Raw genomic sequence first — 57,671 nt, 5'->3', positions numbered from 1 at the left:
AGGACCAGCTTCGGGTGGCGGAGCAGAACGCGGAGAATCAGCGCCGCACGCTGCAGCTCACTCGGGATCGGCTCGAGGCGGGTCGGGGCACCGAGTTCGACACCGAGCGGGCCCGGGCTCAGCTCAGCAGCACCCTGGCAATGATTCCGACCCTGGAGTCGCGGGTCGCGGCGGCGCGGCATCGGATCGGGGTACTGATCGGTCGGGAGCCGCAGACGCTCGGTGCGGAGCTGACCGGGGGCGGGGCGCCGCTGCCCAGCCTTCCTGCGGCGCTCTCGCTGGCTGAGCCGGACGCGCTGGTCCGGGCCCGCCCCGACGTGCGGGCGGCGGAGCGGCGGCTGGCGGCGGAGACGGCCTTCGTCGGGGCGGCCAAGGCCGAGTACCTGCCGAGGCTCAATCTGGGCGGCACGGCGGGGTACACGTCGACCGAGTTCGATGGGCTGACGAAGTCGGGCAGCGGCCGCTATGCGGTGGGGCCGGTGCTCACCTGGCCGGCGCTCAACCTCGGGCGGGTCAAGGCTGGCGTCGATGCGGCGCGCGCGCTCGAGGCGCTGGCCGAGGCGCGGTATCGGCAGACGGTGCTGCTGGCGCGGGAAGAAGTCGAGAGCGGGCTGGTGGCCTACACCAAGGCGAGGGAGCGGCTGGCTCGGCTCGAGGAGGCTGCGGACGCGAGCGGTCGGGCAGCGGAGCTGGCACGGCTTCGGTTCGAAGGCGGAGTGGCGGACTTTCTGCAGGTGCTCGATGCGGAGCGGTCGATGCTGGCGGCGCAGGATCAGCTGGCGCAGGGGCGGACGGAGGCGGTGACGGCCCTGGTGGCGGTATATCGGGCAGTCGGTCAGACAGACGCGATCCGGTGAGCCTCACCGAGGCGGGGAACCGTCATTCGGGAGGCCTGTTGACGACGACACCAAATTTACGGTAAATTTGGTGTCGATGTTTACACGATCTCTGGTTCCGCCCCGTGGATCCTTCTTTCTGTTCGGGCCGCGGGGCACCGGCAAGAGCACCTGGATCCGCTCCCGGTTCGACGACGCCTTCGTCGTCAACCTGCTCATGACGGAGAATACGGTGCGGTATGCGCACGATCCGGCGCTCTTCCGCGCGGCAGTATTGGCACGGCCGAAAACCGACTGGGTCGTGATCGATGAAGTGCAGCGCGTGCCCCGGCTGCTCGACGAGGTGCACTACCTCATGGAGGAAAAGGGCTACCGGAAGTTCGTGCTCACCGGTTCGTCGGCCCGAAAGCTCAGGCGTGGAGCGGCGAACCTGCTCGCCGGCCGCGCGGTTCTGCGCAAGCTTTACCCGCTAACGGCGGCCGAGACGGGCTTCTCGATGCCGGTGGAGCAACGGTTGCGGTACGGTTCCATGCCACTCAGCGTGGTCGCGGAAGACGACGACACCCGCGAGGATTACCTCCGGGCGTACGTGACGACCTACCTTGCCGAGGAGATTCGGGCTGAGGGGCTCGCGCGGGATCTCGGGAGCTTCAGCCGGTTCCTGGAAGTGGCGGCGCTGGCGGCCGGGCAGACCACGAACGTGTCGGGCCTGGCCAGAGACGCCGGCGTCTCGCGCGAAACGGCGCGTGGATATTTCGAAATCCTGGTCGACACGCTGATCGGTGATTGGCTTCCCGCTTACCGCCCGCGGGCCAAGGTCAAGGAGGTCGCGCAATCTAAGTTCTACTGGTTCGATCCGGGCGTGCTGCATGCGGCTGCCGGAGGGTTCGACCAGCCGATGTCCGCCGACTGGGACGGCGTGCTGCTGGAGCATCTGATCCTTCACGAGATACGGGCGTACATGCACTATGCCGGGATCAAGGGCTTTCTCGGCTACTGGGCAACGCCGAGCGGCGGGGAAGTCGATTTCGTGTGGTGGCATGGTAAGAAGATCGTGGCGATCGAGGTGAAATCCGCTCGCCGGTACCGCCGGGAGTACTGTGCCGGGATCCGCGCGCTGAAAGCGGGGATGGCGGCAGATGTTCGAAGCTACGTCGTCTATCGCGGCGACAGTGAACTCGAGGTCGACGGGACTCGTGTCCTGCCGGTCGACACCTTTCTCCGCCGCCTGCACGGCGGTGAGATCCTCAAGTAACGATCATCGGCAGACTGAGAGATTCCTCGGGTGCGGTTCTCAAACTGATCGGTATACCGAATCTGCGCGTTCTCGACCAGCTTGGCGTACTCCCCGCCGAAAGATTGCTCGATCCCGTACCAACACCGGTGAAGGACATCCGGTCTCGTTCTAGGCGTGACTGACCCAGAACCTCGCCAGCGCCTCCGAGGCTGCGGCGAGATCGGCGAGCGTCGAGCCGTCGCTGCTCGACTCGAACGGGTCGATGATCCGATCCCTGCGCAGCGCCGTTCGGTGACGCTTGAGGATCTCGCGTGCGGCGACGTCCCGAGCATACGGTGTGGTGGCGTGTTCGAGCTCGTGATCGTGCCAGGTCGCCACGTCGATGACGAAACGATACCGCTCCCGCCAGTATCCCCAGGCCGGAATGGTGGGGCTTACGCCAAGGATACCGGCCCAAGCCGACGGGTTCCCGCTGAACATCCGGGTGCCCCCATCGGACTCGGCCGTATCGAGGTTGCGGATGAAGCGCGCTCGGGCCAGATCGTCCGCGGCACGGCGAACGGCAGCGGTGGTATAGCCGATGGCGTCTGCAATCATCGTCACACTGGCCCACTCAGGCAGGTGCATGTTGAGGCCGAGAATGAAGCTCAGCACGTCAGCCTTGACGCCAACACCCATGCCCATTCGGAGCTGTACCATCAGGGTGGCCCACGAGGTCAGCCGAGGCTCGACAGCGCGGATCTTATCGGCTCGCTTGCTCAGGGGAGCAGCGTCGGTCGAACTGAGCGAACGCCATCGAGCGTCCCTGGCGTTTCGGACCCGCTCCTGGGCGAGTGACTCGAGGCGCGTCGACACGATTGGCGGCAGGCCGACGCGGAGGTTGCCGAGGCGCTGAATACTGATGACAGCGGAGTTGCGATCGACCCAGGACCAGATAACGTCTGCCAAGCGTCGCTCGTGATCCATCATCCAGAGCGAGGTCAGGATCAGGGCCTCGGGATCGATGGTTGTCCGAGTCGGGGCACCGCTGGACACGGTTGCACCGAGCGTTCCCCACTGGCGCCAAATAACCTCCAGGGTTGCCTGGCGCAGGCTAGCGGCGAAGTCGATCGCGATACTGTTGGGCATGAGAAACCACGTTGGAAACGGTTCTGCCGAAGTCGACGCCAGGATCCTGACTCCTGACCCAGCTTGCGGCCGCTGCGAGTTCGCCGTCGGTTGGACGGAGGGCAATCAGGTCCTGGAAATGCACGCTCGAAGGGCCGCGATCGTCGGCGGCTGCGTACAGCTTGAAGAAGATCAGATCGTAGCGATCGACGATGCCGACCCAGAGTGCGCCGCCATACAGTCGCCAGTGAACACGACCCTCGAGGCCTGGTGGCAGACCTGTCTGCCACTGAGAAGCAGGACCGGTGTTGAGCCAGTGAGGGTCCAATCCTAAGTCTTTTGCGACGATGGCAGCGGCATTCGAGAGGGCCGCTGGGAGGGGCTCCTCGGGCGGGCCCAGCTCGATCGCTCCGCGAGTGTCAGGCGGCTTGCCGAAGGCTAAGATGTCCACGTCGGTGGTGGCACGCGAAACGAGCCCGAGCAGGTTCAGGGCTGACCCGCCGATGACGGCAATTCGGAAATTGACCTGGCGCGCCGCGAGCAGCTCTCCCACCAGCTGGAGCGCCCGCTCGATGTCCGAAGGGAGCATGTGGGACCTTGTGGCTTGTAGTCAGCTCATCGCGATATATAATATATCGTTACTGACAATATTATCAATAGTATATGCCGTATTATGGTTGTGCAAGGGAACAATTGGTAGCCAACGAAGGCGACTTGGAGAGGGGTGAGGTGCTTAAGTATGAGAGGCGGCAGATTCACGGGAGGCCAGCTGAGTGCGCCGGTCAGGCGGCTGGCCCAGGCCTGCAGGTCGATGGTGCAGGTCAGCTACCACCTCAGGGCAAACGTCAACCCCACGCTGCTCTGAGGTGTCGGCCCCACGCGGAAAGTCGACTCAGGCAGCGGTACGATTGCCCATTGGTCACCTTCGCCTAGCGACCCGATGATCAACCCTACCAGCGCGCCCACAGCACCGAGCACCAGTGCGCCTCCCGCCATCGCTTGTCCTACTGGCATCGTGTAGTAGCAGCCGCCGGCAGCACAGTCCTCGTGTGCGGTCGCGCCCAGCATTGCTCCTGCGGCGCCTCCGGCCAGGGCGCCGTACAACGCACCTCGGCCCGCCCGCGACTTCCGGCCCATGCTGACGTCCACGAGCGCGATCGCGGCCGCGGGCACTCGCACCGTGTCGGCGGCGGCCCCAGGCTTGATGTCCCTGGTCAGGACAACCGTGGTGTCCCAGGAAATCAGGGTTCCGCTGGTGCGGAGGGTGTCGGCTTTGGTGGGGTGGGTGTAGATGAGGCGCACTCGTTGCCCGGGCGCGACGCTCTGGGCGGCGATCCATGCGACCGGGGTCGCAAGCAGGATGAGTAACGCGGCGAGGGCTCGCATGCGTCTGCCCTTGATATGGCGCTCGGACGCGGTGGCCGCAAGGGTGGAGGGCCGGATCCCGAAAAAGGGGGTATGGCGTTGTTCGCCGAGGGGCTACTGCCGGTCCGTCCGGAAACGACGAAGGGCGAACGCAGAGGTGGCGTTCGCCCTTCGTGGCTTACGGAGCCAGCTGAGTATGCCGGTCATGCGGCTGGCGCTTCCGGCTTGGGTCGGTTGAGCGGCCAGGCCACGTTCCGGGCGCTGGCCCAGGCTCCTTTGAGCGAGGGTGCCTCACGGAACCGGTAGAGCATCATGCCGTCGAGCTGGCGGACCATGGCAATCAGCTCCGAGCCCAGGCCGGCGAGTTCGAGCCGGGCACCGGTGTGGGTCATCCGCGCCGAGGTGATCTCGGTGGTGATGCGATCGAACTCGGCCAGCCCTTGCTCGAGTTCCGCCGGGATCCGCTCGATTAGACCGTAGCGATCGAGCAGATCGCGGTGCCGGGTGACGACGGCCGCGATGTTGCCGGCCGCGGCGCGGAACTCCCGGTCGCTGGGCTGGCGCGGCATGCGGACCTGGCCGCGCAGTTCCGGCAGCTCCTTGGCCGCGGCGGTGCCGATCCGCTGGATGTGGCGCAGTGCCTCGCGGCGGAGCCGGGTGCGGACGGCGTGCTTGTGCTGGACGGACGCCGCCCGGAGGGTTTCGCCGCGATCGACCTCGGCCACCAGGTCGAGGGCGCGGGCGACGCGCTCTTCGAACTGGGCGGTGACGGCAATGCCGTTGGCCGACTCGAAGGGGTTGGCGCGGAGGAAGTCGCGCACCCGCACTGCCATGTCGACCTTGATCCGTAACTCGTTTCGCATACGACTACTCCTTTCCCATCTGCTTGGCTGGCACCCGACCGCGGCGGGTGTGCCCTTCGTGCGGGGGCAAGGTACCGCCGGGCTCCGCGGCTGCCGGGGCGGTCGAGGGGGTGGATGCGAGGGGCGTGCCAGGTGGGCAGAACCGCCTCGATGCTGGTGAACTGGATGCGAGGCCTAGTTGTCTGGGCATGAGGGCGGATGGGCGCGGTCGGGGAAAGTGTCGTGGGCGGGTCGGGGGTGATGGTTGGTGCGCGGGTGGGGCTGACGCGGTGGCGGACCGCGATGGTCGGTGTAACGGCGGGGCTGAAGGACCGGGGAATGGGGCTGCGGAGCGGGCGGGTCGCGCGGTTCGGTTTGGGATCGTAACTCGTGCTGCGGGAAGGGGTTGGGGGTCTGGCGTGAGGGTGGTTGGTGGGGTGGGAAGCTGGGCTGGTCGGGGTGGGTCCTGGACGATGTGCACAGCTGGACACGGGGCTGGGAGGGGCGCTGTCGGACCCATGGGATAGATTGGGGGAGGTGGGTGGTCGATGGTTTCGGACGTGGGCACGGGTCCATGAGCGTGATACGGTGGGGAGGGATGCGGAGGAAGTGTCATCGTTCGAGGACGCTTGGTGGACAGCGAAGGACAGTTGGATCGGCATGGTAACGGAACGGGGGCGAAGCCTACGTATCCTGTGGGGGTGAGGGCAACAGGTCGGCGAACGTTGTCCACGACGGTGCGCTGGTCTATAATCGGATGACCCCCACGATGGCGTAGGGCGGCAGGCGGCAGATGGTGGCTCTGCTAAGGTGACGAGGCTGACCGACGATTGAACTAGGGTAGGGCCCCGACTCTTCAGGTTCTCTGCACCGGGCGATCACCAGGAGCAGCTCTCCGTGTCAAGTTCTTCAGCCTTCGGCTTGGCTCGAAATCGAAGTCTTCATCGCGGGGGCAGAAGGCCTTCACCGAATCTCTGCCGACACGCTCGATTCCCTCATTATCAAGAACCTCGAACAACAGTCGGGGCGACGAACGTGACGTCGTGACCGTGTTGGTGACGTTTGGCCGGAACCAGTATGGGAAAGTCTATCAACCGTTTGGTGCAGTCAGCGCGGCGCGCGGCGGCTTAACGTGTTATTTACCCAGGCTCGCGACGGGCCCCTGACGTCCGGTACGTTGTACTAACTGGTTAGAGAGGTTGTCCTTGGCGAAGCGTACGCCCAAGTCGCGGAAGGCGGACTCGACCGGTGCCACAGTTGGCTATGAGGCCGATCTGTGGCAAATGGCCGATACCCTGCGCGGTTCGATGGATGCGGCGGAATACAAGCACGTTGTGCTGGGCCTCATCTTTCTCAAATACATCTCGGATGCGTTCGAAGAGCACCATGCCAAGCTCGTGGCGGAGCGGGGCCAGGGTGCCGATCCCGAGGACCCGGATGAGTATCGCGCTCAGAACATCTTCTGGGTGCCGCCGGAGGCTCGCTGGCAGCACCTGAAGGCGCAGGCTCGTCAGAGCACCATCGGCCAGCTTGTCGACGATGCCATGGCCGGCATCGAGCGCGACAACGTTGCGCTCAAGGGCGTGCTGCCGAAGGATTATGCTCGGCCGGGGCTCGACAAGACTCGGCTGGGTCAGCTGATCGACATGATCAGCAACATCAAGATTGGTGACGAGGCGAGTCGGGCCAAAGACGTGCTCGGCCGCGTCTACGAGTACTTCCTCTCACAGTTTGCGAGCGCGGAGGGTAAGAAGGGCGGCGAGTTCTACACGCCGCGTTGCGTCGTCAAGCTGCTGGTGGAGATGATCGAGCCGTATCGCGGCCGTGTCTACGATCCTTGCTGCGGCTCGTCGGGGATGTTCGTGCAATCGGTCGAGTTCATCCGGGCGCACAGCAAGGGCAACGGCAACGGGGGCAAGGCCAAGGCGGACATCTCGATCTACGGCCAGGAGTTCAACTACACCACCTGGCGGTTGGCCAAGATGAACCTGGCCATCCGGGGCATCGACGGCCAGATCGGGCATGGCGACACGTTCCACAACGACCGCCACCCTGATCTCAAAGCCGACTATATCTTGGCGAACCCGCCGTTCAACGTCTCCGACTGGGGTGGCGAGCGGCTGGCGGGCGACAAGCGCTGGCAGTACGGCACGCCGCCCAAGGGCAATGCCAACTACGCCTGGGTGCAGCACATCGTGCATCACCTGGCGCCGACGGGTGTTGCTGGCTTCGTGCTCGCGAACGGTTCGATGTCGTCGAACCAGTCGGGCGAGGGTGAGATTCGCAAGAATCTGATCGAGGCCGACTTGGTGGACTGCATGGTGGCGCTGCCTGGGCAGCTCTTCTACTCGACGCAGATTCCGGCCTGCCTGTGGTTTCTGGCGCGCGACCGGAAGAATGGCAAATTCCGCGATCGTCGCGGGCAGGTCCTCTTCATCGATGCTCGCAAGCTTGGCCGGATGGTGGATCGGACCCATCGCGAGCTGACCGACGAGGACGTTGCCAGAATCGCCGACACCTACCATGCCTGGCGTGGCGAGCAGGAGGCGGGCGAGTACGCCGACATTGCGGGCTTCTGCAAGAGCGCCTCGCTGGAGGAGGTGCGGAAGCATGGCCATGTGCTCACGCCCGGCCGCTACGTCGGCGCCGAGGCGCAGGAGGACGACGGCGAGCCGTTCGACGAGAAGATGAAGCGGCTCACCGCGTTGCTCCGCGAGCAGCAGGCGGAGGCCGCGAAGCTCGATGCGGCCATTGCCGCCAACCTGAAGGAGCTTGGGTATGGCGGGTGAGTCCGAGGCTCCCCCGCCGGGGCAGCTCGTCATCTATGAGGATGGGGCGACCCGTCTGCAGGTGCGGATCGAGGGGCGCACGGTCTGGCTTTCCCAGCGCCTGATCGCCGAGCTGTATCAGGTCTCCGTTCCGACCGTAAACGAGCATCTGGCAGGCATTTACGGGGACGGTGAGCTGACTTCTGAGGCAACTATTCGGAGTTTCCGAATAGTTCAACGGGAGGGAAAGCGGGACGTATCCCGCGCCATCGAGCATTACAGCCTCGATGCCATTCTGGCGGTTGGTTACCGGGTGCGGTCGCACCGGGGTACGGTGTTCCGCCAGTGGGCCACGGCTCGGCTGGGCGAGCTGCTGATCAAGGGATTTACGCTCGACGACGAGCGTCTGAAGGAAGGGCGCACGCTCGGCGCGGACTATTTCGACGAGCTGCTCGAGCGGATTCGGGACATCCGCGCGTCGGAGCGGAGATTCTACCAGAAGATCACCGACATCTACGCCACCAGCGTGGACTATGATCCTGCGCAGCCGATCAGTCAGACTTTCTTTGCGACTGTCCAGAACAAGCTGCACTGGGCGATTCACGGACGTACCGCGGCGGAGGTAATCGCGGATCGCGCCGACGCGTCCCGCCCGAATATGGGGCTGACGACGTGGAAGAACGCGCCTGGCGGACCGATTCGCCGTGCCGACGTCACGGTGGCGAAGAACTATCTCAGCGAAGAAGGGATTCGCGAGCTCAACCGCGTGGTGACGATGTACCTCGACTTTGCCGAGGACCAGGCGAGGCGCAGGCGCCCGATGCACATGGCTGAATGGGTGGTGCGGCTGGATGCGTTCCTCCAGTTCAATGAGCGCGACGTCCTGACTCATGCCGGACGCATCTCGCACCAGCTTGCCGAGCAGCACGCCTACGCGGAGTTCGAGAAGCATGTGGTCGAGCAGCGACGGCTGGAAGCGGAACATCCGACGAGCGATTTCGATCAGGTTGTCGAAGAGGCTAAGCGGCTGAAAACGGGGACAGGAGCCGCGAAGGCGATGGCGAAGAAGGCCGCGAAGGAGAAGCCGGCCCGGGGTCGCAAGCCGAAGGGAAGGGGCGCGTGATCGTGACGTGCTGTGAATCGACGGTGGAGCTTGGCATCACCTGCCTAACGGGGAAGCAAGCGGCTACCGCGAAATGAGGGAGCGTGGAAATGGCGGTTGAGCAGTTACTCGGGTCCGCGCCGGATGGCTGGGAGTACAAATCACTCGGCGCCGCCTGCCAAGGCGGAGGCGGGAGTATCCAGACTGGTCCCTTTGGCAGCCAGCTTCATGCATCCGACTACGTACCCGTGGGCATCCCGTCGATCATGCCACAAAACATCGGCGACAATAGGATCGTCGAGGATGGGATCGCACGCATTACCCCGAAGGACGCTCAACGCCTGAGTCGGTACCTCGTGCAAGCGGGCGACATCGTTTACAGCCGACGAGGAGATGTCGAGCGCCGCGCGCTGGTGCGGGATCACGAGACTGGCTGGCTGTGCGGGACCGGCTGCCTTCGGGTTCGCCTTGGCAAGCAGGGCGCCGACCCACGCTACGCTTCCTACTACCTCGGACATCCCGATGTTCGCGAGTGGATCGTCCGCCATGCTCATGGCGCAACGATGCCGAATCTGAACACGTCGATTCTTGCTGCGTGTCCATTCTTGGAACCGCCGCTTATCGAACAACGCGCCATCGCCCACATCATCGGCACGCTGGACGACAAGATCGAGCTGAACCGGCGGATGAGCGAGACGCTGGAAGCGATGGCGCGGGCGCTCTTCAAGTCGTGGTTCGTGGACTTCGACCCCGTCCGCGCCAAGGCCGAAGGCCGCGACCCCGGTCTTCCCCAGCCCCTCGCCGACCTTTTCCCGGACCGCCTCGTCGACTCCGAACTCGGCGAGATCCCGGAGGGGTGGGAGGTGGGTACGCTTGCAGATGTGGCGGCTCTGAATCCAGAGGTGTGGTCGAAGCAGACTCGCCCTCCGGAAATCAGCTATGTCGACCTTTCCAATACGAAGTGGGGTCGTATTGAGGCGGTTACGTCTCATGAGGCAGCCGCGGCCCCCAGCCGAGCACAGAGAGTTCTTCGGCCAGGAGACACGATCGTCGGGACCGTGCGCCCGGGAAACGGCTCGTACGCATTCGTCTCCGAAGATGGGCTGACAGGAAGCACGGGTTTTGCTGCTCTTCGGCCCACGGCGACCTGGCACGCGGAATTCGTGTATCTCGCCGCCACGGCGCCCGACAACATCGACGCGCTTGCCCATCTCGCCGACGGCGCGGCCTACCCCGCGGTTCGGCCCGAGGTCGTTGCGGCGACTCCGATCGTGCGCCCAACTAGCGAACTGTCTGTCCATTTCTGTCGCGCTGCGCGTCCTCTCGTGGCGCGGACCTGTCAGAATGAGCGCGAGTTCCGCACTCTGGCCGCCTTGCGTGACGGCCTGCTGCCTAAGCTCGTATCAGGCGAGCTGCGAATAGACGACGTGGAGAAGGTCGTCGGGAGAGTCGTGTGATGACAGTCGTATCCCACAGCGAGGGCCTGAAGACCGCACGGCTTCTGATGGTGCTGAGTAGCATCTCACCGCTCTTCATTCTGTGGGCGATTCGCGGGAACAGTCTCATTCCGGATCGTTGGTTCATCAGTTTCTGTGCGGTAATGGTGGTCGTGCCAAACGTTTTCCTCTGGCTCCGTATCCGCATCGCGAGGAAGCAGGCTGACAAACGCGAGCTTACAGTTGGGACGGCGGACGACCATCGCGACCACATTCTTGTCTACCTCTTCGCGATGTTGCTGCCGTTCTATTCTGAAGACTTGGGTACGTGGCGCGACCTCGGTGCGACGGTCGCCGCACTGGCGTTCATCGTGTTCTTGTTCTGGCATCTGAACCTGCATTACATGAACCTGATCTTCGCAGCGCGTGGCCTTCGCGTCTTCACCGTCTATCCCCCGACCGACGGCAACCCGCTCACCGGCAAGACCCGCCACGCCGTCATCACGCGGCGGGTCAACCTTGCCCCCGGTGACCGGATCGTCGCCTATCGGCTGAGCGACACGGTATATCTGGAGGCCGAGGCATGAAGCTGGAGTTCGATCTAGGAGACGTAACACTCACGGAGTTCGGCGTCGGGCGGGATGACGGTGATGCGCAGACCTTTGTCGCGGTACCGGTGGACGCGGACGTGCAGCGCGCGCTCCGCGAGATGGTGCATGAAACCTGGGAAGCCTTGCAAAAGGTCGAGGATGGGCCGGCGAAGTACGAACCGTCGGAGAAACATGGGAGCACAGATTTTCTCTATCTGACCCTGACGGATGACATGGCTTCCTCCGTTCGCGGGCTGCACGAGGCGACCAATCTAGACATCGTGAGCAGTGCGTTGGATGAACCGGCCGACGTGTTCTGCTACTACGTGCGGCTGACCGACAAGAAGAAACGCCGATTGACCGCTCTCCGACGCGCGTCGCAGTTTAAGGGGGTTCTCCGGAAGCGCCTGATCCGCTTCGTCTCAGATTCTCTAAAGATGATATCCGACGACGTCTTCAAGCTGGACAGTGATTTCGACCTCCTCGTCGATTCGGCCCACGTGCACATCTTGCGGCCAAGCGGTTTCGAGTTCGTCAGCAAGCTGCAGCACGCGGTCCTTGAGGCTGTTCCGGAGAACATCAAAGCGATCCGTAAGGATCTCCCATTCGTGGAGTTTGACGGTGTCGAGTCCTACGCGCGCAAACGTCCGCGGGCTGCGCGCTACCTTGCCTCGATCCTGGGTCAGACGGATACCAAGAGGATCGACAAGTCGCTCCTGAAGAGGCTTTGCAATCAAACGGGCGTTGAGGTTTCCGAAACAAAGGGAAGGATTGTCATCACGAATGGCCACGAGATGGGGTTTCTCGAAGTCCTCGACCGGCGTCGGTATGAGGTGAGTCTCGTAAGAGAGCAGTCTGAGCGTTACCGCGCGGCAAGCCTAAGGAAGATCAATGGCTAGCGCCAGCGCGGAACGGGGACGGGCCGCCGTGGCCCACACTTCGCCGTTTGTCATGCACGGGGCCCGTGATGCGGTAGCTTGTGGCTTGGTGCACATCGAACAACAGGTCTATGCGCTCGAACTGGCGGTAGCAGAGAACCCCGGACTCGCTTTCGATCTTGCCAAGACACTGGTAGAAAGCGTCTGCCGAGCGGTATTGGGCGAGCGGTCGATTGTGTTCGACGATGCGGATGACCTGCCCAAGCTATTTAAGGCGGCATCGAATCACCTTCCGTTTCTACCAGCATCTGCGAGCGATGCTGTCGAGACCCGAAGAAGTCTTGCACAGACTCTGAATGGCTTGAGTTCAGCGGTTCAGGGCATCTGCGAGCTGCGGAATCAGTGCGGTTTTGCGTCCCATGGGGCGGGCACTCCGCGTCCGTTGATGGAGTCGATACAAGCCCTGCTCGCCGCCGAGGCCGCAGATACGATTGTGGGCTTTCTGCACCGCGTCCACCGTCAGGATCGGCTGCCCCCGCCTTCCGCGCGAGCGTTGTATAACGAGAACGAAGCCTTCAACGAATCGGTCGATGGGACTTACGGCCCCATCCAGATTCTCGAGATCGAGTTCAGGGCCAGCGAAATCCTGTTTGAGATGGAGCCCGAGAGCTATCGAATCTACGCGACCGGGTTTGACGAGCTGGGGGCCGATTCAGATACGCCCGTGGAGGCTGAAGAGTGACAAACCACGGCGTCACCGAACTTGTCGTCGAACAGGCCGCCCTCGCCTGGTTCGAAGCAACCGGCTGGCAGATTGGCCATGGGCCTGAGATCGCGCCCGACATCACGACGGGGGAGCGTGCGGGGTTTGACGAAGTCATGCTGGGCCAGCGATTACGCGATGCGCTAGCACGCCTGAATCCTGAGCTGCGCCCTGAGGCACTCGAGGACACCGTCCGCAAGTTGCGGCGGCTTGACGGTGCCAATCTTGTCCAGCGCAACCGATCGCTCCACAGGCTGCTGGTGGACGGGGCTGCGGTGGAGTACCGGGATGCTGAAGGCGCGATCCGTGGTGCCCAGGCGCGAATCATCGACTTCGACAACCCCGCAAACAACGACTGGCTGGCCGTCAACCAATTCGCCGTTGTCGAGAACAAGCGCAGCAGGCGACCAGACGTGGTGCTGTTCGTCAATGGGCTGCCCCTAGCACTGCTCGAACTCAAGAACGCTGCCAACGAGAACGCCACGGCAGCCGCAGCCTTCCAGCAGCTCCAGACCTACAAGGCCGAAATTCCGAGCCTGTTTGCGTTCAATGTTGTTCTGATTGCGTCCGATGGCATCGAAGCTCGTGTGGGCACACTTACCGCCGGGCGGGAGTGGTTCAAGCCGTGGCGTACGATTTCTGGCGAAGTCCTCGCCGACAAGATGCTGCCTGAGGTTCAGGTCGTCATCGAGGGGCTTCTGGCGCCGAGGCGGTTCCTCGATCTGATCCGCGACTTCGTCGTCTTCGAGAACGACGGCAGCGGCCGGATCGTTAAGAAGATGGCAGGCTACCACCAGTTCCACGCTGTGCAGGTAGCGGTCCGCGAGACGCTGCGCGCTGCCGAGCTGGTGGAGTTGGGGCGATTATCGGACAACATTGGGCGCTACGAATCGGGCCTCAAGCCAGGCGGCGACCGCGGCGATCGTCGTGTCGGTGTCGTGTGGCACACGCAGGGTTCGGGGAAGAGCCTGACGATGGCCTTCTACGCCGGGCGGATCATCCGAGAACCGGCGATGGGCAACCCGACCCTGGTCGTGCTGACCGACCGGAACGATCTCGATGACCAGCTCTTCGAAACCTTCTCCCACTGCCAGGATCTGCTTCGTCAGCCGCCGGTACAAGCCGAGAGTCGTGCGCACCTGCGCGAGCTGCTGGCCGTCCAATCGGGTGGCGTGGTGTTTACGACGATCCACAAGTTCTTTCCCGAGGAGAAGGGCGACCGTCACCCGACGCTCTCCGACCGCCGCAATGTCGTGGTGATTGCCGACGAGGCGCACCGCAGTCAGTACGATTTCATCGACGGCTACGCGCGCCACATGCGCGATGCGCTACCGAACGCCTCGTTCATCGGCTTCACCGGCACGCCGATCGAGCTGCAGGATGCCAACACCCGCGCCGTGTTCGGCGACTACATCAGCATCTACGACATTCAGCGTGCCGTCGAGGACGGCGCGACGGTGCCGATCTATTACGAGAGCCGGCTTGCCAAACTGAAGCTCGATGAGCAGGAACGTCCGACCATTGATCCCGACTTCGAGGAAGCGACCGAAGGCGAGGAGGTCGACCGCAAGGAGAAACTCAAGACTAAGTGGGCGCAGCTCGAGGCGGTGGTGGGTTCCGAGAAGCGGATCGCGATCGTGGCGCGCGATATCGTCGAGCATTTCGAGAAGCGGCTCGAGGTCATGGACGGCAAGGCGATGGTTGTCTGCATGAGCCGCCGGATCTGTATTGCCCTCCACGATGAGATCGTGAAGCTCCGACCGGAGTGGGCCCGTGACGAGGACGATCGCGGCGCGGTCAAAGTCGTGATGACCGGTTCGGCTTCGGACCCCGCCGAATGGCAGCGTCACATTCGTAACAAGCCTCGGCGTGAGGCGCTGGCGAAGCGCTTCCGAAGCGCGACCGATCCGCTTCGGCTCGTCCTGGTGCGCGACATGTGGCTCACCGGGTTCGATGCGCCGAGCATGCATACGATGTACCTGGATAAGCCGATGCGCGGGCACGGCCTGATGCAGGCGATTGCCCGGGTCAATCGGGTTTTCAAAGACAAGCCGGGCGGCCTCGTGGTCGACTACCTGGGCTTGGCGCACGAGCTGAGGCAGGCGCTTGCCACGTACACGGAGAGCGGCGGCACGGGACAGACCGCGCTCGATCAGGACGAGGCCGTGGCCGTGATGCTCGAGAAGTACGAGATCTGTAGCGGGCTGTTCCACGGGTTCGACTGGTCGAAGTGGACGACGGGCACACCGCAGGAGCGGCTCGGCCTGCTGCCGGCAGGTCAGGAGCACATCCTCGCCCAGGAGGACGGCAAGGATCGGTGTGTCCGGGCGGTTCGCGAACTCTCCCAGGCTTTCGCGCTGGCCGTGCCGCATCGGGAGGCGCTCCGGGTTCGGGATGATGTCGCGTTCTTCCAGGCGGTGCAGGCGGTGCTCGCGAAGCGGGCGCCCGGTGATGCTCGACCCGAGGAGGATCTCGACCAGGCGGTACGGCAGATCATCTCGCGCGCGGTGGCACCGGAGGGCGTGATCGACATCTTCGCGGCGGCGGGGCTTGAGAAGCCGGACATCTCGATCTTGTCGGATCAGTTCCTCGCCGAGGTGCGCGGCATGCCCCAGCGTAACCTGGCGGTGGAGCTGTTGCGGAAGCTGCTTCTGGGTGAAGTGCGCGGCCGGCGGCGCAAGAACGTGGTGCAGGCGCGCTCGTTCGCCGAGATGCTGGAGCAGACGGTTAGGAAATATCAGAATCGGGCTATCGAGGCAGCGCAGGTTATCGAGGAGCTGATCCAGCTCGCCAAGGAGATGCGCGAAGCCAATGCGCGCGGGGAGCAGTTGGGCCTGACCGAGGATGAACTGGCATTCTACGACGCGCTGGAGACGAATGACAGCGCCGTAAAGGTGCTTGGGGATGACACGCTACGCGGGATCGCACGTGAGTTAGTTGAGACAGTGCGAAAGAATGTGACGATCGACTGGACACTGCGTGAGAACGTGCGGGCGCAGCTGCGGGTGTTGGTGAAGCGGATTCTTCGGAAGTACGGCTATCCACCGGACCTGCAGGAGAAGGCAACGCAGACGGTCCTAGAACAAGCGGCATTGCTGTCCGCCGAGTGGGCAGCAGCATAGGATCGGTCCCGGAGTAGCATCGCGCAGGGGCAAGGCGTGGTGCCCAGCTTCACTGTCGGCGCGGCCGGATGGACGCACTCCTCGTCGGTGCCTCCAGCTGTTGCCAGCTGACGCGTCCTCTTCGTGCCATCACCGAACAGATCACCTCACAGGACGGCGATCTTGTGGCCCAGTTGCAGTGGCGCTGAACCGCAAGGCGGGCAACGCAGCCGGGAAGCGCAGGCCACCGGTCACTTGTATAGGTACGTCGCTTGAAACGGTAGATCCCGAGCCAAGGGCACCCAAACTTCCCCCTCCCCAGCAGTAGGCATCTCCGATATCCGTGATTCCGCAGGTGTGATCTATTCCCGCCGAGATCGACGTAAAAACCAAATCACCTGCGACAGGAGTAGGAACCCTTCGCGTAATCGATGATCCGTTGCCAAGTCTACCGGCGCCCCCGGCGCCCCAGCAGTAAGCAGCCCCGCTTGTGTTGATTCCGCATGTGTGCCATTGTCGCGCCGATATGGCTACCCATCGATGTCCCCCGGCCGTCGGAACGGGCATAAGAGCGGAAAGATCGGGGCTGTTGTCTCCGAGATACCCGTAGTTTCCTCTTGAGCCCCAACATAGGGATACCCCCTCCGTCGTGAGGGCGCAGGAGTGGTTGTAGGCGGCTGATATCGTCGCGAATATGTGTGCACCTGCGATTGGAACCGGTACGTAAGAGCGTGTTGTCGTTCCGGTGCCGAGCAGAAAGCCTTCGCCCCAGCAATACCCCACGCCAGAAGTCGAGATTCCGCAGGTGTGGTATGCTCCAGCAGAGATTGAAGAAAACGGGACATCACTGATCACACGCACGGGAGTCCGAGCACTGGAAAGCGAACCGCTACCAATCTCGCCGAATGCATTGCCTCCCCAGCAGTACGCTTCTCCATTGTTCGTGATGCCACAGGCGTGGTGAAATCCGGATGACACCTGGGAAAAAGTGAATCCCCCTGCAACAGGAGTGGGCACCAGGCTTTCCGCGAGGCTGCCATTCCCGAGTTGATATGAATTTGAACCACCCCAGCAGTGCGCCGTGCCTGCTGTTGTAATTGCACAGGTAGCGGCGAACGATCCCGCCATCGTGGAAAGCATGGTAAAGGCGTAGTTGCCAGAGACCAGGGTTGGGGTCAGTCGGTTCATTGTTGAACCGTTGCCGAGACGCCCACTTGACCCCCAGCCCCAACAGTAGCTGTGCCCCGAGATTGTAATTGCACAGGTATGGTGATTGCCCGCCGAGATCGGCACCATGAACTGTCCCTGGCCTTCGGGGGCCGCGGTCACGTTGAAGGCGCGGGAAGTGACCACGAGGTCTGCAATGCCTGCTAGACTGGCGGCGAGCGTATAACCGGTCCCAGGCTTGTCGATCGTCAGGTCATCGAAAACCGCAACGCCGTTGTGGGCTGTGGCCGTGGTCGTCCCGCCAAGCGTAGCTGAGGTGGGGTTGGCGTCAAGGCGGAGGTTGACCTCGAACGTGGCGCCGGTCTCGATGGGGGTGCCGATCGCATCAAGCACACGGATCTCGACCGAGCCGAGCCTTGAACGGGCCACCGTGTTCGCGGGGGGCACGCGAAAGTTTAGGTTCTCTGCCCCCGCGCGCCTGAGCAGATGCCCAATCAGGAGCCTCAGCGTAACGTAGAGATCATCGTTGGCGATCGACGGGCATCGCGCTTCCTTCAACTCAGTGTGATCGCAGGGTTCATACGGCGTCAGAAGTTCAACCCGTCCTGATCCTACAAATGTTGAAGGAAGAGCAGAACCGAGAGGGACGACGCCATCGTTGCGACAGAGGCCGGACGAGAGGCACAGGACAGTCCCAGTGAATAGATACTGCCCCTGGCTCGTTTTGTGACCTCCGTAGGCAATCAGTGTCGCGCGCTCATCTCGGGCCGCTCCCGTTATCAAGCTCGTCCTAGCAGGCGTCGCAACCCCAGAGAAGAAGTTCGCGATCCGCATACCGACCAAAGGAGTACCGAGATGAGGAGTGCCAAGAGTGATTACGCCGAGAATCACCTGAGCAGCCTTCGACGTATCCTCGAGCCGCCGAGCAGCCTCCCGAGCAATGAGGCCGCCCATGCTGTGCGCAACTATGACAAAACCCTGAAGACCGTTACGATCCATTGTGTCTCTCAGGGCATCCATAAGCTGGGCACCGGACGTGAAATGGTCTCGATAGGACTGGTAGTCAAATCCGTAGATGGGCGCTCCGCGTAAAGCCGAGGCCTGGTCAGCCCGAAGGGCGGTCAACAGGTGCTTGAAATAGTTGGTGACGGGCAGCGCAGCATTGGGATCCGGCGCGGGTGGGGCTGAGCACACGACGGAGATGAGCGTTGCGGGCGTAGAACTAACGGAGGCGGGATTCTCGCAGAGAAGGCCCTGCTCCTTGAGGTAGTCCTCGCCGTTCCCAATACTCGGGAGCCATCCATGGACGAGTACGATCCCGATCTTGCTGCTGGGGCCACTCTTCCCAGGCTCGATCAGTCGCAGTACACCGCCCGTGCACGCGACGTAGTAGTTCGATAGGGTCAGACCCGCCGGAAGTTGCGGGCAGCCGGGTTCTGACGTGGCACTGGGCATGCTGCCAGTCCGAGCAGACTGGAGACTGCTCATCGCCTCAGACGGCACGAACTCTTCGACGTTGAACGTCACATCTAGCGTGTCGAGTCCAAGCAACGTCGTGAAGTCGGTGAGTTGCTCCGTCGGAATCGCGATTTCTGCCCGGCTGTCGGACACCACATTCGCCTTGGCCCAGAACTTGTCAGCGACGCCCTTAAACTTGGCGCGAACATAGACCACCGCCCCTGGCTGTGGCATTCTGGACAACGCGAAGGTCAGCTTGGCCGTGCCAGCTCGGTAGTCGGCGCCTTGGCCAGTCAGGGGAAGTCTCAGATGGACACCGCTTGCCGACAGCGGCGCATAGCGAGGCGTTTCCGGCTGCGAGTCGCGAAGTTGAACCTTGACTTCGCCCGCAACAGCTCCAGGCGACAGGACAATGACCCCCGCACCGCTTGCGGTACTCAGTGCCCCGCCCTTCTGGCCGACGGTACCGGACTGGGGGTAGTGTACCCAAACCCTTGCAACGCCGAACTGTGACTCTGAAGTCGCCGTAACCTGGACGGGTCCCCCGCCCGACACGGCGGTGACCACGCCAGACATCGAAACGGACACGACGGCCGGATCGTCGCTACGCCAGGTTACGGCTCGGCCGTTGAGTGGGTTACCTGAAGTATCCCGAACGACGGCTTGGAGAGGGGCCGAACTCCCCACTTCCAGTCTCAGTGAATCCGGACTAACGACCACGGTCGCTACTGGTGCAGACGGCGGGGGGGCTGGAGTGGGTGGCTGGAGAGCGTCCCCAGAGCCACAGGCTACGGAGAACAGCCAAAGCACTGCCATCCATGAACCCGAAGCGACGCAGGTAGGGCTCCAGCTTCGGAGGCAGCCCGACATAGCTAGACTCATCCGAGCGGCGCTCCGTCCACTTTCAGGGTGAGCTCCATTCGAAGGAAAGAACGCTCTCACCAGGTCAAGCCCTGCTTTTCGCAGCGGACCCCGAGCAATCCGGTCGTTGGCTGCACATGAAGGGCCACTAAGCGTCCTCGTCGATGTCCTGCCCACGCCATTGCCTTATGGAGCCCAGCCTTGGCGCGCAAACACCGCCGCCGTATCCGCAGGTGGCGAGCCTTCCCACGCGGCAGAGTAGGCGGCGAACATATCAACAAAGAGACACGCCGACCGATCCGGGCATGCATGGCCGCTATCCCTGGCTTGCTTTACGTCGCGATCCGTCATGTACCGAACGAGGTAATTGCCACTCCCAAGCCGTAGCCCGCGACCGGCTTCCAGAGTGGCGTCGTGCACACTGCCTTGCGCGTGATCTTCACCGGCCTCGCAGTAGAAAAACTTGACAGTGTAGGATGTCGCTCTCGGTGACTTGGCAGCTATCCTCATGCATTCTCCTGCAACGCCCTGCCAATATTCCTCGGGGAAAGCAGGCCCCGCTGCGGCCTTCGAAGGCGGCCTCGTCCAGCGGACACCGCTCCTTGACTTCTTGAAGTCTACCAACTCAAGGCTTGCCTCTCCCGAACCTGTCAAGAGGTGGTTGCTGCGCTCTTTGCGAACGCTCTTCACCATCCCTATGCCGGGACACAACCACGAGTGCTCTTCGAGGGTAATTCTTGCCATACCCACGAAAGCGCCGTGATTGTACGTTGTCGTGCCAACAGTCTTTGTCCTCAGACAGTGCTCGAAGGTTCCTGCCGGAACCGTAACCGCCTCGTCTGTTGACTCAATGGTAGTGCGCGTCGCCATGCGGCTCTTGTTCATTAGCAGACTCGTCTCCGTAAACCCCTCCCACGAGCCTCCGGGCTCCAGCGGATGCTTGATGATGTAATTGGGTGTCGGCAGGATCTCGGGTTCGACAGCTCCAGCGGACTGACGTGCGTACTCGTAGATGCCGGTCTGATCGCCGGCCACGAACAGAAAATGGCTCTGTCCACCGATGTCGACCCTTTGGGGAGTAACCTCCAAGCCACGGAGTTCACGTGAGGCCAGGTTCGTCACGCGTGCGTTCCGTCCACCCGACGAACCGAAAAGCGAGCCAGTTGAAACTTGGTACTCCAGGGTGGCCCCTTCGCCAAGTGGATAAAAGGTCCGGTCTGACCCACTACAACTGACTAGCAGCAGGACCGCAGCGACGATCAATCGCCTGGCTCCCAGCAGGACGATCTGCGGTTGCGTGGTGGACTCTGTCATCCCAGCCACTAGCGCCGCTGTGCGCTGGCCAACGCTCGCCGCGCGTCGTCGCAGTTCCGACGTTCCTTCGTGACCGCCTTGCTGATGTCGCGAACTGAAGTCCAGGTCCTGCCACCATACTTCAGTGGCTTGAACTGGGTAACCTCGCCAGCGGCACTTGCTGCCTTAGCCGTGTTGTCCATGACGGCGGCAGCATTGCACGCACTCACCATTCTCTTATTCAATCGTTCGAAGTGCTCGTTGGCCTTCCGAGCTTCGGCGGCGGTCCTCGCTGCTTCCTGATTCAGGCACTTCGTTCTCGCATCCCCGGTTAGCCCCTCACAGAGCGGCTTGGGCTGAGCGCCTAGGTCGCTGCGCCCGAGGATAATGACAGTTGCGACGAGAAGGGTGGACATTGGCGTGCGCATTGATGGAGACTCCGGATAGACGGACGAGCCGCATTGTTGACTGCGGGGTAGATTCAGGTTTCGACCGGACTCTTGGAGACGGCGACCACGACCGTCCCCGCGAGTTTGTCGTGCCACGCCTGGGCGTTCTTGTCGAACAGCGCCCAAAGGTATCCGACTCCGAACACCAATCCGCTCAGGAAGCGACCGACGATTTCCCGAACGAACATCGTCGCCAACCCCGGAATCGCGCCGCTTTGCTGGTTCACGACCTGGAGACCAAGCAGCTGCTTGCCGGGGCTCAAGCCTTTCCGCATGAGCGTCAGATACCAGATGAAGTACGCGATCGGGAGAAGCACAGCAGCGGCGGCGCCTAGGTCAGGCCCAAGCATGCCACCGATCAGGCTGATACCCAGGAAATACAGCACGACCGCGATGATCGGGTCGAGAGCGAATGCGACGAAGCGGCGGAACACACTGGCCTTCTGGCCAATCTGCTGCGCGGGGAGGTAGGCCGCACACCACTGGCAGAAATATCCGTCGGCGGAGATTTCCTTGTTGCACGCTGGGCAGATCATAGTTTCCCTCGGTGTTCAAGCGGTAGCCGCAGTCGACTCAACTCTCAGTACTGTTAATCGGGGGTGCCGCGCGCTTCCCGACCGGCTTCGCAAGTGCGGCCAGGACTATCGCGATACTCAGGAGGAAGGTGAGCCAGGCGCCGATACCGAGGACGCCGGTAGCGATCTCTGTAAGGTCGCTGGCGAGTCGTCCGATGTAACCGCCCGCCTGATTGCTCATCTTCGCCCACTGGTAGAACACGGTGGCGAGGGGGATCGAGCCGGTGATGGCGCCAATGGCACGGTTGTCTATCCCGGAGAGGCTGACCACAATCGTGAGTCCTGCCAGGGTGGGTATGGACCAGAGGAGGCCAGCATTGGAGTCGAGCTTGGTGAGTCCGTGTCCTGTGACGCTGACGCCAAAGATCTGCACCCAGGGCATGAAAAAGGCGGCCACCAAGCCGATGGCACACAACAAGACGATTGCCGAGGTCTGTGGATGGAGCTTGACCTCAAGTCCCGGTGGACTGGAATCGCCTGGCGAAGTAGCAGCCGATTGTTGCTCACGAGCGATCTTGGCCGCAGCGCGAAGTGCCACAAGCTTGGGCAGCTTCGCCTGAACATCGTCGGGGAGGGGCTCTCCACAATGGATGCACCACGCGTAGGGAGACGACTCATCGATCGATCCGCTGCATCCAGCGCATTTGGCGATCTCCGACACTGCGACCTCCCTAGCTCGTTAGCGCGTCGACCGACCAGTCACACCGAAGTCGAACACACGGTTGCCCGCGACCCCATACGACGGGCCGCTTTCCGTGATGAACGCATACTGCCCAATCGGGATCGATCCATCCGGCACCACGCGGTACTTACCAGGTGCCAGCCGCGTCAGCGTGAACTGGATGATCGCTTGGTCCTCGGTGCCCGACTGCCTCGAGTACGCGCCAACTGCACCTACAACTACCTCGCGCGAGTTGGTCTTCACGTCGAACCGAATCAATGAGAACTCGTTCGGACTGGTGATCTGCGATAGCCATGCAAACGACGGCCCCATGCCCTGATCGGTCTTGTCAAACACGAAGTAGAATTCGGTGGCCTCTGGCACCTGAACCGCTGCACGGGATCCACGAACGACTGCCTTGAGCTTGGCTTTGGATATCCCGCCTGTGACGGCAGCACCGAGGATGTTGCCGGTCCGACCCGCCGTATATGCCGTCGGCTCGAGTCGAACGAGTTCGGATACGGATGTACTCCGGCCTCGCACGTAGATACCGGGCTCCGTGGGCAGGCTGCTCGTCGGGAGTGCCCGAGGGAGCTCGAACACGCGCAGGCGCTGAAGGGTTGTAGCGCGTGCGTCCTTGTTCAGCAGGTGGTGGTGGCGGCTCGGCGTCTAATGACCCGACGAACTGGCGGGGAACTGCTGGAGCTGTTCCCCGCCAGCATCATTGCCTCAATTACTTGGCGCGGCACCTTGCGTTGCTGCAGGCTGACCAGGCCGCTCGTGGTCAGGTCAAAGTTTGGCGTTGCGCCTCGAATCTTGGTAATGACTAGGTCCCGAGAGAGCTTCGCGTCGAGCATCTGCACGACGCCTTGGTTAGACAGGGCGTCCCGGGCTGCTGCCTCGGCTGCGCTCTCAAGCATGACCCCGAGAATCTCTTCAGGCACATCCTGTGCTCGAAGAGCTACCAGGCCAACCGCGCTGACGTCGAAACTGTTCCGAGAATCGCGGATCTTGGCAACGATCAGCTTGCGGGCCAGCTTCGACTGAACCAGCTGGGCAACTGAGGCATTGGTCAGTACTTCCTCGCTCCGCGTGCCAGCCTGTCCATGGACGGCCGTGGTAGCCAGGATGAGCATACCCAACGCCATTGAGGCCGGGCGAACGACTAACGTCATGATGATCCTCGCGAACACAGGCGACGAGCGGGGTAGCAGAGGTGCTTGCCCCCTCCGCCACCGATCCGTACCTTCAGCGGTGCGAACCGAGTGAAGGTCTGGGCCGTTGTGTGACGGGTGGGGCAGGCACCGTTCCGTGGGGCACCCCTATGGCTCCGAGAAGGATGCAATGACCACCATCACACGAGCGTCACACGATGGCTTCGGATGCCCCTGACAGCCCCCCCGTCACGGTCGAGGGGACGTTAAAGCTCGTTACGCTAGGTTCGGCACGCCTCCTCGCCTACCGTCCAATATCAGGACAGGGACCTGTCGACCTCCTGCCCCCTGGCAGGGGCTTAGCCCTTATCACGTATCTGCATTGTCTCCCAAATCGCGAAGCTAGCCGCGATGAGCTGATTGACTACTTCTGGGACTACGGTACCCCCCCCAAGGCCCGAGGGGCGCTGCGCCAGGTGCTGTATCGCCTGCGCGGCGACCTCGGACAGGATCCCATCGTGTCGCGAGGGCGCGACGGGGTCCTGGCATTGGTTCTCGACGTCGTCTCCGATCGGGATCTCTTTCTGGCAGCAACCCAGGAACGACGCTTCGCAGACGCCGTCGACTTGTATACAGGAAAGTTCTTCCCGGCCTTCGCAGCACAGGGAGCGGCCAGGTTCGAGCAATGGGCAGACCTGCAGCGGGCGCAGCTCAAAGAGGCCTTCCTCCGCTCCGCGACGGAGGCCGTCCGGCAGGCGCTCGACCAGCCGGACAACAAGACGGCAGCCCGCCTCGCGGCCAAGGCCCGGGATTGCTGCCCGGAGTCTCAAGCCGCTTGGTGCCTGCTGCTCGAAGCCCTGGTGGCCGGGGGTAACCGTGCCCGAGCGTTCCTCGAAACCGACCGTCTCCTTGCCCACCTCGCCGCCGATGGCGAAGCAATCGAGCCCGCGACCGAACGGCTCATCGCGAAGGTCCGCCAAGTGGAGGCTGTTGCCTCGCCTTCGGCCTCCGAGCCGCCAGGCGGCCCACTGGCTACCGAGCTGGCCGGACGGGAAGCCGAGTTTGCCATGCTCATGGAGGCCTGGCGCCGCTGCGAGCGCAATCGGGCTGTCCACATCCATCTCACCGCCCCGGCCGGACTCGGCAAGACTCGGCTGCTTCGTGAGCTGGCCAACCGGCTGCGTCCGAACCGGGCCGCCATTGCCCTGATAGGCGCGATTCCAGGAGAGCGCGAAGTCGATCACGCCTTCCTCAGCGACGCCGTCGAAGCCCTGACGCTCCCCGGCTGGCGCGCCATCGCGCCTGGCACACTCGCGGAGCTGAGTGCGCTGGCTCCCTCGCTTTCGGCCTACCATCAGGGTCGTGGGGACGGTCGCTCACGGATCGGATCCACGGCCACCTTGATTCGGTCGATGACGGAGCTCGTCTCGTGCGTGGCAGGCGAAGCGCCGCTTGCTCTGCTGCTCGACGATCTGCATTGGGGCGACGACCAGTCACTGCAGATCATCAACGGTCTGATTAACCGTCTCAAGAGCGAGCGGGTGCTGATCGTGACGACGGCACGCCCCACGTCGCGCCTGGTGCCCGTGACGCCCTCAACCGAGTTCATCGAGCTTGCTCCCCTCACGGCGGGTGCGGTGCTCGACATGCTGGCGAGTCTGGGAGCAGATGTCAGGACCTATGACGTGACGGCGCTGGCTGAAGTGCTGCACGCCAAATCGCACGGCTCGCCGTTGCTCGTGTTGGAGCAGCTGCACCTGGCCTTGCAACGGGGCCGGTTGCAGATCGATGAGAACGGCTGGACCTGGGCCAACCCCGCCACCGCACTGAAGGACTTCGGCGACGACGATCCGCTTCGGCTTCGGATCGAGGGGCTCTCGACCGCCGCCCAAAAACTGTTGTTGCTGATCAGCACGGCGCAGGCACCCGTGCCACTCGAGGTCCTCACCTCGGCCGACGCTGATGCCCACGAGATCGTGCTCCAGCTGGAGAGGGATGGCCTCGTCGCAAGGATGGGCCAGCTGCTCCATCCGGCACACGACGAGGTCGCGGCAGCCGCGCTCCGAAGTGCGCCCGACCTGGAGCGCCGCAAGGCTCATCGTGTGCTGGGTGAATGGCTGTTCTCCCAGCTCGAGAAGGACCGCACCGCGTACCGACGCTCGGCGCGGCATCTTCGCGAGGCCGAGCAACCGGATCGACTGCGTGCGCTATTCTGGGCCCAGGTCACCCTGACTCGACGGCAGGGAAGCGAGACCCCGATTCGCGATCTGGCCCGCTCTGCGTTGGGGCCTGACGCAACCACAGCAGCGTCTGCGGCGCTGGTGCGCTCGCTGGGCTGGGTCCGGCGGCTGACTTACGCGAGACGCTCGCGCGCCGCGCTTCTCGCGGGGGCGGTGGCCATCGGCACTGCTGTCGTCGGTTCGCTCGTCGTGGACCCGGCGCCAGAGCCGGAGGCTATTCTGCTCGTAAGCGGGGGTGACCCCGCGACCGGCGTGCGGGTCTATGGGGTTCCGATCAGCTCTGCACGCTGGGCCGGCACGGATACAATCGTACCTCGGGAACGTCAGGAACTTGGCCGGCTCCCCACTGGGCACCTACCCTACTATAGCCTGGCTCTAAACCCTGACCGGCGGCTGGTGTTCGACGAGGTGGTTGGAGATTCCGGCGGGATCGACCTGATGATGCTGGAGGGCAGGCGGATTCGCCGCCTTACGTTCACTCCAGGAGATGACATCTCGCCCAGCTGGTCGCCTGACGGCCGCTTGCTGGTGTTTGCCACCGCGCGATGGACGCCGCCTGGCGACGAGGACAGTGATCTTGCTGTTCTCGATCCAGAGACGGGTGCCGTCAGACAGCTGACCCGAGGGCGCCACTACGATTCGGCTCCCAGGTGGTCTCCTGACGGGATCCACATCGCGTTCGATCGCATCGCGGCAGAAACAGGATTGCACCAGATCTGTGCTGTGACGTTCGACGGCCTGACTGAGCGATGCGCGCCAGGCGCCACGGTCGCCCACGTTCGGAATCACGGTTGGTTGAGTAGCGACCGAATCCTGTTCGCGAGAAACGGGGCCGGCGGGAGCTCACTCGTGACGAGCTGGTTTCCGCTCCGTGATTCGCTTTCGACTGTAAGACAGATCGAAACACGGGTCGATCGCCTGGCACCAGGGACCAGCTTTGCGACGGCCATTGGACCCCCGACCTCGACCTGGCAGATCGTCGACACCGAACGTCAAGACGAACGACACCTAACGCTCCAGCAGAGAGGGCCCGAAATCACGACAGGATGGTTCGTACCGAACGGGAGGCATCGCTATCTCGCGGCCATGCGTATCGACCCAGGAGTAGGTGCCGCCATCGCGGGGTTGGATCACAGGCTTCGTGCGGTTGGATACGATACGGTTGGCCGGCCTATCGAGGTTTCTCTGCAAGTCCTCCGATGGACCGTGGACGATTCGACGCTCGCACGGATAGATCCCACGACCGGTCAACTGTTCGCTCGCAAGGAAGGCACAGTCCGCGTAGGCGTTTCGGCAGGAGGCTGGAGGACGGCCTCAATCGAGATACCCATCGTGGCGAACGCTGTCGAAACGCAGTCGACCGAGACGTGGACCGAGCCACTCGATGAGCGTTGGCAGACGTACGGTGATCCGCTGCCATCGATCACGACCGGTCCGGGCGGGCTGCCCGCCTTGCTCAACGGGGGCGACAACACGTTCTCGAGCGGGGTGCTCAGTCGCACTACTATTGCTGGGCAGAGCTTCGGGGTTGAGGCTCTTGTCTCGACACCAATTGACAGGCCGAAGTGGCAACGCCTCAATTTGAAGCTGATCAAAGATGTGGAGTTCGCGGTTCGCGCTCCCCACGGTGTCGGAATCTGCAGCTACTTGATACCTGTCAGCGAGGGTGTCGAGCAGATGCGTATCTTCACTGTGACGGGGCTCGCCGCTCCGACGAGTACCGTGCAGACGAGCGGCGAGTGGTACCGCTTCCGTATCCAGGCCTTCCCGGATGCGACGTGTGGCGTCGCAATCGACGGTGTGCCGCTGGCTCGTGTTCCGGCACAGCTGAAAGCCGGTGACGCTTGGCACTTCATGATCGACGGTCAAACTGTCGGAACCCAGATGCTGGTCGGTCCCATCGAGACCTGGACTGGTGTCAAGACGGATATCGACTGGAGCGTGGTCGGCGCCACTGGTCCGGTTACCCCGTGACCAGGCATAGAACCGGTGCGAGACTGCAAGGCAACGGCAGTCATGAGAGGAGCCTGACGGGACCGGCGCCGTCAGGCGAGGAGGATCGGCAGCGCCAGGGGAACCGCTGCCAGGAAATCGGCCCCGGCAGTATCGGCCAGCGCGGCCTCGAGGGCGGCCTGCTCGCAGGGCTCGACCGTGATCACGAACGGCAGGGCATCCTTCGGGTAGCCCGGCTCCTGGAGCACCGCATCGATGTCGATGCCGTGGCGCTCGAAGGCGGCGGCGATCGTCGTGATGATGCCGGGCCGGTCACGCACCACGAACCGGACGTAGTAGGGCCGGAGCGGCGGCGGCACGAGCGCCGCCGGCTGCCACTCCTCGCGCACGTCGCGGCCGGGCCGCGCGGCAAGCGAGAGAAGATCGGAGACGACAGCCACCGCGGTCGCCGAGCCGCCGGCGCCAGGTCCGCTGAAGCTGCTCACACCGAGGAACTGTCCGGTCACCGTGACGAAGTTGTCGGCGCCCTCGTTGCGGCCCAGGCTCGAGTTGGCCGGGACGAGCGCCGGGCCGACGAAGGCGTGGAACGTGTCGGGGCTGGCCGCCTCGACTGACGCCAGCTGGCGGATGGTGCAGCCCAGTCGTGCCGCGTAGCGAAAGTCGTCGCTGCTGATCGGGCGGATCGAGCGCCGAGGCACGGCGTCGAGCGCGAGATGGCGGTGAAAAGCGATGCCGGCGAGTACCACGATCTTGGCGCCCGCATCGAGGCCGTCGAGATCAGCGCTCGGATCTGCCTCGGCGTAGCCCAGCCGCCGCGCATCGACGAGGACGGTGTCCATCGGCTCGCCGGTGGCGGCCATTCGGCTCAGGATGTAGTTGCAGGTGCCGTTGAGGATGCCGGTGACCCGGGAGAGCCGGTCGCCGGCGAGGCCCTCTTTGATGCCGTGGATCAGCGGAATGCCGCCGCCCACCGCAGCTTCGAAACGAAGCTGCGCACCGTTGGCAACGGCCAGGTGGAGCAGTTCCGGCCCGTGCGCGGCAACCAGGAGCTTGTTGGCGGTAACGACCGAGGCGCCCTGGCCGAGCCCGCGGCGAACCCAGGAGCCGGCGGGGTCGATGCCGCCGGCCAGCTCGACGATGACGTCGGGCTGGGCGGCAAAGATCGCGTCGAGATCCTCGGTCCAGACCACGGACGGAAGCCAGTCGACTCGTTTCCGGTCGATCCCGCGGTTGTAGACGTGGGTCAGCTGGAGCCGATCGGCCAGGTCGGGGCGCTCGACCAGAATCCGGGCGACCGACGAACCGACGGTCCCGAAGCCCAGAATGGCCACGCGCAAGGGTCGGGCGGCGGCGGCCGGGGTGCTCGAAGGGGTCGGGACGGTCATGGTCACCAGGCTCACGGCTGAACGTTGAACGGGCCGGGAAGCCTAGTGGCGCCAAAAACCATCCGCAACGACTCGAGCACCCTCCGACCGGTGCCGGCGCGATCCGCCCCTAGGGCAGCATCAAGTCTGTATCGCCGTAATCCTCGCAGATCTGCGTCTGTGATACCGAATCGACGTAACACAGGAAGCCATCCGCGGCCCGGCGGGTGTAGCGCCGCTGGTTGAGCACGGCGTCACTGACGTCGAGCCAGACCAGAAGCCATTGGCCGCCGGCGGCGGCTGCGTTGAAGGTGATGGTGCATTCCGATGCGAGGTCGAGTACCGGTGTCGTCAGATTGAGGGCACAGCCCTGGATCTGCTGCGGTGCCGCTGTGCTCTGGTAGAGAACGGAGACGCTACGGACACCGCTGATGTCGTCGATGAATCGGAAGCTCGTGGTTACGGTGGAGCCGGTTGCCACGATCTCGAAGCTGTTGAGCAGGGGTGCGTTGCTATCGCCAGACCCCGTCACGACGATTTCAGGTAGCGGGCCTGCCAGGCAGACGGTTGCACCGGTAGTACAGAGGCGGCCATCCGGCTGTGGCACGAATCCGATGTCGTTGGCCGCCCTGTCGCGGAGAGTCAGGCCTGCGAGCCGATAGGTTCCGGGCGCCGCGTTCTGGGGAACCGTGACGCGACACTCGAGCGTGCCGGCAAGCGGGGTCCCGACGATAGGACAGTTGGCAATGAACAGCGAGCCACCCGCCGCCGACTGGAACCGTGCGTTGACGGTTGGACTGATCCCGGCCAGGTCGTCGGTGAACGGAACCGCGAGTATAACGGTCTGGCTCGCGGTCGAGGCACTGACGGAAATACTCTGGGCAAAGGCGCGAGGACTCTCGAGACTGACCGTCAGGGCGCTCGTCACGACCGGTGGGCTATTGTCCCAGGGATCCGACGCCACCGTCAGGACGGGCAAGCCGGACAGGCAATCGGTCGGGGCGGAGGTCCTGCAGACCTGTCCTGTGCCCTGGTTCAGGGAGTAGGACGTGCCGTTGCCGACCATGTCGACCGCCGAAACGCCGACCGCTCGCCAGGCTCCCGGCTCCGTGTAGCGAATGAAGGAGGCAGGGCAGACCCAGGTGCCCTGCGTGTCGCTGCCGCTCGCCGGGACTCCGGTGGCTGAGCAGAAGAGACTCCTCGTCCCGGACGGTGACCGCACGCTGACGCTGACGGTTCGAACGCCGCCGATGTCGTCCTGCGCAGCAATTCGCATCTGGAACGGTGCAGGGCCGGCGTTGACATCGAAGGCGGCCGACGAGGTCCACTGCCCGCTGGCCGGATCGAAGACCTCGACACCCGTAACGATCGGACCCGTCAGATCCTGCTCCCGCCCGGGCACGCGCGGCAGGATGACGAACACGCTGAAACTGCTGACCTGTGCGGACACCGTCCGGTTCACGAGGTCGACCAGGCCGGCATTCTGCTGTTGGTAGCTCCCATTGACGAACTTGTGGATTCGGAGGTCGCTCTCCACCGTGCCTGGGGGCAGCTGCGCGGGATCATACCGGAGCGTCATCGTTACCGGCTGCGCAAAGGTCTGACCGTCGGGTCCGAAGTCCCAGGCGGTTCCCGGTACGATGGCGGGGGTTGCGGGCAGGCCCGTTGCCGGCACCGCGGTGATCGTGGTGGTCGTGCCCAACGCTCCGGCCGGGACGTCGATGCGCACCTGCCCCGCTGCGAGTTCGACTTGCCCGCCGCTCGACCCGACGGTTCCGATCGCGCCGCGCGCCACGAAGAAACGAATCGGGACCGGCGCACCAAGCGGTACCTTACCGCTGCCGGAGAATGGCACGCCGTCGGTCAACAGCGACAGCCACCGGACAATCGTGACATCGGCGTACCCCAGCTCGGTCGCACCGACGAGGGCCCGGATGCGATAGACCTTGCCCAGGTCCGACAACTTGCCGGGAACCTGCCAGACCGCCCGGTACAGGTTGCGGTACTCCGCATCGACCACGGTCAGGCCATTACCTGCGGAGAACTGCTTGTGTAACGGCAGGCGACAGGCGCTGCCGGTCCACTCGCAGACCTCGACCCGAAGCTGGGGCAGCAGCGACCCGTCGAAATCGCCGCCCGGAGGCCGCGGCACCCAGTACCCGACCGGTGCCAGGAACGCGAAGCCCGGGCGCTCCATTCCCCGACTCGGCGCGACGAGGAACTCCGGGGCGGCCTGATCCGATACCGGGGCGACGACAGGGTCATCCACCCCGCACCCGGCGCCAAGCAGGGCGGTCATGAGGAACAGGGGCCGAGTCAATCCGAGCGCACGGAGGGAAGGGGCAGCCAACATGGGGCGACCTGCGGGGCCGAAGGAGTCGATACGCTACGACGCCCCCCGCGCGGCCGCATGGTGCAGGCTGCACTACGCGCATGCAGCTCGCTCCCGAAGGGGGGGATGTTAACCGGGGGTGATCGGTAACCGTCTTGCGCGTCACCACATCGCGCTTCACAATTTAGAGGCGCCCGGGGTATCGGGCGGCTTGGCCAACCCTGATCACGGTTCCAAACGGACGTCAGCCCACCCCCGAGGCGCTGATGAGCACCGACCCCGCGGTCTTCCTGACGCGCTGGTTCGAGGAGGTCTGGAATCGTCGACGCGGGGATGCGATCGACGAGCTGATGGCGCCCTCATGTTTGACGAAGGTCGAGGGTATGGACCAGCCGCTCACGCGTGACGCCTTCAAGGACTATCACCGGGCCTTTCTCAGCGCGGTTCCCGACCTCAGGGCCGAAGTCCTGTTTGTGACCACCGACGGTACCCGATCGATCGTCAGTTGGCGCGCACGCGGTACCCACCTGGGCCCCGGCCTGGGGATCCCGCCGTCCCGCAAGCCGGTCGACTTTGCCGGCCTCAGCGTGTTCGAGATTGCCGACGAGCGGATCGTGAGCGGCCTCGATCGCTGGAATCGCGGCGAGATGATTGCCAGCCTGATGCAGGTCCGGATCGACGAGATCTGCGATCACGCCGGCCTGACCCGACGGGAAGCGCAGGTGGCGCTGCTGATGGCCGACCGGCTGACCTACTCGGAGATTGCCGCCGACCTCCGCATCAAGCCGAACACGGCGCGCCGATTCTGCGAACGGGTGCTGCGGAAGCTCGACGTGCACCGGCGCCAGGACGTGGCCAAAGCGCTGGGCAGGATTCCCGGCTCGGTGCTGAACCGCCACGGCGACGATCTCGACCGCAGCTCGCGCCCCACCTAACGCCGCGCCACCGCGGCTTGCTGACGTAACGCGGCCAGTCTGGCCGCGGCCTCGCGTGCGCGCGGCGCATCGGCGCCGAATTGGTCGACCAGCCCCCGGTGCGCACCGACGAGGAGTGGCTCGGCCTCCCGGAACCGTCCGACGAGGCCGAGATGCTCGCCGTAGACGCTTTCGGAGACGCGAACCAGCCAGTGCGTCGGGGGGAGATACTTACGGCGGAGCTGCAGGCTTTCCAGGAGAGCCCGGCCCGCCTCATCCCGGTCGCCGCCGGGTAGGCGATCGAGGCAGCGCCCGACCGTTTGCCGACTGCTGGCGACTCCCGGATGGCTCTCGGCGAGGGTGGTGCCGCGGTGCTCCAACACCTCGCGCGCGTGCGTGACGGCCTCGACACAGCGATCCTGCACCAGCAGGAAGGCCGCGTAGTTGAAGAGCGTAAAGAGATACTCGGGATGCTCGGAGCCGAGCAGCTCGCGGCGGATCTCGAGCACCTCGCGATACGCCGTGTCGGCCTCGGCCAGGCGATCCTGAAGATCGAGCGCGCCGGCGAGTCCGTTGAGCGCGGCTACCGTAACGGCATGCCCGCGACCCAGGCGTGCGCGCGCGATGCCGTACGCTTCGCGGTGGAGCGACTCCGCCGCTGCCCAGCGCTGCTGACGGCCGAGGCTGACGCCCAGGTTGTTGAGCGCGTGCACGAGAGAGAGACTGTGGTCGCCGGGAATGCTCCGCCAGATGGCCACGCCGGCGCGTTGGCGCTCCTCGCCTTCGCGGAGGAGGCCGAGCTGCGATTCCGCCGTGCCGAGATTGCCGAGAATCGTCGCGTAGAGACTGTCACGCCGGTGCTGCCCGGCGAGATCGGCCACGATGCCGCGCCAGACGCTGTCGGCGCCGCGCCAGTCGCCGGCCTGCTGCAGCACCGTGCCGATGTTGTTGCGCGCAGCCAGCGCGTCGTCGCTGGTGCGCCCGCCCAGCGCCGTGGCGAGCTCGGCAGCGCGGGTGAACTCCCGTCTCGCGTCGTCGTACTTGCCCAGGCTCAGGAAGCTGTGGCCCAGGGTAGCCCGGACCGCGCGTTCGAGCTCTGGCTGACTCGCGAGCCGCGGTCCGGCCTGCTCCGCGGCGCCGTCGAGCGTTTACACGACGGTGACGGGGCGACCCGACGGCCCCGAGTCCGGCGCTGCGAACATCTCGACGAGGAAGCTGCTGACGGCCTCGGCGCGGCTCCGCTCCCGCTCGGCGGCGCCGGCAGCGGCCTCGGCGCGGCGGGCCTGATCGGTCGCAACGGCGATACCGCCGATCAGCAGCGCGGCGACCAGCGCCGAGAGACCGACGACCGCGCGGTTCCGGGCGACGAACTTACGGGCCCGGTAGGCCAGCCGGTCCGGCTGCGCGGTGACCGGTTGTCCGCCCAGGTGGCGGCGGAGGTCGTCGGCCAGGGCCTCGACCGAGGGATAGCGCCGGTCGACGTCCTTGCGCAGCGCCATCAGCATGATGTTGTCGAGCTCGCCGCGGAGGGCCCGTTGCAGGCTCGTCAGGGACTCGCGACGGTTGCGGGCGGCAGTCTCGTTCACCAGGCTGCTCGGTCGGGGTGGCTCGCCGTTCAGGACGGTCTGCTCGAAGGCCGTCACGCTGAGTTCGCCGCGCCCGAAGGGACGCGCGCCGGCCAGCAACTCGCAGGCAGTCACGCCCAAGGCGTAGACGTCGGCGGCCACGGTGACGGGGTCGCCGCGGATCAGCTCGGGGCTGGCGTACTCCGGGGTATAGGCTCGGGCGCCGACATCCGTGGCCGGGCCGCTGTCACCGCTGTCGCGCAGCAGCGTGGCGATCCCGAAATCGAGCAGCTTGGTTTCCCCCGCCGGGGTGACTAGGACGTTGGCCGGCTTGAGATCGCGATGCACGATCAGGTTCTGGTGGGCGGTTCCGACCGCGCTCGCGATCTGGAGGAGCAGGTCGATTCGTTCCCGAAGGCCGAGACGGCGGGAGTCGCAATAGCTGAGCAACGGTGTCCCGTCGACGTACTCGATTACGAGATACGGCCGTCCGTCGCCGGTGATGCCGCCGTCGAGCAGCGTGGCGATGTTGGGGTGCTGGAGCCGGGCGAGGATCTGCCGTTCCTGACGAAAGCGCCGCAGGGCACGGTCGGAATCCATCCCATGGCGGATCAGCTTTAGCGCGACGCGGTGCTGGAACCCGTCGCCCTCGTGAACTGCTTCGTAGACCAAGCCCATGCCGCCCGACCCGATCAGGCGGACGATCCGGTACCCTTCGATGGAGGGGCTGGTCAGTTGCTCCTGGCCTGCTGCCACATCCTGCCCCGATCGTTGGGAAACCGGAACGAGACGAACTCTCCAAACAGCGGCGTGACGCGATACAGCGTCGGCTCGAGCAGGGTCGGACCCGGCTGCTTCTCGAGCAGCCCGAAGTCGGTGGCAGGGTGCAGGACAAAGTCGTAGGCCATCCACGTGAGCTGCGCAGGTGGGCAGTCCCGGAAGAGCGACGGAATCAGCAGGCAATGACTGAGGTATGATCCTTCGGCCCACTCGCGCGCCTCGCGACGGAGCAGGTAGAGCGCCGGGCCCACGCCGGTCTGGAACGGGATCCCCTCACCCTCCAGAAAACGCCCCGTGATGCCGACGGCCGCGAGGAAGAGCCACCGGAACGAAGGCCCCGGTTCCGATGCCGCAGCCGCCAGCGCGGCTCGGCCTGCGGAGCTTACGAGGAAGCCCTTGCGGCGACGCAGCCAGCCGGCATCGACCAGAGTTTCGCGAAGGCGCAGCAAGTGCCAGGCGTCCGGCTCGTTGATCACCTTGTTGAACTGGCGCATCGCTTCCAGCTCACCAGGCGGAAAGGTCAGTCGCTCGAGCGCTTCCGCCACGAACTTCCGACTCAGGTTACCGGTGGCGGTGACGGGCGCGATCCGGTGCTCGGACACGAGCCGCAGCAGTTCGAGAGCCGCCGGAAAGAACCAGCCTCGGCTGACTTGTTCGCGGTTGAGACCCGCAGCAAGGCGGACCGCGCCGATGGTGCGCCAGTCGCCAACGAAGAGGGCTTCGACCTGATCGGGCGACAGTCCCAGCAGCTCGGGCTGCGGGGTCGCATTGTAGCGGGTCGCAATCCGAGCGAGTTCGGCGTTGAGGAAATCGAAATCCATGGAACGTTGAGGGTCGCACCGGCGCGGTGGAGGCGCAAGGGGTGGGTGGTGTCCGTGACCGAAGCTGGCGTGAGGCCAATTTTAGTCTTGTTTGTGGCACGCCTTATCACACAACTCTTTGATTTACATTGCTTAACGATCATAAGCCGGTTATGTTGTAGGAATGTCGAAGGTTCGAAACTACCTCGCCGCCATTGGCCGGAAGGGCGGCACCCGTAGCCGTCGGTCATTGGACCCGGAAACTGCGAAGGGTATGGTGGCGGTCCGCGAGGCCCGGCGCGCGTTCAAGCGCTTTCGCGCGAGCTGTTTCTGGTCCTACCGTCCTGATCTGACGATCGGTCCGGCTGATGTCGAGTGGGTGGCCGAGCAGTTGATGAAGCATGGCAATCGGGAGGCGTGGGAGGTGGCGCGGCGGTTATGCCCCTGACCGAGCATCAGCGCCGGATCCTGTCGACCCTGGCGGGCCGGCGTCAGTCCGAGCGCTACCTGGCTGGCGGCGCCGCGATCCATTTCTCGCCGAACTCGACCCGGTACAGCGACGACCTCGACTTCTTTCATGATTCGGAAGCCCGGGTTGCCGCGACGTTTGCTGCGGACCGAGGAGTGCTGGTGGCGGCCGGATTCGAAGTCGAGGTCGAGATCAGTCAGCCTGGGCTGATTCGCGCGACGGTTCAGCACGATGGGGTGTCGACCAAAATCGACTGGGCGCACGACACAGCCTGGCGTTTCATGCCGCTGGTCGTCGACAGTCTCGGAGGCTTGCTGCTGCACGACGTCGACCTCGCGGTCAACAAGGTGTTGGCACTGGCCGGGCGCAACGAGCCGCGCGACTACGTCGACATGCTGTACCTCCACGAGCGGGTGCTCTCGCTCGGTGCGCTGGTCTGGGCGGCCTGCGGCAAAGATCCCGGCTTTACGCCGCTCTCTTTGCTCGAGCTGCTGAAACGTCGTGGACGGTATCGACCGGAGGATATCGACCGGTTGCAACTGACTCAGCCGTTTGACCTGGTGCGCGCGAAGGAGGTCTGGCTGGGAGCGGTCGAGGCGGCGGATCAGTTCGTGCGAAGCCGGCCTCCGGACGAGCTGGGTTGCCTCTACTACGCTACCGCCGACGCTCGATTCATCACACCCGCGCCCGCAATGGACCTCAGAGAGGCCGGGGTGATTCCCCACTTTGGTACGCCGGGCGGCGTGATTCCCACGGTCCAGTAGCACAGATCGGACCCGCATCCCGCAACAGTGCCCACCGGGCGATCAACGCGGGCTGCGCGCCGCCGCGGTCCGAGTCAGCGGTAGAACCTCATCGATCAGCGCCCTCAGGAACCGGCCCGGCTCCTCCATCATCGGCACATGGGCCGACAGTTCGAACGTGATGAAGCGCTTGCGCGGCGCCTCGAGCCGATCATACATCTCGCGAGCTGGCTGATGCGGGGTGTGGAGATCGTGTCGCCCCATCAGAACCACCACCGGCACTTTGAACGGTGGCAGCGTGTCGAGCCGCTGGCTGAACATTTCGGCGAGCAGCGTCACGGTGGCCCAACCCGAAGCGCGGTCCATGGCGGCTCGCTCCGCATCACTGTACTCCGGAGCCCAATCGGGTGCGGATGAGTAGGGACCGAAGTCGGTGCGACCGTACCAGGCGCCACCGAAGTGCCGGGCCCACTTCCGCGAGGTGACCACGCTCTGAACCGGCGGCACTCCGTTCGGATACGGCGCCATGGTGCGCAGCTCGGCCAGCGCCTCCTGGTTGCGCGCAGCGGTGGCCAGCTCGATCAGCCGAGTGAAGAGGTAGTCGTCACCCCGATAGCTCGCCTGACCAACGCCGACGTAGGCGTAGAGCCATTCGGGACGCCGCTGTGCCAGCAGGCTGCCGACGATCGAGCCCCAGGAGTATCCCATCACGACGACGCGGTCCTGATCCAGCCGCCTCCGCAGATGCGCCACCACCGCCTCGGCGTCGGCCACCGAGCTCTCGACCGTGAGCGTCGGGGCGAGAGCGGCATGGTCGGCGGTGAGGGCGTTCTTGCCGACGCCGCGCTGGTCCCACTGCACCACGGTGAAGTAGTCCTCCCAGGGACCCTGGAATGCCCAGCTGACGGGCATCGTCGGGCTGCCGGGGCCGCCGTGAATCATCAGCAGGATCGGATTCGCGCGGTCGCGACCGCGGATCGAGATCCACTGCCGGGTGCCGTCGATCTCGAGTTCTTCGAGCGCTTCGATCCCGTTCGGGGTGGTGATCTTCCGCAGGTCTGCGATGCGTGCAACGACGGCCTCATGAGTCAGACTGGTCGGTAGCCCTGGCTGCTGTGCCGACACGGAGGCAACCAGCAGTCCGCTTGCCCAGACGATGGCAATGAGGCGGGTCAGAGTTCTGGTTCCGAATCGGGAGTGATGCATGGGTCGTGTCGCCGCGCGCGGGGAGGAGGTTGGAATATACTCGGCGGGTCGCGCTTCGCGGGCGGGTCGTGTGTGGGCTTCACCCGCCGGGCTTGGCAGCGGCGGTGCCCTGAGCCCGCATTCTACCATAGATTGGGCGGTGGTGCGGAGCACGATCGGGAAGCGTGGTTCCGGGCCTGGTGAATGGTCCGGGCGGATCGACCCGCTGGGTCATTCCCATTGGCGGGTGATGAGAACGCATTTCACAGGGGGTGACCATGGCCGGATGGTATGAGGTGGATACGAGTGCGGATGGACAGTTCAAGTTCGTGCTGAAGGCTGCGAATGGCGAAGTCATTCTCAGCAGCGAACTCTACAAGGCCAAGGCGTCGGCACAAGCCGGCATCGCGTCGGTTCAGGTGAATTGCGGGGCGGATGAACGTTACGAGCGGAACACGGCGTCGAACGGGAAGTTCTACTTCAACCTGAAGGCGGCGAACTCCCAGGTCATCGGTACGAGCCAGATGTATGCTTCGACCGATTCGCGTGAGGGGGGGATCAGCTCCGTCAAAGCGAACGGTGCATCGACGACGATCAAGGACAACACCTAGCGGTGCGGGGCGGCTGCCTGTCGGCAACCGCCCCGCCACCGCCTAGCGCACCACCGCGCCGTAGCCTTGCCAGTAGAACGTGCCGAACGGTCGGCGCGCCGGCCACACTTCGTCGAGCGTGTTGCCGTCGCGCAGGACACCCGCCTTCATGACGTGACTGATCCGCTCCGTGTTCCTGATGTCGTCTAGTGGGTTGGCATCCAGGATCACGAGGTCGGCCATCTTGCCCGTCTCCAGTGAGCCGATGTCGCGGTCGAGGCCCATGGCCGCGGCGGGAATGACCGTCGCGGTGCGCAGCGCCTCGAGCGGCGTCAGCCCGCCCAGTGCCAAGCCCCAGAGCTCCCAGTGCGCGCCGAGCCCCTGGCGGTTGCCGTGCGCACCGAGCCCGACGTTGCCGCCGGCCTTGAGGATGGCGGCCGCGGCCTTGGCCACGTCGATGAAGTGATAGTCCTCTTCGGGCAGCAGCGCCCGGCGTCGGGCCTTTTCGTCGAGGTAGAGGTGGGGCGTGAAGCGGCGCAGCTTGGCGTCGTCATGGACGTCGTACTTCTGGTGGAAATAGGTCTCCGCGGTCGGTCCGCCGTAGCCCACGATCAGGGTGGGGACGTAGTCGGTCTTCGCGGCAGCAAACAGTGAAATCACGTCGCGATAGAGAGGCGCCGTGGGAATGGCGTGCTCGATCCCGCTGTGCCCGTCCATCACCATGGTGAGGTCGAAGAAGGTCTGGCCCCCGCCTTCGGGCGTCACGATCAGGCCCTCCTCCCGTGCGGCCTGCACCACCCACTGACGCTGATCGCGCCGCTGCTGCATGTACTGCTTGACCAGCGTGGCACCCAGTGCCTTGAGGCGGCGCACCTGGCGGCGGGCGTCGTCCAGGCTGGCCACCGGGCTCGCGAAGGGCGCGTTCCAGCCCCAGATGATGTCGCCGGTGCTGAAGATGCGCGGGCCGATCATCCGCCCGGTTTCCACCATTTCGGCCAGGGTGAACACCGTCTGGCTGCGCACGGAGACGTCACGGATGGTGGTGACGCCATACGCCAGTTGCGCGGCAAGAGCCCAGTCGCGCTCGGGCAGCAGCTCGGTGTCCTCGTCGTAGTAGTGGGCGTGGAGGTCGATCATACCCGGCATGACCGTCTTGCCGCTGATGTCGAGCACGGTGGCGCCGCTCGGAATCGGCACGGATCCCGAGGCGCCGATGGCTCGGATCCGTCCGCCCTCGACCACGATGTCACCGCGGTCGATGGTGCCGGCGGCGCCCATGGTGATGATTCGCGCGTTGCGCAGCGCGACCTGGCCGGTGGGGCGAAGCCTCGGCGCGGTCAGCGCGATGTGAACGGTATCGGCGGCCGCGGTACCCTTGGTCAGCCGGGCACGCTCGAGCGGGAGACGATAGAAGTTCGGCCCCCAGCCCCAGGTGATGCTGTTGCCGTCGGCGGCCCAGTCGACCCAGGCCCCACCCTCCTGGCTCAGCCGGCGCACCGGGAGGACGCCTCCGTCGAGTCGGACCTCGACCGGTGTGGACCCCGCCACCGGCAGCGGCACGACGTAGACGTTGTGTTGCTCGGTAAAGGCAACCCACTTGCCGTCGGGCGAGGGTATCAGATCATCCGCAAACAGGAAGCGGAGGTGAATCCGCCGGTCGGTGCCGTCGAGCGCGACCGAGATCAGGTCGGTCGACCGCGGTATCAGGTTCGAGCCGCCTTCGCTCTCGGAGAAGTAGATCCGGGTGCCGGTCGGGTCGAACTTGGGGCGGACGATCTGCCGCCGGATGCCGCGCTTCGGAAACGCGGTGACGAAATGCGCCGGGCCCGCGGTGGTCGCATCGAGCCAGCGGACTTCGTAGTAGAGGCTTTCGGTGCCACGGTCGCCGCGGAACTCACCGCCCGAGCCTTGCAGCACCACGAGTTTCCGCCCATCTGCGGACCAGGCAGGGTTGACGTAGTGCGCCGCCCGGGTGGTGAGGCGAACCGGGGTGCCGCCGTCGATCGGGGCTTTGTAGACGTGCCCACCGGTCGAGTCGCGCCAGTCGACCCAGGCAATCCAGCGGCCGTCCGGCGAGATGGCGGGAGAGAACTGGTGGCCCGACCCGCTGCCGACCTGGCGGGTTTGCCGGCTGGCCACGTCGTAGAGGTAGTTCTGTCCGGCTGCGCTGAAGGCAATCCGCCGCCCGTCGGGTGAGGCATGATGCCAGCGAAGCAGCTTGATCGGCACCGGGCCGTCGTCGAGCCGCGAGGCGACCATGACTCGCTCGGTCAGGGTCTGCTCGAAGCGTGCCGAGAAGGGAATGAGCTGCTCTGCGCCGGTGGCGAGCGTGATGCGACGGAACTTGCCGCGGGCCGAGACGATGACCTCGGACCCGTCGGGTGTGAAGGCGTAGCCGGGCAGCAAGTCGGCAGATCCGGTGGTTTCCTGCTCGTCGCGGTCGAGGCCGCGATAAACCACCCGCTCGGCGCCGGTTTCGAGGTCGCGCAATACCAGCACCTGCTGCGCATCGATGCGTCGCCCGAAGACGAGGGTCCGGCCGTCGGGGCTGACCGCCGGGCGGACGGCGCCACCGTATCCCGAGGTGAGCGGCAGGATCCGGCCGGTGTGACGATCGAACCGCTTGATGACGGCGCCGCCGCGATCGAAGGGCTGTCGGGTCGAGAAGTAGAGCCAGCGCCCGTCACGCGAGAGCGCGGGACCTGCCGGCGCGTTCTCTCCCTTGAAGAGCTCGACCCCGGTACCCCCGCCGTCGACGTGGTACATGAAAAGGGTGATGCCCGAACCCTGATCGTTGAGCGAGGCGCGACGAGTGATGACGTAGTCGCCGTCCGGCGTGAACACCGGTGACGAGAAGCCCCAGGCGCGGTCGGTGGTCAGGGCCCTCGGATTCGAGCCATCGGGCTCGACGAACCAGAGATTGGACGAGCCGGAGCGATCGGAGACGAAGACGATCCGCTTGCCGTCAGGCGAAAAGCGCGGCTGCTGATCGAAGGCCGGGCCCTGAGTGATCCGGGTGGCTGTTCCGCCCGTGATCGGCATGGTGTACAGGTCGCCCAGGAGATCGAAGACGATGGTCCGCCCGTCGGGCGACAGATCGAGTGACATCCAGGTTCCCTCATCGAGGGTCACGGCAAAGGGGAGACTTGGCCCATGAATCTTCTCGATCGACCAGGCGCTGTCGGGTTTGGGCTGCGCGTCAAGCGATGTTGCGGTCGCGACGGCCAGCAGCGCGATCAGTGACGCGCCGAGGTATCCCCGGCGGGGGCGGTGGTGAGGCATCGAGTGGCTCCGGCGTGCGAGATGGATCTGGAAAAGTAGCGGCAAGGCCCAGATCCAGGGCACTGGAGGGAGTTCGTCTGCTGTACTCTGCCGCCGACAGGTGCTGTCATGTCTGCGTTTCGACCACGGGAAGGTGCCGGTATCTTGCGGAATGCGCATCGCCCTGCTGCTCAACCAGGATGTCCAGAGCTGCCTCGCACTCAACCTGCTGTGCCCCCTGCTGGGCCAGCGACTGGTCGGGGTCTTTCAGTCGGAGCGCGTTGGCGGGCCTGCGGGCGGCCGGGCCAGGGCCCTCGGTCAGCTCGGCTACGTCGAGCAGACCCTCTTCAACCGGCTGGTATTCCCCCTGGCGGAGCACCGGTCGCTGCCCGAGGGTGCCCTCACAGGTTTCGACAGCTTCGAACGCCGGTTCGGGGTTCCGGTTTGGACTCTCTCGTCCGCCCGATCACCCGCGGGGCTCGACGCCCTGCGCGGGGCAAACGCGGATCTCTTCATCTCGATCCGCTTCGGCCACATTCTGGGGCACGAGGCGATTGCGATTCCGCCACGTGGCGTGCTCAACCTGCATTCGGGGCTCTTGCCTGCCTACCGAGGTGTGCTGGCCACCTTTCGTGCGCTCCTGGCCGGCGACACCGAGGTTGGCTGCACCCTCCACTGGATCGACAGTCCGGAAATCGATCAGGGCGGAATCATTGCAACCGCGCGGCGACCGGTCGACCGGAGCCGATCGCTCCTCTGGCACGTGCTGTCGCTCTATCCGCTGGGCGTGCGGCTGGTCGCGGACGCGGTCGAACGGCTGGAGCGGGGTGAGACAGTTGCTGCGGAACCGCAGGATCCGGCGGCGGGTCGATACCACAGCTATCCGACCGAGGACGAACTGCTTCGATTCCTCGCCCAGGGGTGGCGCCTCTTCGACCCCGAGGATCTCGAGAACCTGACATCCCTGTTTGGAGTGGCGTAGCCGATCACTCGGTCGCGAGGATCAGGCCGAGTGCGCCGGTGAATCGCTCCCAGTCGGCGCGTTCTTTGGCCAGCTGCTTCCGCCCGGCTGGCGTCAACTTATAGAACCGCGCCCGGCGATTGTTCTCGCTTGGCCCCCACTCGGCGCTGACCATGCCCTTGGCCTCGAGTCGGCGGAGGGCGGGGTAGAGCGAGCCGTAGTTGACGTCGAGCGTTCCGCGCGAGACGAGCTGAATCGTCTGCGTCAGCTGCCAGCCGTTGGCTGGTCCGCCTTGCAGCAGCTTGAGCACGATGAGATCCAGCGTGCCTTGCAGCAGGTCGAGTTTGTCCCCAGCCATGGTGACCTCTAGATACTCAATAGGGCGGAAGGTACCGAGCCGGTAGCCGAATCGCAACGGAAACGGGCGAGCCCCGCGGCGTTGCCGCCCTGCCCGCCGCCGACGCATATTCTCAAGGTGACCACGCTACAGCGGACTGAGATTGCGCCGACAGTTGTCGACCGGTGGTCCCAAGCCGGCCGCCTCTACGCGCTCGTCGATGCGTGCGACCAGCCTGCGGTTCCGATCCGTTGCCGAGAGACCGACCCCGGGAGCGCCCGGTCGCTCTATCGGGGGCGCGCCGAAGAAGAGCTGTGGGCCATCGCGCCATATCTGTACCGCGTCGATGCCGATACCCTTGGCTGGATTCGCGAGGTGCTGTGGGACGAGCCGTGGGGCGCCTTGGTGCTGTCCGGTGCAGGCTTCGAGGCGCTCTACCGTCACTTCCGCCGTTTCCTGATCATCGAGAGCCCGACCAACGAGTCCTGGTACTTCCGATTCTACGATCCGCGCGTGCTGTCGAGTTACCTCGCGGCGCCCGAGGTCGATCTCCCTGGCTTCTTCGGCCCGGTCGACGCGTTTGCGATCGGTCGTCCCGACCGTTCCTGTGAGCTGCTCTGGCAGCGAATCGGCGACCGCCATGTGTCGTTAGGCGGAGCACTCCGATGACGCTTCAGATTTCGCAGGCGCAGGCCGACGCACTTGCTCCGCCTGGCGGCGGGTCGGCGTGCGCCCCCTGCCGTACCGGACCGCGCCCGGCAACGGAGCCCGGCCCGGTCCTCCCCGACGATCCACCCGATACCTGGCTCGGCGTGATCCTCAAGGATGAGGCGGGCGATCCTGTTCCCGACCAGGATGTCCGGATCGAACTCGACACCGGTGAAACGCTCGAAGGGCGGACGGATCGGGACGGCCGAGTTCGGTTCGATGGCTTGGCGCGCAGCGGCGGGATAGCTCGATTCACCTCGATTCCCGATCGGGCTCGGCGATGACCGACGAGCCTGGAGAACCGTCCGCCCCACTTGCCGACGATGTGGGCACCGGGCGTGAAACCGAGATTCGGGTGGCTGGTTTCTCGGTGGCCGACCTGCGCGGGCCGGAGCGTTGGGATCCTTCGACGGACCGTCTCGCGCTCAACTACCGGGTCTTCGACCCCAATGCACAGATCCGGCGCGGGCGGTTGAGCTTCTACCGCTGCCCGCCAGTCGAGCGCGCGTCTGACAGCTCTGACGCAGAGGACGATGGGGAGGCAGGGGACGGCGCCGAGTCGGCTGGTACGGAGCTGGCAGTCGGTGGTGAGGTCGGTGAGCAGCTGGCGGCTCCGGATGGTGAGCCCGACACCACCGCGTTGCATACCATTGCATTGCGGCCCGACGAGTGGACCCAGGGCGCCCACAGCCTGGCCGAGGAGCGCCGCTGGTCCGGTGAGCTGGGTGGCGGCGAGCGGATCTCCGGGCTCGATGCACCGGTCTGGGTTCGGCTGGAGGTCTGGAATCGGGATGTCGACGAACCGCCCGGCCCGGACGACGAGGGCACCACGGCTACCGCTGCTGCGACGGTACCGATCGATATCGTAGTACGCGCTCGCTGGGCGGATCAGTCGGTGCTTCCCGCCGGCGATCCGAACGAGCCGGCGCGTGGTGAAACCACGGTCGACCTGCAGCTCAAGAACGTTCCTGACGGTACCCCGGTCCGATTTCTCGTGGCACGGATCGTCGAGGTCGACGATCCGGCCCACGACAGGATCTATGACTACACCGGGCGGGATGCCGCCGCGCAGCCCGGAATCGAACCAGGCACGGTACGTCGCGGCAGCGTCAAAGTCGGTGGTCGCGATCCCAAGGTCGTCTTCGGCAACCATGCCGAGCATTGGAAGTACCCCGGCAACAATTTTTACGCGCTCTGGGTTCAGATCGGACAGAGCGATCGCTGGATCCCGGTCAGCGAGCGCGACTACCGGGCCCATGAGCGCGATGCGCTCCACATGCGCTTCATGTGTCTGATTTATGCTGCGTCGAGGGACAACCCGTACCGGGTGCCCGCGGTGCGCGAAATCGGCGAGGTCATGAACCGCCGCTCGAAGTACTTCCACGCCACCGTCCTGACCAACCCGATGACGACGGCGGCAGAGTATCATCGCCAGACGCGCAACCGATACATCGTGGTCCACATCGGGCACGCATACGTCGATTGCTGGCACGCCGACCACCCGACCAGGAACGGTCAGCCGATCGACCATCCGCATTCGGGGTTCCCGCCCGATGGTCTCGTCTGTCCCGACCGATACCTGAGCGCCGAAGCGGAAGCAGAGGCGGTTGAGCACCATGCAGCCTATGCCTGGCCGATTCAGCCTGGCTGCGGCAACGCCAGTCCGTACCGAACCATTCCAATGGTGGGTAACGGTGTCATGCTGATGAATCGTCACAATCGGCAACCGTCGGATCCGGATTATGTCCAGGTCGGGACCCGCGGGCCCAATCGGCAGCTGGCCGACGGAGCCGTCAGCATCGAGGCCGATGCCGTGCCGCGATTTCTGCACTACATCGGCGGCTGTCGCACGGCGGTCAACGACGGGTTGATCGGCTGGTACGCAGCGAGTGGCACGCGGTACTCGCACGGCTGGGTCTACTCCGTCGACGGTCAGGTCAACGCCTCGTTCGTCAGCCGGTTGTTTCGGCGCTGGATCCAGGAGACCGGGATCGACATGGGGCAGGACGAGTGGGACCCCGAGCGGTTCGTCGAGGTCTATGCCGAACTGGCTCGCACCGGCGACCCGGTGGACTACGAGCCTCGGCTGAGGTCTGCGGACCGGCGGATGAGCTTCGAACCGATGCGCCCGGATCACGGCGAGACGGCCCTTGCCTGAGCCAACCGAGCCCCGCCGCCCGCGGTCCGGCCCCGACCCGGATTGGGTACGTGCTGAGAAAGCCATCGAGGCGCGCCTGCCTGACGGCCAGCCGGTCGGGCGGCGCATCCTGGCCTACGAGACCGAGCAGCGCAGCTTGCACCCTGCGCTGGCGCCGGTTCGGCGCATCGATCTGTCGGTGCTGGCCTCAGGTCCCGATGTCGTGGTCTTCTTCGATCGGGAGGACGGCCTCGTGGGCTGGCGCGACGACGGTCGGCTCGGTGCCCCCACGAGGCCATCCGCGCCTGGCCCGGAGGTCGGGCAGGCCGTCATCGCTGAACTCGAGCTGGCCCGTGCGGAGGTGCGGGAGCAGCGACCGGTCTTTCTCGATCCGCTGGGCTGGACCTATGAGGTCCGAGTCCGTGCCGCGATCCGGGGCCGAGCGGGCGCCGTGCGCGCCTGGGTCGAGCCAGCCTCGCACCGGGTGATTCAGGTGCTGAGCGGCCGGGCGTTCGAGGTGTCGGACGGCGCCATCGAGTATCGTGCGCGCCTGGCGATGCTGGAACTGTTCGAATCCCGGCTCCGTCGCGCCGGAATTCGGCCCAAGCCAGCGCATCGGTACCTCGTGCTGGCGCTCAAGAATGTTGAAGGCTACGGTGGCGGGCGTCAGGTTCGGCTGGCCACCTGGCGTCACTGGTCCGCGGCCGCGGTCGAGATCGACGGCCCAGGCGGGCCGATCGTCGGATGGTCGCTGGCCCGCCTGGCCGACCCGCCGGCGCGGCGGTCGCTGCCGATCGCGTCGCTGATCGCGGCAGCAGCCAGAGCGGCACCCCCGCCGGCCGGCGCGAGCGACCCCAGGGCCAGGCGGATCGGTCAGGGCGACCCGGTGCGATCGTGGCAAGTGACCTGGCGCCACCGCGCCGAGGGAGTCCCCGTCGAGGGCGACTTTCACCAGGTCGAGGTGCACGCCGAACTGGGGCGCCCGATCGGTGTCAGAACACGTTGGGCACCGTCGCTGCCGCCGGCCGTTGCGAGCCTGAGCGCGGAGGAGGCGCTGCGACTGGCGCTGGCCGCCCGGACCGAACGGGCTCTCGATCCGGCCATGGTGCCCGGAACTCCTGCACTCTGTTTCGTGCGCCCGCTCGAGCTGGCTGACCCCGACCATCGGCTGGCCTGGCGGGTCGGCTTTGCCGATGCGGCCGGCACGGCTGACCTCTACATCGATGCGGTCGACGGCCGTGTCGTCGCAACCGGCGGGGCGCGCTGAGTCAGCATCACCGCTGGTTCGCGCGTAGAATACAGTAGCTCGTCGACGTCACATCCTCCGGGAAAGCACCCATGAACCTCCGAACGGTCCGTGCGACTGCCGGAGCGGCGGCATTTGCCTGTACGCTCCTGGTGTCGTCTCTCACCGCCCAGCAGACCTCCACCGACACGCGCGATCCGAATCAGAAGCAGGATCCAACCTTCGAGAAGAGCTACCGCGAGTGGCTGCCCAACCTGCGGCTCGGCAGCCCGCTGGTCGACCATCTTCCGCTGGTTCCCGGCATTCCGACTCCGCGCGACATTCTGGGATACCACATCGGGATTCCGAAGCGCCTGACCTACTACGCCGACCAGCTCCGCTACTACCGCGCGCTGGCCGCGGCGACGCCCCGCGTTCGGATCGAAACGATCGGCCGGTCGGACGAGGGGCGTGAGCTGGTGGTGGTCTGGGTCAGCTCGGAAGAGAACATGAAGACGCTGGATGCCAACAAACGCAATCTGGCCGTGATTGCCGATCCGCGCGGCAGGACCGACGCGGACATTGCCGCGCTGATCAAGCGAACCAAGCCGCACTATCACCTGATGGGTGGCTTGCACAGCGGCGAGACCGGACCGTCCGAGATGCTGATGGAGCTGGTCTACCGGCTTGCCACGGAAACCTCGCCGATCATCTCGCAGATCCGCGCGAACCTGATCGTCTCGATCACGCCTGCTGCGGATGCAGATGGCCGAGATCGCAACGTCGACTGGTTCCACCGGAACCTCGAGGCCGGGCTCAACAATCCACTGCGGCCGCCGCCGCCCGATACGATGCGGGCCAGCGAGGCTGTGCGGGACAGCGTCCGTCAGCTGGCCCGACGGATCACGCCCGCGGTGCCGTACTGGGGCCGCTATGCCTATCACGACAACAATCGTGACATCAATCTGTCGCTGATGCAGATGCGGGCCCTGGTGGATTGGTACTTCACCGCCTATCCGCCGATCATGCACGATCTGCATGAGACGCTGCCGCTGCTGTACACCTACAGCGGTGCGGCGCCCCAGAATCCGAATCTCGATCCGCTGTTGTTTGCAGAGCTGCCGTGGTTTGCCAACTGGGAAATGGCCCAGATGACGAAGTACGGCATGCCGGGCGTCTACACCCACGCCTTCATGGACGGATGGTCGCCCGGGTACCTCGGGTCGGTGGCCTACAATCACAACGGCCTGATGAAGATGTACGAGACGCAGTCGGGTCGTGATCTCGACAACGTCGAGCGACCGGCACCGCGTCCGGACTCAGCCAAAGCCGACTCGGCGCGTGGTCGGGCGGGCGCGGCACGGATCGCGACCACGACCGGACCTGGAGGAATCCCGACCGGTCGAGGCGGCGCACAGGAGCGCGAGTGGTACCGTGGCATTCCCATTGGTCCGGAAGACTCGGCCAACTTTACCCGTCGCGCCAACGCCAATTACATGCAGACCGGCGTTATCTCGGCGCTGCAGCTCGCGGCCATGTTCCCGGCGACCATTCTCGAGAACTTCTACGTCAAGACGAAGAACTCCATCGAAGAGGGCAAGACCAAGGCGCCCTTCGGTTACGTGATTCCGGTGCAGCGGGACATGACCCGGGCGGCCGAACTGGTCAACATCCTGCGGGCCCAGCGGATCGAAGTCGGGATTGCGCGCCAGGCCTTCAAGGTCGATACGGTGAGCTATCCCGCCGGGTCGTATGTCATCAAGCGAGACCAGCCGTACGGTCGACTGGCCAAGAACCTGCTCGAGAAGCAGCAGTTTCCCGATCCGCGGCTCACCACCTACGACGACAGCGGCTGGACCATGGGTTATGCCATGGGTCTCGATGTTGTCGAAGTGGCCGACGCGTCGATTCTCAAGGTCGCGACCACCCCGGTTACCACGGTTACCCTCAAAGGGACGGTCACCGGCAGCGGCTCGGCTGGCATGGCTGTGGCGCATCTCGGCTCCAACAACATGATCACCTTCCGCTACCGATTGCGGGACGTGCCGATGAAGGTGGCTCAGCGCGCCTTCACGGTCGACGGCGTCGAGTTCCCGGCCGGATCGTTTCTGGTGACGGGCACCGCCCACGCCGCTGCGGTGCGGTCCGCAGTCGAGTCGCTCGGTTTGACCGCAGCGAGCTTGTCGAGCATTCCCGACGTGCCCGCGCATGAGGCGGATCTGCCGCGGATCGCCGTGTACTCGCAGTGGACCGGAACCCAGAATCTCGGCTGGTATCGGTTCACCTTCGACAAGTTCGAGATTCCCTTCGACCTGATCTACAAAGAGCAGGTGGTGCAGGGAGGTCTGCGTGCCAAGTACGATGTGATCTTCACTGCCGAACAGGATCTCAGCCGCACGGCGGTGATGCGGCAGCCAAACCTGAAGCCGGTGCCCTACCAGAAGAGCGATAAGTACCAGTTCCTCGGCATGTACGGCGAGTCACCCGACATTACGGGTGGCTTTGGCCAGGCGGGTGTCGACGCCTTTGCCGCATTTCTCGAGGCCGGCGGTACCCTGATTGCCATCGGCGATGCAGCGCGCCTCCCGATCGAGTTCGGCTGGGCCGGCACGGTCGAGCGGGTGACGGTGCCGGGCCTGACCGCGCGCCGACCGCTGATTCAGGGCGAAATCGTGCGCACGGATCACCCGATCTTTTACGGTTACGCCGGCAAGACCCTCCCGGTCAAATACGTCGGCGGGCAACCGTTCCGCGTCGGTGTGGCGCATGAGGACAACGTGGTGGCCCGCTATGTCGGCGGTGATGCGGCCGTGCTGTCCGGCCTGATGATCGGCGCCGATTCGCTCAAGGCGCGCCCGTTCGTCGTCGACATTCCGCGCGCTCGCTACGGCAACGGCCGCGTGGTGCTCTTCTCGAACAACCCGATCTACCGCTGGCAGAACCACGGGGAGTTTGGCATGGTCTTCAATACCTTGCTCAACTGGAACGACGTCGTGACGCGTTGAGATCTCGGATGGGCGTTGGTTGCGGGCCGGGGGCGGGGCCTGGCGCAGCAGTCGCGCGAGGTCGGGTGAGATGGTGGAGCGGCGGGGGGGCGACTGAGGCGCTGGCGGCCCCGTCCCCGGCCCGCAACCAACGCTGCGAGAGGGTGCGCCGCGCCGTCGGGTATAGTGAGCAGGGAAGTCCTGCCTTAGGAACGCGAGCGAGGGGGGAGTGCAGTGCGCCGTGCGGTGGTGCCGCCAGCGCCTCAGTCGGCGCCCTCGCCGTTCCACCATCCCAACCCTGCACGCGCGACTGCTGCGCCAGGCACCACCGCACGGCGCACTGCACTCCCCAAACACCAACCCAGCTTGTGTTAAAGAAATCAGGACACTAAGCTTCAAAACATGACCCCGCTCTCTGCTGTAGCGCACCGGATCGCTGCTCTCACCTCGGCCCTCAAGGCCGGGGCGAAGAAGCGCGGGCCCAAGTGCGGCCCGTGCGGAGGGCATTCGGCTTAGTCAAACGCAGGTCTGACCACCGGAGCCCCGCCGCACGAAATCGTGTGGCGGGTTTTTTTATGATCGTTTGCAAGTTCGGCGGGACGTCCGTAGGCGATCGCGCGGCCATCGAACGACTCGTCGGGATCGTCCATGGGCGCCTCGCCTCGCGCCCTGTCGTTGTCGTATCGGCCATGTCGGGCGTGACGAACGCCCTGCTCGGGCTCGTCGAGGGAACCACCGGGGGCGATCGCGAGAGCGCCCGGACCCGCTTGAGCGAGATCGCTGCCCGCCATCGGAGCACTGCGGCCGAGCTTGGCGTTCCTGATGCGCTGGAGGGCGTGCTCGAGGCTGATGTTGCCTCGATCGAGGCTCAGCTCGACAGCTTGGCGGACGGTGCCGCCGTCGATCCAGTGCGCGACGCAATCGTCTCATATGGTGAACTGTGGAGCTCCCACCTGGTAGCGGCGGCAATGACGGTTGCCGGTGTTCCATCACGATGGATCGACGTCCGAACGGTGATGCGAACGGACGCACGCTTTGGACGAGCGGTTGTCGACCGGCAGGTTCTCGATCAGGCGGCCCCTGCCGTGTTCGGCCCGATCGTCGAGGCCGGAGTCGTTCCCGTCACGCAGGGATTCCTTGGCGCGACCGCCGACGGTCGTCCGACCACGCTGGGGCGGGGCGGCTCCGACTACTCGGCGTCACTGCTCGGTGCAGCACTCGGTGCGGAGCGCGTAGAGATCTGGACCGACGTGGATGGGCTGATGACGGCCGATCCGCGCGTCGTACCGAACGCGAGATTGATCGAGGTCGCGAGCCACCACGAAGCTGCCGAGCTCGCGACCTTCGGTGCCAAGGTGCTTCACCCCTCCACGTACGCTCCCCTGATCCACGCCCGGATTCCCTGCGTCATTCTCAACTCGTTTGCGCCGGGACGTCCGGGCACCACGATCCTGGCTGGCGCCTCCGTTCTGCCGATCGAGGGGTCGCCGGTGCGATCGATTGCGTGGAAGAAGGGCATCACGCTGATCAACGTACGGGCAACCGGGATGCTCGATGCCGTCGGATTTCTGCGCAAGCTGTTCGAGGCGGTTGAGCGGCATGGCATCTCGGTCGACGTGGTCGCGACGAGCGAGGTCAGCGTCTCGCTCACCATCGACGACCCGAGTCGCCTCGAGGCGCTCTGTCGCGACCTCGGTACTTTGGGCGACGTAACGACCGCCAGTGGTCGGGCCATCGTGGCCGTTGTCGGTATCGGTCTTCGGACCGAACCAGGTATCGCCGGTCGCATCTTCTCCGCGGTCAATCCCATCAACATCGAAGTCATCTCGCAGGGCGCCTCGGCCATCAACATGACCTTCGTGATTCGCGAGGATCAGGCTGTCGGCGCCGTTCAACTGCTGCATCGCGAGTTCTTTCCGGAGGTGGCCGCATGAGGATTGCCGTAATCGGTCTCGGGCGGATGGGCGAGTCGGTGATTGCCGAGGCAAAACGTCGGGGACATCAGGTCGTGGCGCGGATCGGCGAGGCCGACAACGTCAACGGAGCCGGCCTGTCGGCTCCAACGCTGAACGGCGCCGAGGTGGCGATCGAGTTCACGCAACCCGGGGCGGCGGTGGCCAACCTGCACCGTCTGATCGAGCTCGGCATCCCGGTGGTGACCGGTACCACCGGCTGGCGTGAAGAACTGCCGGCGCTCGAGGCGCTCGTCGCCGCGCGGCGGGGTGCGCTCTTGCACGCGGCGAACTTCTCGATAGGTGCGCATCTGATGTTTCGGGCGGCGCGCGAGTTGGGGCGGGCGTTGGCGGGTCGACCGGAGTTCGACGCAGCGATCTTCGAGCAGCATCATCGTCGCAAGCTCGACTCGCCCTCGGGGACTGGTCTGGCCCTGCAGGCTGCGGTCCGCGCCGGCGACCCCAGCCGCCCGTACCCCATCACCTCGGAGCGGTTGGGCTCAATACCCGGGCTGCATCGGCTGGAAATCGACGGAGAGCATGAGACGCTGACCCTGACGCACAGCGCCCGCAACCGCGCCGTCTTTGCGGTCGGTGCGGTGACGGCGGCCGAATGGCTTCCCGGCCGGATCGGCATCTATCAGTTTGAACACGTCCTCTTTGGAGACGAACGATGAGCGCATTTCGCGGTTGCGGCACCGCGCTGGTAACCCCCTTCGAGCTGGACGGCTCCCTCGACTTGCCGGCGCTGCGTCGCCTGGTCGACTGGCAGATTGCCGATGGCATCAACTTCCTGGTGGCCTGCGGCTCGACCGGCGAAGCGCAAACGCTGAGCGACGACGAGCGCCTAACGGTGGCGCGGACGGTGGTCGAAGCTGCCCGGGGTCGGGTGCCAGTCGTGGCTGGCGCGACGAGCAATGATACCGCGCGGGCGGTTGCCGAGACCCGTGCCATGTGCGACGCCGGTGTCGACGGCATTCTGAGTGCCGCGCCGTACTACAACAAGCCGACCCAGACCGGGATGCTCCGCCATTTCGAGGCGGTGGCCGAGGCGAGTTCGCGGCCGATCATTCTCTACAACGTGCCCGGGCGCACGGCAGTCAACATGGCGCCGGCCACCGTTCTCGAGCTCGCTCGACACCCGCGAATCGTGGCCGTCAAGGAAGCCAGCGGCGACATCATCCAGATGATGCGCATCATCAAGGACCGTCCTGACGGCTTCCTGGTGCTGTCCGGCGATGACGGCCTGACGCTGCCGCTGATTGCGGTCGGTGGCGACGGCATCATCTCCGTGATCTCGAATGAGGTTCCCGGGCTGATGACTCGGCTGGCGAAGCTGGCCCTCGATGGCGATCTCGCCGAGGCGCGCGAGCTGCACTATCGGCTGCTGCCGCTGATCGACGCCAACTTCATCGAAAGCAATCCGGCGCCGGCCAAGTGCGCCCTCGCGATGATGGGTAAAGTTTCCAACGTGCTGCGATTACCATTGGTGCCGGTTTCGGCGAGTTCCCGGGCGGTGCTCGAGAGCGTACTTCGCGATTTTGCGGTGGAGGCGGTGGTATGACGGCAGGTGCGGGAGAGTTGAAGGAGCGAATCGAGCGTTACGCGGCTGGCGTGCCTGCGGGCGCCGAGTCGGAGGCGCGGCAGGCGTTCGGCGATCTCAAGCTGGCGCTGCAGGCAGGTACGGTGCGCGCGGCCACGCGGGGTCCGGATGGCACCTGGCAGGCCAACACCTGGGTCAAGAGCGGTATTCTGCTGGGCTTCCGGCTCGGTGCGGTGGTCGAGCTCGCGGGCGCCGGCGGTCTCCCGTTCACGGACAAGGATACCTACGGGGTCCGCCGCTTCGGCGCGGGTGATGGCGTGCGCGTCGTGCCGGGCGGCTCGTCGGTGCGCGAAGGCGCCTATCTCGGCCGCGGAGTCGTCTGCATGCCGCCGATGTACGTCAACGCCGGTGCATACGTCGACGACGGCACCATGGTCGATTCGCATGCGCTGGTCGGTTCCTGCGCGCAGATCGGCAAGCGCGTCCACATCTCGGCCGGTGCGCAGATCGGCGGGGTGCTCGAGCCGGCGGGTGCGCTGCCGGTCGTGGTCGAGGACGACGTCCTGGTCGGCGGCAACACCGGGGTCTACGAGGGCACCATCGTTCGGGAACGCGCGGTCCTGGCGCCGGGTACGATTCTGACGGGTGGCACCGTCGTCGTCGACCTCGTGCATGACCGGCTGCTGCGGCGCGAGGGCGATCGTCCGCTCGAGATTCCGGCCGGCGCCGTCGTGGTGCCGGGGTCACGGCCGGTCAAGCATGGGGTCGGCGCGGCGCTGGGCATTTCACTCTACGCACCAGTCATCGTCAAGTACCGCGACGAAAAGACCGATGCGTCTGTCAAGCTGGAAGATCTACTCCGGTAGCTGTCCGGTGGCATGGTCGCGGAGACGGCGGTGAGAAGACGAGCTTGCCATCGGGGCCAATCTGCATGGCGAGGACCGGTTTCCGGAGTCTGAACTGGGCAAGGTACCCCTCCTGCGGGGCGCGGGCGAGGCGGTTCAACATTTCTGCTCACCGAAGCGTATAATACAGTTAGCCCGACCCCAGCCCATCGGTCGGGCCCTCCTTCTCAATCCGCCGTTCCCTGGGTTTGCTGCCTGAGGTAACTCATGACTGTACCAACCGATCTGAACCGTCCGATGAACGGGTTCCTGAGGCCTGTTCGGGCACTCCTTTTCCTGGCGGCGACAGCGGCCTTTGGCGCCGGTTGCCGCCCGGCTGCCCCTGCGGCCGCCCCGACGCCGAACCAGCCCAACGGGCGTCCCGGCCAGACGGCTGCCGCACCAGCCCCGGGGCAGGATACGACTCGCCGGGCCGCTCCGCAGCCGCCTGGCGGCGACCCCGCTCCTCGGCCCTACCGATCGGTCATTACACCCCAGGCAACGACGCGAGACGGCCTTTTCAAGACGCACCGGATCGGCAGCCGGCTCTATTTCGAGATTCCGCGCCGGGAACTCGATCAGGAGCTGCTGCTGGTGAGCCGCGCCGCGCGGACCCCGCTCAATGTCGGGTACGGCGGCCAGCAGCTCGGCCGGTCTCACGTGCTTCGCTGGGAGCAGCGCGACAACCGCATTCTGCTCCACTCGGTCTCCTATGCGACCGTCGCCGACTCGCTCAATCCGATGTACCAGGCGGTGCGCAACTCCAACAACGATGTCATCGTAGCCGCGTTCAACATCGAGGCGTTCGGTCCCGACAGCGCCCCGGTCGTCGATGTCTCGCGGCTGTACACGGCACCCCCGCCGGAGTTCGGTCCGGGCGCGCCGCAGTACCGCGGTAATCCCGACCCGAGTCGCTCGTTCGTCGAACGGGTGCTGGCCTTTCCGACCAACGTCGATGTTCAGGCGACCATCACGTTTCCGCCGCCTCCGCAGCTGCCGGGTGCGGCGCCGGCCAATCCGTTTGCGCCCGCCGCGACGGGCACGGCGTCGGTCAGCATGTACTGGAGCATGATCAAGCTGCCCGAGCAGCCGATGATGCCGCGGCTGGCCGACAAGCGGATCGGCTTCTTTACGCTGCAGCAGATCGACTACGGGCGTCCGGAGCAGCGGTCGCAGACCCGCGAGTACCTGGTTCGCTGGCGTCTCGAAAAGAAGGATCCCAACGCCGCGATGTCGGAACCGGTCAAGCCGATCACCTTCTACATCGATCCCGCGACACCCGACTGGCTCAAACCCTACGTCCGGCGTGGTGTAGAGCAGTGGCAGGAGGCGTTCGAGGCAGCCGGCTTCCGACGCGCCATCATCGCCAAGGATGCGCCATCACCGGCCGAGGATCCGGATTGGGCTCCCGAGGATGCGCGGTACTCGGTGGTGCGCTGGCTGCCGTCGACGATCGAGAATGCGCAGGGCCCCAACGTGCACGATCCGCGGACCGGTGAGATCATCGAGTCCGATATCTACATGTACCACAACATCATGACGCTGCAGCGAACCTGGTACTTCTCCCAGGTCGGTCATCTCGATCCGCGGGCGCGGATGTGGCCGTACCCGGACTCGCTGATGGGCCGCCTGGTCGAGTTCGTCGTGGCGCATGAGGTGGGTCACACGCTGGGCTACCAGCACGACCAGAAGGGCAGCTCGACCTACCCGGTCGACTCGCTGCGCAGCGCGAGTTGGATTCGGCGGATGGGTCATTCACCGTCGATCATGGACTACGCCCGGTTCAACTATGTGGCGCAGCCCGAGGACAAGATTCCCCTCGAGGATCTGGTACCGCGGATCGGTCCGTGGGATCTGTACATCACCCGCTGGGGCTACACGCCGATTCCGACGGCCCGCACTCCGGACGAGGAATGGCCGACGCTGGATCGCTGGTCGCGCGAGCAGGATTCGATTCCCTGGTACCGATTCAACATGTCGGACTCGCGCGGCGCGGATCCTGGCGACCATACCGAAGCCATCGGTGATGCCGATCCGGTCAAAGCGACTGGATGGGGCATCAGGAGTATCAAGCAGATCGTCCCGCTCCTGATTCCGGCCGCTGTCCGACCGGGCGAGGGTTATGATGACCTGCGATTGCTCTATGATCGACTGATCGGCCAGTGGGCGACCGAGCTGCGGCACGTGGCCATCATGGTCGGCGGCGCCGATGCGCAGGAAACCTATGGTGGACAGCAGGCTGGTCAGCGGTACAAGCCGTGGCCGCGTGCGCGTCAACGAGAGGCGGTGCAGTTTCTCAACGCCAATGCGTTCGCAACGCCCAGGTTCTTCCTGGTCGACGACGTGCTTCGCAATATCGAGGTCGAAGGGGCGCTTCGGCGCATCAACGCTGCGCAGTCGAGCGTCCTCACCGCGCTCTTCAACGATCGGCGGCTGGAGCGGGTGGTCGAGTTCGAAGCTCTGGCGCCGTCGGCCCGCGAAGCGTACGCACTGACCGAGCTGCTGGCCGACGTGCGCGGGGGCGTCTGGAGCGAGCTTACCTCGGGGTCAGTGGCAATCGATCCGTTCCGGCGCGAGCTGCAGCGAAGCTATCTGATTCAGGCGCGCAGCAAGATCAATCCGCAGCCGGTTCAACTGCCTGCCGGGCTGCCGGCCTTCTTTGCGCAGCAGTTTGCTCCTGCCCGGGTAACGAGCGACATCCGGGCCGCGTTCGCTGCCGAGCTTCGGACCCTGGAGGCGGCTATCCGTCGAGCCTTGCCACGGACGGCCGATCGTGCCACGCGGGCGCACCTGGAGGATGTCCTGGCGCAGATCGAACAGACCTTCGACTCGCGGCGCTAGGCCGAGGAACCGCGCCACCTCGCTCGGCGCGGCGACATTCTTGCGGGGGCAGGGTGGCTCTGGGGCCGCTGCTGCCCCCGTACTGCACCCTGGCGGTAGCGACGTGATGTCGTTAGGCTCGCTACTGGACCGCGATCCGCAGGGGCGGATACGGGGGGTATGGTCGATCGAGGACTGTCGGCATGGCGCTTTTTCCCGGGTTCGAACCGCGCTGGTTCGACGTCGGTGATGTGGTGATTCATGGAGTGGTCGGGGGCTCA

44 protein-coding genes (2 of these 44 running past the window's edge) are annotated in these 57,671 nt (G+C 65.1%); 26 read left to right on the top strand and 18 right to left on the bottom strand.

Annotation, left to right across the window (positions count from 1 at the left end; translation table 11 throughout):
• Both KF785_05860 and KF785_05855 read left to right on the top strand, forming a co-directional pair.
• On the top strand, nucleotides 1-857 hold the 3' portion of the coding sequence (locus tag KF785_05860; protein MBX3146277.1) for an efflux transporter outer membrane subunit. The gene continues 544 nt to the left of window position 1, outside the view; 857 of the gene's 1,401 nt are visible here — the last part of the coding sequence; its start codon lies off the left edge, out of view; the stop codon is at nucleotides 855-857.
• A 76-nt stretch (nucleotides 858-933) separates the two neighbouring features.
• On the top strand, nucleotides 934-2,091 hold the full coding sequence (locus KF785_05855) for an ATP-binding protein (GenBank protein ID MBX3146276.1): 1,158 nt from the start codon (nucleotides 934-936) through the stop codon (nucleotides 2,089-2,091).
• Nucleotides 2,092-2,241: 150 nt separating this feature from the next.
• Here KF785_05855 and KF785_05850 read toward each other — a convergent pair whose 3' ends face one another.
• The 4 genes from KF785_05850 to KF785_05835 all read right to left on the bottom strand — a co-directional run bounded on the left by KF785_05850 (nucleotide 2,242) and on the right by KF785_05835 (nucleotide 5,408).
• Nucleotides 2,242-3,201: a hypothetical protein gene (locus tag KF785_05850; GenBank protein ID MBX3146275.1), complete on the bottom strand. Its 960-nt coding sequence runs from the start codon at nucleotides 3,199-3,201 to the stop codon at nucleotides 2,242-2,244.
• Complete coding sequence (locus KF785_05845; protein MBX3146274.1) at nucleotides 3,167-3,769, bottom strand: hypothetical protein; 603 nt, start codon at nucleotides 3,767-3,769, stop codon at nucleotides 3,167-3,169. Before KF785_05845 ends, KF785_05850 begins: the two co-directional genes overlap by 35 nt.
• A 236-nt stretch (nucleotides 3,770-4,005) precedes the next feature.
• Nucleotides 4,006-4,566 carry a hypothetical protein gene (locus KF785_05840; GenBank protein MBX3146273.1) on the bottom strand — a complete coding sequence of 187 codons (561 nt, stop codon included), beginning with the start codon at nucleotides 4,564-4,566 and terminating at the stop codon, nucleotides 4,006-4,008.
• A 182-nt stretch (nucleotides 4,567-4,748) separates the two neighbouring features.
• Nucleotides 4,749-5,408 carry a hypothetical protein gene (locus KF785_05835; protein MBX3146272.1) on the bottom strand — a complete coding sequence of 220 codons (660 nt, stop codon included), beginning with the start codon at nucleotides 5,406-5,408 and terminating at the stop codon, nucleotides 4,749-4,751.
• A gap of 1,262 nt (nucleotides 5,409-6,670) precedes the next feature.
• Between KF785_05835 and KF785_05830 the strand changes: the two genes are divergently transcribed.
• The 7 genes from KF785_05830 to KF785_05800 all read left to right on the top strand — a co-directional run bounded on the left by KF785_05830 (nucleotide 6,671) and on the right by KF785_05800 (nucleotide 16,046).
• Nucleotides 6,671-8,176 carry an SAM-dependent DNA methyltransferase gene (locus KF785_05830; GenBank protein MBX3146271.1) on the top strand — a complete coding sequence of 502 codons (1,506 nt, stop codon included), beginning with the start codon at nucleotides 6,671-6,673 and terminating at the stop codon, nucleotides 8,174-8,176.
• Nucleotides 8,166-9,278: a virulence RhuM family protein gene (locus KF785_05825; GenBank protein MBX3146270.1), complete on the top strand. Its 1,113-nt coding sequence runs from the start codon at nucleotides 8,166-8,168 to the stop codon at nucleotides 9,276-9,278. Before KF785_05830 ends, KF785_05825 begins: the two co-directional genes overlap by 11 nt.
• Nucleotides 9,279-9,367: 89 nt before the next feature.
• Entirely contained in the window at nucleotides 9,368-10,714 is a 1,347-nt protein-coding gene (locus KF785_05820) for a restriction endonuclease subunit S (GenBank protein MBX3146269.1), read from the top strand.
• On the top strand, nucleotides 10,714-11,280 hold the full coding sequence (locus KF785_05815) for a hypothetical protein (GenBank protein MBX3146268.1): 567 nt from the start codon (nucleotides 10,714-10,716) through the stop codon (nucleotides 11,278-11,280). The genes KF785_05820 and KF785_05815 overlap by 1 nt, the downstream gene beginning before the upstream one ends.
• Nucleotides 11,277-12,182, top strand: coding sequence for a DUF4868 domain-containing protein (locus KF785_05810; GenBank protein ID MBX3146267.1), 906 nt, complete (start codon nucleotides 11,277-11,279; stop codon nucleotides 12,180-12,182). Before KF785_05815 ends, KF785_05810 begins: the two co-directional genes overlap by 4 nt.
• A complete protein-coding gene (locus KF785_05805) occupies nucleotides 12,175-12,903 on the top strand; it encodes an abortive infection family protein (protein ID MBX3146266.1) in 729 nt (242 codons plus the stop codon). The genes KF785_05810 and KF785_05805 overlap by 8 nt, the downstream gene beginning before the upstream one ends.
• Nucleotides 12,900-16,046 (top strand): type I restriction endonuclease subunit R, encoded by a 3,147-nt coding sequence (locus KF785_05800; protein MBX3146265.1) that lies wholly within the window; start codon nucleotides 12,900-12,902, stop codon nucleotides 16,044-16,046. The genes KF785_05805 and KF785_05800 overlap by 4 nt, the downstream gene beginning before the upstream one ends.
• Before the next feature lie 141 nt (nucleotides 16,047-16,187).
• Here KF785_05800 and KF785_05795 read toward each other — a convergent pair whose 3' ends face one another.
• From KF785_05795 to KF785_05770, 6 genes are all read right to left on the bottom strand, one after another.
• Nucleotides 16,188-19,370 (bottom strand): Ig-like domain-containing protein, encoded by a 3,183-nt coding sequence (locus KF785_05795; GenBank protein MBX3146264.1) that lies wholly within the window; start codon nucleotides 19,368-19,370, stop codon nucleotides 16,188-16,190.
• Between the two features lie 327 nt (nucleotides 19,371-19,697).
• Nucleotides 19,698-20,633, bottom strand: coding sequence for a hypothetical protein (locus KF785_05790; protein ID MBX3146263.1), 936 nt, complete (start codon nucleotides 20,631-20,633; stop codon nucleotides 19,698-19,700).
• A gap of 652 nt (nucleotides 20,634-21,285) precedes the next feature.
• Nucleotides 21,286-21,789, bottom strand: coding sequence for an RDD family protein (locus KF785_05785; protein ID MBX3146262.1), 504 nt, complete (start codon nucleotides 21,787-21,789; stop codon nucleotides 21,286-21,288).
• Between the two features lie 37 nt (nucleotides 21,790-21,826).
• Nucleotides 21,827-22,489: a hypothetical protein gene (locus KF785_05780; protein ID MBX3146261.1), complete on the bottom strand. Its 663-nt coding sequence runs from the start codon at nucleotides 22,487-22,489 to the stop codon at nucleotides 21,827-21,829.
• An 18-nt stretch (nucleotides 22,490-22,507) separates the two neighbouring features.
• Nucleotides 22,508-23,032: a hypothetical protein gene (locus tag KF785_05775; protein MBX3146260.1), complete on the bottom strand. Its 525-nt coding sequence runs from the start codon at nucleotides 23,030-23,032 to the stop codon at nucleotides 22,508-22,510.
• A 98-nt stretch (nucleotides 23,033-23,130) separates the two neighbouring features.
• Complete coding sequence (locus KF785_05770) at nucleotides 23,131-23,664, bottom strand: hypothetical protein (protein MBX3146259.1); 534 nt, start codon at nucleotides 23,662-23,664, stop codon at nucleotides 23,131-23,133.
• A 455-nt stretch (nucleotides 23,665-24,119) separates the two neighbouring features.
• On the opposite strand from KF785_05770, the gene KF785_05765 reads away from it, so the two are divergent.
• Nucleotides 24,120-27,857 carry an AAA family ATPase gene (locus KF785_05765; GenBank protein ID MBX3146258.1) on the top strand — a complete coding sequence of 1,246 codons (3,738 nt, stop codon included), beginning with the start codon at nucleotides 24,120-24,122 and terminating at the stop codon, nucleotides 27,855-27,857.
• A 71-nt stretch (nucleotides 27,858-27,928) separates the two neighbouring features.
• On the opposite strand, the gene KF785_05760 is transcribed toward KF785_05765, so the two are convergent.
• Nucleotides 27,929-29,221: a homoserine dehydrogenase gene (locus KF785_05760; protein MBX3146257.1), complete on the bottom strand. Its 1,293-nt coding sequence runs from the start codon at nucleotides 29,219-29,221 to the stop codon at nucleotides 27,929-27,931.
• 109 nt (nucleotides 29,222-29,330) lie between these two features.
• Entirely contained in the window at nucleotides 29,331-31,553 is a 2,223-nt protein-coding gene (locus KF785_05755) for a hypothetical protein (GenBank protein MBX3146256.1), read from the bottom strand.
• A 245-nt stretch (nucleotides 31,554-31,798) separates the two neighbouring features.
• On the opposite strand from KF785_05755, the gene KF785_05750 reads away from it, so the two are divergent.
• Nucleotides 31,799-32,467 carry an ester cyclase gene (locus KF785_05750; GenBank protein MBX3146255.1) on the top strand — a complete coding sequence of 223 codons (669 nt, stop codon included), beginning with the start codon at nucleotides 31,799-31,801 and terminating at the stop codon, nucleotides 32,465-32,467.
• On the opposite strand, the gene KF785_05745 is transcribed toward KF785_05750, so the two are convergent.
• From KF785_05745 to KF785_05735, 3 genes are all read right to left on the bottom strand, one after another.
• Complete coding sequence (locus tag KF785_05745; protein MBX3146254.1) at nucleotides 32,464-33,381, bottom strand: tetratricopeptide repeat protein; 918 nt, start codon at nucleotides 33,379-33,381, stop codon at nucleotides 32,464-32,466. The genes KF785_05750 and KF785_05745 overlap by 4 nt on opposite strands.
• A gap of 213 nt (nucleotides 33,382-33,594) precedes the next feature.
• Nucleotides 33,595-34,767: a serine/threonine protein kinase gene (locus KF785_05740; GenBank protein MBX3146253.1), complete on the bottom strand. Its 1,173-nt coding sequence runs from the start codon at nucleotides 34,765-34,767 to the stop codon at nucleotides 33,595-33,597.
• Nucleotides 34,743-35,612 carry a hypothetical protein gene (locus tag KF785_05735; GenBank protein ID MBX3146252.1) on the bottom strand — a complete coding sequence of 290 codons (870 nt, stop codon included), beginning with the start codon at nucleotides 35,610-35,612 and terminating at the stop codon, nucleotides 34,743-34,745. The genes KF785_05740 and KF785_05735 overlap by 25 nt, the downstream gene beginning before the upstream one ends.
• A 163-nt stretch (nucleotides 35,613-35,775) precedes the next feature.
• Here KF785_05735 and KF785_05730 point away from each other — a divergent pair, with 163 nt between their 5' ends.
• Together KF785_05730 and KF785_05725 are read left to right on the top strand one after the other, a co-directional pair.
• Nucleotides 35,776-36,039: a hypothetical protein gene (locus tag KF785_05730; GenBank protein MBX3146251.1), complete on the top strand. Its 264-nt coding sequence runs from the start codon at nucleotides 35,776-35,778 to the stop codon at nucleotides 36,037-36,039.
• Nucleotides 36,030-36,824 carry a hypothetical protein gene (locus KF785_05725; protein MBX3146250.1) on the top strand — a complete coding sequence of 265 codons (795 nt, stop codon included), beginning with the start codon at nucleotides 36,030-36,032 and terminating at the stop codon, nucleotides 36,822-36,824. The genes KF785_05730 and KF785_05725 overlap by 10 nt, the downstream gene beginning before the upstream one ends.
• 42 nt (nucleotides 36,825-36,866) lie before the next feature.
• Here KF785_05725 and KF785_05720 read toward each other — a convergent pair whose 3' ends face one another.
• On the bottom strand, nucleotides 36,867-38,009 hold the full coding sequence (locus KF785_05720; protein ID MBX3146249.1) for an alpha/beta hydrolase: 1,143 nt from the start codon (nucleotides 38,007-38,009) through the stop codon (nucleotides 36,867-36,869).
• Between the two features lie 251 nt (nucleotides 38,010-38,260).
• On the opposite strand from KF785_05720, the gene KF785_05715 reads away from it, so the two are divergent.
• Nucleotides 38,261-38,599: a YegP family protein gene (locus KF785_05715; GenBank protein MBX3146248.1), complete on the top strand. Its 339-nt coding sequence runs from the start codon at nucleotides 38,261-38,263 to the stop codon at nucleotides 38,597-38,599.
• Between the two features lie 42 nt (nucleotides 38,600-38,641).
• Here KF785_05715 and KF785_05710 read toward each other — a convergent pair whose 3' ends face one another.
• Entirely contained in the window at nucleotides 38,642-41,860 is a 3,219-nt protein-coding gene (locus tag KF785_05710) for a PD40 domain-containing protein (GenBank protein MBX3146247.1), read from the bottom strand.
• A gap of 151 nt (nucleotides 41,861-42,011) precedes the next feature.
• Here KF785_05710 and KF785_05705 point away from each other — a divergent pair, with 151 nt between their 5' ends.
• Entirely contained in the window at nucleotides 42,012-42,821 is an 810-nt protein-coding gene (locus KF785_05705) for a hypothetical protein (GenBank protein ID MBX3146246.1), read from the top strand.
• Between the two features lie 4 nt (nucleotides 42,822-42,825).
• Here KF785_05705 and KF785_05700 read toward each other — a convergent pair whose 3' ends face one another.
• Entirely contained in the window at nucleotides 42,826-43,158 is a 333-nt protein-coding gene (locus tag KF785_05700; GenBank protein ID MBX3146245.1) for a PadR family transcriptional regulator, read from the bottom strand.
• A 117-nt stretch (nucleotides 43,159-43,275) separates the two neighbouring features.
• Between KF785_05700 and KF785_05695 the strand changes: the two genes are divergently transcribed.
• From KF785_05695 to KF785_05645, 11 genes are all read left to right on the top strand, one after another.
• Nucleotides 43,276-43,806, top strand: a complete 531-nt coding sequence (locus KF785_05695; GenBank protein ID MBX3146244.1) for a DUF4123 domain-containing protein — start codon at nucleotides 43,276-43,278, stop codon at nucleotides 43,804-43,806.
• Nucleotides 43,803-44,129, top strand: a complete 327-nt coding sequence (locus KF785_05690; protein MBX3146243.1) for a hypothetical protein — start codon at nucleotides 43,803-43,805, stop codon at nucleotides 44,127-44,129. Before KF785_05695 ends, KF785_05690 begins: the two co-directional genes overlap by 4 nt.
• On the top strand, nucleotides 44,126-46,003 hold the full coding sequence (locus KF785_05685; protein MBX3146242.1) for a hypothetical protein: 1,878 nt from the start codon (nucleotides 44,126-44,128) through the stop codon (nucleotides 46,001-46,003). The genes KF785_05690 and KF785_05685 overlap by 4 nt, the downstream gene beginning before the upstream one ends.
• A complete protein-coding gene (locus KF785_05680) occupies nucleotides 45,996-47,249 on the top strand; it encodes a PepSY domain-containing protein (GenBank protein ID MBX3146241.1) in 1,254 nt (417 codons plus the stop codon). The genes KF785_05685 and KF785_05680 overlap by 8 nt, the downstream gene beginning before the upstream one ends.
• A gap of 71 nt (nucleotides 47,250-47,320) precedes the next feature.
• Nucleotides 47,321-50,212 (top strand): hypothetical protein, encoded by a 2,892-nt coding sequence (locus KF785_05675; GenBank protein ID MBX3146240.1) that lies wholly within the window; start codon nucleotides 47,321-47,323, stop codon nucleotides 50,210-50,212.
• Between the two features lie 539 nt (nucleotides 50,213-50,751).
• On the top strand, nucleotides 50,752-52,125 hold the full coding sequence (lysC, locus tag KF785_05670) for a lysine-sensitive aspartokinase 3 (protein ID MBX3146239.1): 1,374 nt from the start codon (nucleotides 50,752-50,754) through the stop codon (nucleotides 52,123-52,125).
• Nucleotides 52,122-52,820: a hypothetical protein gene (locus KF785_05665; GenBank protein ID MBX3146238.1), complete on the top strand. Its 699-nt coding sequence runs from the start codon at nucleotides 52,122-52,124 to the stop codon at nucleotides 52,818-52,820. Before lysC ends, KF785_05665 begins: the two co-directional genes overlap by 4 nt.
• Nucleotides 52,817-53,707, top strand: a complete 891-nt coding sequence (dapA, locus tag KF785_05660; GenBank protein ID MBX3146237.1) for a 4-hydroxy-tetrahydrodipicolinate synthase — start codon at nucleotides 52,817-52,819, stop codon at nucleotides 53,705-53,707. The genes KF785_05665 and dapA overlap by 4 nt, the downstream gene beginning before the upstream one ends.
• Complete coding sequence (locus tag KF785_05655) at nucleotides 53,704-54,552, top strand: 2,3,4,5-tetrahydropyridine-2,6-dicarboxylate N-succinyltransferase (GenBank protein ID MBX3146236.1); 849 nt, start codon at nucleotides 53,704-53,706, stop codon at nucleotides 54,550-54,552. Before dapA ends, KF785_05655 begins: the two co-directional genes overlap by 4 nt.
• 276 nt (nucleotides 54,553-54,828) lie before the next feature.
• Nucleotides 54,829-57,411 carry a zinc-dependent metalloprotease gene (locus KF785_05650; protein MBX3146235.1) on the top strand — a complete coding sequence of 861 codons (2,583 nt, stop codon included), beginning with the start codon at nucleotides 54,829-54,831 and terminating at the stop codon, nucleotides 57,409-57,411.
• Between the two features lie 182 nt (nucleotides 57,412-57,593).
• Nucleotides 57,594-57,671, top strand: the 5' end (the start) of a protein-coding gene (locus KF785_05645; GenBank protein ID MBX3146234.1) for an alpha/beta hydrolase. The gene runs 804 nt beyond the window's last position; only the first 78 of its 882 coding nucleotides appear in the window; it begins with the start codon at nucleotides 57,594-57,596; the stop codon falls past the right edge of the window.

It is taken from the genome of Gemmatimonadales bacterium (assembly GCA_019637315.1).
GTDB lineage: Bacteria > Gemmatimonadota > Gemmatimonadetes > Gemmatimonadales > GWC2-71-9 > SHZU01.
This window is presented reverse-complemented; position numbering and strand designations above follow the sequence as displayed.

What these genes read in the sequence shown, in the direction of transcription:
- KF785_05805 (MBX3146266.1), top strand. Translation starts at nt 12,175, where the DNA reads ATGGCTAGCGCCAGCGCGGAACGGGGACGGGCCGCCGTGGCCCACACT.
- KF785_05735 (MBX3146252.1), bottom strand. Translation starts at nt 35,612, where the DNA reads ATGGATTTCGATTTCCTCAACGCCGAACTCGCTCGGATTGCGACCCGC.
- KF785_05690 (MBX3146243.1), top strand. Translation starts at nt 43,803, where the DNA reads ATGACGCTTCAGATTTCGCAGGCGCAGGCCGACGCACTTGCTCCGCCT.
- KF785_05760 (MBX3146257.1), bottom strand. Translation starts at nt 29,221, where the DNA reads ATGACCGTCCCGACCCCTTCGAGCACCCCGGCCGCCGCCGCCCGACCC.
- KF785_05725 (MBX3146250.1), top strand. Translation starts at nt 36,030, where the DNA reads ATGCCCCTGACCGAGCATCAGCGCCGGATCCTGTCGACCCTGGCGGGC.
- KF785_05810 (MBX3146267.1), top strand. Translation starts at nt 11,277, where the DNA reads ATGAAGCTGGAGTTCGATCTAGGAGACGTAACACTCACGGAGTTCGGC.
- KF785_05850 (MBX3146275.1), bottom strand. Translation starts at nt 3,201, where the DNA reads ATGCCCAACAGTATCGCGATCGACTTCGCCGCTAGCCTGCGCCAGGCA.
- KF785_05720 (MBX3146249.1), bottom strand. Translation starts at nt 38,009, where the DNA reads ATGCATCACTCCCGATTCGGAACCAGAACTCTGACCCGCCTCATTGCC.
- KF785_05750 (MBX3146255.1), top strand. Translation starts at nt 31,799, where the DNA reads ATGAGCACCGACCCCGCGGTCTTCCTGACGCGCTGGTTCGAGGAGGTC.
- KF785_05700 (MBX3146245.1), bottom strand. Translation starts at nt 43,158, where the DNA reads ATGGCTGGGGACAAACTCGACCTGCTGCAAGGCACGCTGGATCTCATC.
- KF785_05840 (MBX3146273.1), bottom strand. Translation starts at nt 4,566, where the DNA reads ATGCGAGCCCTCGCCGCGTTACTCATCCTGCTTGCGACCCCGGTCGCA.
- KF785_05845 (MBX3146274.1), bottom strand. Translation starts at nt 3,769, where the DNA reads ATGCTCCCTTCGGACATCGAGCGGGCGCTCCAGCTGGTGGGAGAGCTG.
- KF785_05855 (MBX3146276.1), top strand. Translation starts at nt 934, where the DNA reads ATGTTTACACGATCTCTGGTTCCGCCCCGTGGATCCTTCTTTCTGTTC.
- KF785_05650 (MBX3146235.1), top strand. Translation starts at nt 54,829, where the DNA reads ATGAACGGGTTCCTGAGGCCTGTTCGGGCACTCCTTTTCCTGGCGGCG.
- KF785_05685 (MBX3146242.1), top strand. Translation starts at nt 44,126, where the DNA reads ATGACCGACGAGCCTGGAGAACCGTCCGCCCCACTTGCCGACGATGTG.
- KF785_05835 (MBX3146272.1), bottom strand. Translation starts at nt 5,408, where the DNA reads ATGCGAAACGAGTTACGGATCAAGGTCGACATGGCAGTGCGGGTGCGC.
- KF785_05705 (MBX3146246.1), top strand. Translation starts at nt 42,012, where the DNA reads ATGCGCATCGCCCTGCTGCTCAACCAGGATGTCCAGAGCTGCCTCGCA.
- KF785_05755 (MBX3146256.1), bottom strand. Translation starts at nt 31,553, where the DNA reads ATGTTGGCTGCCCCTTCCCTCCGTGCGCTCGGATTGACTCGGCCCCTG.
- KF785_05825 (MBX3146270.1), top strand. Translation starts at nt 8,166, where the DNA reads ATGGCGGGTGAGTCCGAGGCTCCCCCGCCGGGGCAGCTCGTCATCTAT.
- KF785_05665 (MBX3146238.1), top strand. Translation starts at nt 52,122, where the DNA reads ATGAGGATTGCCGTAATCGGTCTCGGGCGGATGGGCGAGTCGGTGATT.
- KF785_05710 (MBX3146247.1), bottom strand. Translation starts at nt 41,860, where the DNA reads ATGCCTCACCACCGCCCCCGCCGGGGATACCTCGGCGCGTCACTGATC.
- KF785_05815 (MBX3146268.1), top strand. Translation starts at nt 10,714, where the DNA reads ATGACAGTCGTATCCCACAGCGAGGGCCTGAAGACCGCACGGCTTCTG.
- KF785_05785 (MBX3146262.1), bottom strand. Translation starts at nt 21,789, where the DNA reads ATGATCTGCCCAGCGTGCAACAAGGAAATCTCCGCCGACGGATATTTC.
- KF785_05675 (MBX3146240.1), top strand. Translation starts at nt 47,321, where the DNA reads ATGAACCTCCGAACGGTCCGTGCGACTGCCGGAGCGGCGGCATTTGCC.
- KF785_05730 (MBX3146251.1), top strand. Translation starts at nt 35,776, where the DNA reads ATGTCGAAGGTTCGAAACTACCTCGCCGCCATTGGCCGGAAGGGCGGC.
- KF785_05830 (MBX3146271.1), top strand. Translation starts at nt 6,671, where the DNA reads ATGGCCGATACCCTGCGCGGTTCGATGGATGCGGCGGAATACAAGCAC.
- KF785_05655 (MBX3146236.1), top strand. Translation starts at nt 53,704, where the DNA reads ATGACGGCAGGTGCGGGAGAGTTGAAGGAGCGAATCGAGCGTTACGCG.
- dapA (MBX3146237.1), top strand. Translation starts at nt 52,817, where the DNA reads ATGAGCGCATTTCGCGGTTGCGGCACCGCGCTGGTAACCCCCTTCGAG.
- KF785_05770 (MBX3146259.1), bottom strand. Translation starts at nt 23,664, where the DNA reads ATGACGTTAGTCGTTCGCCCGGCCTCAATGGCGTTGGGTATGCTCATC.
- KF785_05820 (MBX3146269.1), top strand. Translation starts at nt 9,368, where the DNA reads ATGGCGGTTGAGCAGTTACTCGGGTCCGCGCCGGATGGCTGGGAGTAC.